Raw genomic sequence first — 57,671 nt, 5'->3', positions numbered from 1 at the left:
AGTTTTTTTATTAACCCTGCCAAAGTTCATTGTTTTAGCCTTTCCCATGTCTACGCTGCTAGCTACTTTGATGACTTACAGTCGTCTTTCTAGCGAAAGCGAATTGATTGCTCTGCGAGGATGTGGCGTAAGTGTTTATCGCATGGTTTTAACTGCGGTATTTTTAAGTTTGCTGGTTACGGGATTGACATTTGCCTTTAACGAGGAAATTGCACCAGCAGCAAGTTACCAAGCAGCCGTTACTTTAGAAAAAGCATTAAAATCGGACAAGCCACCTATTGCCAAACAAGATAACTTCCTCTATGCAGAAAAGCGAGATGTAAAGCAACCCGATGGTAAAAAGCAAAAAATTCTCACACGCTTATATTACGCCGATCAATTTGATGGCAAGCGCTTCAAAGGTTTGACAATTATAGATCGTTCCGACCAAAAAGAAAAAGCCCAGCAAGGTTTAAGTCAAATTGTCGTCGCAGATTCCGGCGAATGGAATCCATCGGAAAACACCTGGAATATTTACAAAGGTACGATTTATTTAGTAGCTCCTGATAGTTCTTATCGCAATATTGTGCGGTTTGAACAGCAACAATTACAATTGCCTCGCACAGCATTTGAACTAGCAGAAAAAAGCAAAGATTACGACCAGATGAATATCGCTCAAGCGTTAGAACAACTCGAACTAGAACGCCTTGGCGGTGATGAGAAAAAAATTCGCAAACTGAAAATTCGCATTCAACAAAAATTTGCCTTACCGTTTGTATGTGTAGTTTTTGGCTTAGTAGGTGCTGCGATGGGAACCATACCACAGCGCACCGGGCGAGGAACCAGTTTTGGTATTAGTGTCATAGTTATTTTTTCATATTACTTATTTGGTTTTATTACTAGTGCCCTAGGAGAGGCAAATGTTCTCTCTCCCTTTATGGCTGCTTGGTTGCCAGATATTATCGGTTTAGCCACAGGTATATTCTTATTGATGCGAGCTGCCCGCCGATGAATCTCATCATAGAATTACGGTGCGTTACACTGCGTTAACGCACCCGACAAATTTAAGATTTACTGGAAAAATGAACTTTTAGGATCGTAGTTCCGACATTCCGGAGCATCAGGATTTTCCCTACAATATTCCTCAAAAGAAGTTTTAGCTGATACCATACTTTCAGCTTTTTGATGAGCAGCTTCCGCTTGAAGTTCTTCTACTTCATCCCAAGCGGCAGCACAAGCTTTAGAATAAGCACCTCGATCTGTACAAATAGCACGAGCATCTTCAATCGCTTTTTGAATTCTATCCTCCAGCACAAGTCCTTTGGGAGAGTCCACAAAGTCGCTTTTTGTCAAGATGTCAGTAATTGAGATAATGCCCAACAGCTTGCCTTGAATCACGGGTGCTCTACGGATACCAGTATTGGCAAACAACCGCGCTACAAATTCCACACCCAAATCGGGATTGACAACAATGCAAGGCTTGCTCATAATTTCGTAAACCCGCACTGCTTTGGGATCTTTGCCGTAAGCTGTTATCTTGTAGACAATATCTGTTTCAGTAACAATACCATAGGCATCATTTTCATAGCGCCGATCCACAACCAGCGCCCGCAGCCCTTTTTTCTTCAACAGTTCCACAGCTTCCGCTACAGTCGCCGAACCGCGAATGGTAACTACGTCCTTGGTCATGATATCTTCAGCTTTCATCATTGCTATAGCCTCCCGTTAAATAGGATGGTACGGTAGGATCGCGCATTGCTCAACTCTCGCCCACAACAATAAAGTTAGAGCAGCTTTCAACTTTAGATGATATCCAAAGTAACCAAGGCGCAAAACCGAGGATAAATAACTTGACTTTTGTATCGCTTTGCTGTGCAAGTCATCCTAGAACCTAAGAGCGAACATATTTTGACAAGGTGAAAAAAAAGTAAAGTTTCTCACCGAATGCATATACATTATTAATGACGCAGGACTGTGGAAACGTTAGGATTAAATTACAATCCAACTTCAAGTGAGAAATTTCCTTAAGTTCAGACCTGATTTCTAAGCTGAAAAATTATATTTTCATAAAGAAAATTGCTACGCCTTAGTCTGAATGCACTCTTGAAAGCTCGGTTTTGAATTTTTGGAAAGTTTTGCGCTTTTGTGTGTAAATGTAAATTCAAGGATTCGAGTGCCCATGTCACCTCAGCGTTATCCCCCCGCTTACTTACGTTACCTCAAAGCCAGGTTATGGAATTTCAGTAGACCGGCTTTTTGGGGAACAGCTATATTTTTATCTGTGCTAGGGCTCTTCATTCGAGAATATTGGGCAAACCCAGATTTTTTAGCGTTTTTGCAAAATAATAAGCAAGCTGCTACACCAAAGCCTGCTGATTCATCTCTTTCAGATGAAGATAGAGCGATCGCAGCTGATATTGATAATTTACCAGTACTGATTAATGACGCTCAACAATCAAATTTGCTAGTAGCGCCCAGCACGCGAAAGGAAAAAAGTCAAGACAATAACAGCAAAAGCTTATTAGATGATTTAATTAGCAAACAGCAGGAAGCTGCTAAAAATGCTAAGTCAAATCCTGGGGGAATAGTTGATAATGTACCTGCTTCAAACGTGACAAATCCTTTTGTGGCACAAGCAGAAACTTTATTGCAAGCCGGGACTGCTAATACTGGTAGCCAGTTATTTGGTGTCAAGTCAACAGATACATCGTCATATCAACCAGGTATAGCAGGAAGTTCCTCTAACTTAGGGATTGGATCGGCTCAAACCAACAATAATCAAAATCCTGCCCCAATCAGCGCTTTACAAACAGCAATCAACTCTTCGACACAGAACCCGTCAATAAATAATACTACTTCTAACCAGACAAGTCCTATTGGGCGATCGCTACCCAGCAACGATTTACCTAATCAGGGTTTCTCTGCAAACACTCAATTGAATACAAACCCCAACGATCCCATCACTACAACAAGTTACCAAAATCCAACAGTCACGAATCAGCCGCAAAATAACTACACAAATTTCCCTGGTTCTCAGTCTGGGACAAGTTACACTCAGCCCACAGTCACGAATCAACCGCAAAATTACTACACTAACTCTGGTACTCAGCCTGGGACAAACTACCAAAAGCCAACAGTAACCAACCAGCCGCCAAATTACTACGGTAATTTTAATAATGTTCAGCCATTGCCGAGCGTAGTAACACCAACATCAACGGTATCGCCGGGAACTTATGCGGCACCGAATAATATTACACCATACTCTCCCCAGGCTCCGAATCAAGGTACTGTCCAGCCAAGTAACCAAGTAGGATATGGTAATGGCAATTCTTATCCCAGCTTGCCGCAAGTTCAATCATCTCAGTCTAATCTCACAGTTCCTCCCCTGTCAGCAGGACAGTATGGTGGAGTTAAGATTAATGGTTACACCTATCCTTAACGAGTTGTACCAGACGCGGTAGAGACGTTCAGGTGGAACGTCTGTACAAGAGTAGCAAGTATTCACAGAATCCATGTAGGTCAACCAGGTATTGCTTCATAGCCGTTTTATGTTTATGCGATCGCCCTGCGGCTAATTTCTCTGCCCTCAGAGAAGCGCACATTCAATATACCCCATCAGTTTTTACGACCGAACGCAACTGCGTATTATATGCCTGGGTATAAAAAAGAGACTAATATTTTTCAGCTATGCCTGAAGACACCTAGCATTATCGCTCTTAAGTTAGATGTTGTGGGGTATAACCCCATATTTAATATTTAAAGAAAGAATTAATTGATGATTATGCGCTATTATCAATCATATCTCAAAAGTTTATTTGATATTTAACAAATGCGACGCTTATGAGAATCGTGTCTTGTAAAGTAGCCTTACGAGGCGTTACCCGTATTAATGAAAGTAAATATTGGCTAATGAATGCAGAGCATCAAGCGCTGTCTCACCGCTGCAAAGTCTTTGCATCCTAACTTCATCTGAAATTAGGAATGTATGACTTAGGCATTTTGCTCATCAAGTGCAGCTATATGGACTAACAACATGTTGCATTCGTAGTGCAGTTGTGTAGTCTAGCTGTCTAGTGTGTGGGCGATCGTCAAGGGTATTTTTTCCCATTTTTTCCCAGGCATTGCATAAAGAAATGGTATCAGACCTAATTAAAAATACGGAGGCAAAGCTCTTTCAGCTTATCTTCCGTAACCCGTGCTGGTAGGGCTATGCTGACACATCAGATTTTTGGCAATGCCTAAGTCCTAGAATCTTCAACTTAAAATTTTCCGGCTAGAAATAAAGCTGCCCAAAAGCATGAGCGTAACGTTGTGTGTTCCCCGTTAGTGATACGCATTTTTTGAGATAAACCAGCAATTTCGATTGCTACACCCTGTCCTGATCGGATTATCTAACGGAGATTTTCAATGAATATATTTGTGCGCTTTTTTGGCGCAGCGGCTTTTGCTATATATGCAGTAGCCGCTGTATCTGATGTTGCTTTTTCACAGGAGGCTCCGACTGCTTCCCCTAAGAGAATAACACAGAAAATTTGCTCTAGTGATGCAGTGGAGAATTTGTTACCTCCATTAAGCCAGCCAAGTAATTCTCCAATTTCCTACCTGGCGCAGCAAGGTTTTATACAAAACAGTGACGGTTCGTGGGTTTGTTATGCGAATGACCCGAAAAAGGAAGGACGCTATTACACCCTCTTAAAGGTTCAACAGATAGATGGAAAGCTGGTGGCAAGTTCTTTCCTCGAACAGGGCAGTTTGATTGAGGGGCAAGAAAACCGCAGCTTAGATTTCTTCATGACGCTTGTTGATAACTATACAAATACAACCCGGAACAACCGTGAAAGTATACGTAAGTATTTGGAGACATTTATATCGCTAGTACGCTCCGGGAAGATACAGGCTTCACGCCGTGGTTATCTGTTTGACCAACCCAGCCGTAGTTTTGTAATGTACCACCCGCTTAATGCGGGAGAACTCAAGGGTACGGGGATTACCATAAACATCAATTCACCGTCTAACTTGGGTTCTAGCCAAGTCCGTTAGGTTAAGTCCAATTTTATTTGGTGGAGGTTAATTGTGTTGAAGTCAGTCGTAAACAGGGTTGCGTTGTCATTGTTCGCAGTAATGGCAGTTATTCAGCCTGCTTCGGCTCAACTGAATATAGGACGTTATGGTGTTCAACCAGGATTGGAGCAAAATTATCTCCAGTACCAACTATCGGGCAAAAGTCTCAGTCAGATGCGAGTTATTCCTGGGTGTCTTACAGGATTTGGACTTGGTTGCAACAAGACTGGAGAGGTACTCCAACAATTAGTTGAACAAAATAACAAAACTAGCTACTCCAACCTTTTGATACGTGCAGCCGGTGGAGAGCAAAACTTCCGTAATTTTTCTAACTTCTACGGTAACAACCCCCGTCTGCCTGAAGTTCCATATTCGTCTTTTTGGCAAAACGATGCCAGAAACATTATGGATGGCTATCAGTATGTTCTGGGGCAACAGCTTAATCGGACTCCGGTAGAAAATCTGGGACTGATAACCAAGAACTTCTACTGGTCACCATTATCGGGAGACAATAACTCACTCAGTCTCCGGAGTGGATTGCTGGACTTGAAATACTCTTATGGGCGTCTGCTTTTAGAAGAGGTTTCCAAAATTCCTAACCTTGAGCAGCAGATTCAATCTTTAGGTTTGCCAAAAGAAGTGACGCAGTATTACTTGGGTAACTTCTCTAGAGGTTTCCAAGCGTTAAATGCAGGAAATGAGAATGCACTCAAAGACAGCATTTTACACATACTTTCCGTTCCCTTCTCCCCCGAAGGAGGAGAATACGGGCGTCCCTTTGCGGGAATTCCGAATGAGTTTGATTCGCTATACGGGCAAGGTTTAGAAGGAAATACCTTTTTGGGTGGTCCTGTAGTCACGTTGGAGCCAGAAGCGATAAGCGTTGATATTCCTTCTTTCTCAGAAGGATATGCCTTGATTCCAGGTGGTTCCGGTAATCAGTTCCCTACTTGGGTATTAGGAATTCTTCCCCTAGGACTGCTTTTCTTTTTATTGTCCAGTGGAGGAGATAGTGGAGATAGTTCCGGTTCAAGAGGGACTCTTATTTCCAGCGGTGGAGAAACTGGTGTCACTCCTCCCCCTCCCCCTAGCCCTAGCCCTACCGTATGCCCTACTATGTCTGGTGGCAATGGTGTTGCTAATAATCAGAGTGCCAATGGTTCTTGTTCTAACCCGATACTTCCGGGACCGGAAATTAAGAAAGTACCAGAGCCATCAGCAGTAAGTGCTATTTTGCTACTGACTATTGTGCTTTGCTTGCTGAAAAACAACCAGAGGCGATACTCAAAGCAGAGTCGCTGCGCGATGAGGATGCGATCGCTTTAATCATTGTACCTGGCACAGGTGCGGGGTTGTGCGTACAAAGTCCGCAGAACATCGCGGACTAAAAATAATCAGGATGATTTGAGGCGATCGCTTTTTTGTGGGATAAGTTACGATTACCTGACATCTTGCACCAGTTATATTTTCAAGCAGAAAAAGAACTAAGTATTTTTCGATTTTTCGATTGCGCTTTTTTTCCCGAGGGACTGTAAGTTCTTGCATAAAGATATAAGTTACGCCCCTTTTTCAGTCGGAAGGAACGCAAAGACATGACTTTCACTAGCAACGATTTTTCTAGTCAAAATTGGAACGGTCGAAATCTCTGTAACCAAAATTTATCAGGATATAAACTTATCCGTACACAAATAAATGGGGGGAATTTAAGAAATTCTATCCTAGATGGAGCCGACTTAGAATATGCTCAATTGTCTGGAGCCGACTTAACTAATGCTAGCTTACGTGGCGCGGATCTACGTAATGCTAATTTAGAATTTGCTCAGTTAGAAAATACCGATTTTCGTGGCGCAAATGTACAAGGAACTCTATTTAAACACAACACAGGACTTTCGGAAGAAAGCAAAGCTGTACTAAAAGAAAGAGGAGCGATATTTAATGGAGACTCCATAACAATAGACCGTAAATGGTGGGTAGAGAAGGTTTTTATTCCTGTTACTGCATTACTGATAGGCAGTAGCGGAATAGTAGGGGTTTTGCAACTTTTACAACAAAAAACAGTAAACCCTCACTCTCCACCCCCTTCTATCGAGAAGACCCAACCACCACGTAGATAAAGAGGAAATACGGGTTTGGCGAATAGTATAATTTGGTGGTAAAGATGAAGCTCTAGTCATTATCAGTTCTGGGTTCCCGTAATAAAATTCCCAGACGGTAATTATGCGTTTTCTGTCAATAATAGCTAGTATCAATCGCCATGTCTCAACATCACTTACACCGATGCACTCAATAAAGACACAATATACTGATTAAGGCTTACACCTTCATTTTCAGCAGTCTCAGCCAAACGACGATGTAAAGATTTGGGCATTCGTACCAGTAGCTTACCACTGTAGCTATCATCATTACACGGGTTAGGAATATCGTCGCCAGCTTCGTAAGCCGTCTCAATCCACAATTCCCGCGCCTCATTTATATTCGCCATTGTCTCTTCTAAGGTATCACCTTGAGTGAGACATCCTGGCAAATCTTTAATTTGAGCGACATATCCCCCTTCCGGATCGGGGTAAAGTGTGACTGGATACTGAAGGTTCAAATAATATTCTAAGGACGGCTTCTCAATCTGCTTGTTCTTCTGGTTCAGTGTCTTCATTACTCCACTCTTCTAAATTTAATAGCTGAATAATTTGCTGGACATAGACTTTTTTAACTTTTTGTCCGCCTTTTTTTGGTATTGTTACCTTTCTACCTTCCAAGTCTCGAAAACTATGATGGCTACCCTTTGACCTTGTTTCTTCAAAACCAAAAGCTTCTAATAAATAGCGCACATCCTCAAACCGCACTTTTGGCGATCGCTTGAGGAATTCCTGCACTAATTTATTTAGTTTGCTCATTTAAATATAAAATTCTAATAATACTATATGTAGTATCATCAAAATGCTGTAATAATAACTCTCCTATTCATCTGGTGTAGGGTGCGTTAGGCGAAGCCGTAACGCACCCTACCGAATTAATAACTAACGCACCCTACCAAGGCTAATAATTATTTAAACTGCTTAATTATCGCCTCCGCAAACTCTGAACACTTCAACGGTTCCACCGGCGGAGATAGCAAACGCGCTAAATCATAGGTAACTTCACCCTGCGCGATCGCATTCCCCAATCCTTTCTTTATCAAGTCCGCTGCTTCTTGCCAACCCATATATTCCAGCATCATCACCCCTGACAATATCACCGAACCGGGATTTATCCGATCTAATCCAGCGTGTTTGGGTGCGGTGCCGTGGGTAGCTTCAAATATCGCACAAGCATCGCCAATATTTGCCCCAGGTCCCATCCCCAATCCCCCAACAATCGCTGCTGCTGCATCAGATAAATAATCGCCGTTCAAGTTCATTGTCGCCAAAATCGAATACTCATCTGGTCGAGTCTGAATTTGTTGAAAAATACTATCAGCAATGCGATCGTTCACCATCACCTTATCTTTCCACTTTCCATTGCCGTGACTTGACCAAATTTCATTAAGAACTGTTTCAACTTCCTTGACAATTTGCGCTTTTTTCTCTTCAGTTAAACCATCGTACCCAGGATCGATCATCCGGGCGTTTTCTTCTAAGCTGATGTCGGAATTTTTCTCTTTATTACTCAAAATCCAAGATTCGCGTTCGGTGACACACTCGTTGCGAAACTCGCTCTGTACTAATTCGTAACCCCAATCGCGAAAAGCGCCTTCGGTGTACTTCATAATGTTGCCTTTATGCACCAAAGTCACCATTTGCTTGTTTTTCGGCAAAAGCAAGGCGTGTTTCATTGCACGGCGTACAAGGCGCTGGGAACCCTTTTTGCTGATGGGTTTGATGCCAATACCCGAATCGAGGGGAATTTGCTTTTTACCGTGTTCTGGGGTGGCGGGGATCAATTCTTCATTGAGGATTTTGATGAGGCGATCGCCTATTTCGCTTCCTTGTCGCCATTCAATTCCTAAATAAATATCCTCCGTATTCTCCCGATAAACAATCACATCGAGTTTTTCGGGATTTTTGTGCGGTGAAGGCGTACCTGCATAATAACGGCAAGGACGCACGCAGGCGTAAAGGTCAAAAATTTGGCGCAATGCCACGTTTAAAGAACGAATTCCACCGCCGATGGGAGTTGTCAGCGGTCCCTTTATCGCCACACCATATTCTTTAATCGCCGTGAGAGTATCTTCTGGTAAATACTGATATGTTCCGTATAATTCGCAAGCTTCATCACCCGCGTAAACCTTAAACCAGCTAATTTGCCGCGTGCCTTTGTATGCTACTTCTACCGCAGCATCAAGTACCTTTTGGGCTGCGGGCCAAATATCTATTCCTGTGCCATCGCCGCGAATAAAAGGGATAATTGGATTATCAGGCACAATCGGTTCAGTGTTAGAAAAAGAGATTTTTGCTCCGGTTGTGGGGGGGGTAATCTTGTCGTACATATATTACACACTCCTAATAAATACGCTGCCGATGAAGTTGAGAAAATGGTTCTTGAGAGTGACGGCAGATTGTACTGTGTCTTGTTTTCACCCATTTATGAGGCGGAAAATTTACCCTTATTCCCCGTGTAGGTTAAAAAACAAAGGTAAGGGATTCGGTCAAACCATTGCTTTTTGTACGCTCAAAAATAGTAAACTACATTTCGCTATCAATGCTTCAGCTTACAGAATGCACGGCTATAGCGATCGCTCTATTACGCTAACACTCCGGAAATTGCATGACAGACCCAATGATTGTACCAGGCACTGCTAATGACATCGACCTTCTACTTCAACAGTTAATCGCTGGGTCTATCGGTGTCCAACAACAACTGATTGTACAGCTCTCAGACCTCGGTGATGAAGGATTGCACGCATTGATGGAGTTTTTACTAAAACGTCGTGAGACTAAAGCGACTTGGATTGATGGCAATGCCTACCAAGTCCTCTACAAGTCTAATGCACCCAAAGCAAAAGAATTTCTACTCTCCTATTTCCCTGAGGGAATTGTACCTCTAAAATCAGAGTGCGGGATTGATTACAATCCTTTGCAACAGCTACTTGCCGTCCAAGACTTTCAAGCAGCCGATCGCCTGACTTTGCAAAAAATGTGCGAACTCGCAGGACCAACGGCTGTCCAAAGAAAATGGTTGTATTTTACCGAGGTAGAAAATTTTCCCATTACTGACTTACAGACGATTAATCATCTGTGGTTAGTTCACTCTCAAGGCAAATTTGGCTTTTCAGTACAGCGAGAAATTTGGTTGGGATTAAGTAAAAATTGGGAGAACTTTTGGTCAAAAATTGGCTGGAAAAATGGCAACAATTGGACACGTTATCCTAACGAGTTTACCTGGGATTTAAGCGCACCCAAAGGTCATTTACCGCTTTCTAATCAACTGCGTGGGGTGCGTGTAATTGCTTCTTTATTTTCTCATCCAGCTTGGACTAATGCAAAATAAACACGGGTAAATACATATGACGATAAATACCAGCAAACGCGAATTTTACGTCATCATTGAGCGTGACGAAGATGGATATTATATTGGGGAAGTTCCCTATCTCAAAGCTTGTTATAGCCAAGGAGAAACAATAGACGAGTTGATGACGAATATGAAAGAAGTAATTCAACTGTGTCTAGAACAAGAAAAAGATGAAATTCTCCCGTAATTTATAAGTATTGAAAAGGTAGTAATTTCATCCAAATGTAGGGACGGTAAAACCCCACCCATACTAGCCAGAAATCCAAAATCTAAAATCTAAAATCTAAAATCGTAGAATGGCAAATGTTCGTTTAGAAGACATCAAACGCAGGTTTAACAACGTCACCGCTATCGAGGACATTACCTTTGAAATTCCCGATGGTGAATTTTGGGTTTTGGTGGGACCATCAGGTTGCGGTAAGTCTACAATTTTGCGGACGATCGCTGGTTTAGAATCTGCGACTTCTGGCAAACTGTTTATAGGCGATCGCTTGGTGAACAATATCCCAGCAAGACAGCGGGATGTAGCGATGGTGTTTCAAAATTACGCGCTATATCCGCATATGACGGTAGCGCAAAATATCGCTTTTGGCTTGCAGATGCGAAAATTTGACGCGAAGACGATTCAAGATAGGGTAGTGACGGTAGCGCGATCGCTTTCTCTGGAACATCTGCTGGATCGCAAACCAAAACAACTTTCGGGAGGACAGCAACAACGGGTAGCATTAGGTAGAGCGATCGCTCGTGAACCTCAAGTTTTTCTACTTGATGAACCTTTATCTAATTTAGATGCCCAATTGCGAGATGATACTAGGGCTGAGTTGAAACAGCTACATCAAAAGTTGGGAATTACGACGATTTATGTGACTCACGATCAAGTTGAAGCGATGACTTTGGCTGATAAAATTGTGGTGCTAAATAACGGACGAATTCAACAAATTGGCGAACCACAAAGTATTTATGGGTGTCCTGCAAATCGGATGGTGGCGACTTTTTTAGGTAGTCCACCGATGAATATTTTGCCGGCTAAGTTTAAAAATGATGCTTTTGATTTGGGTGGGCAGTTGTTAGGAATTCCGGGGAATATTCGGGAGGAGTTGAAACCGCAGCAGGGGCAAGGTTTTGATTTGGGGATTAGACCGGAACATATTTATTTTAACGAACCGCAGAGGCGCAGAGAGCGCAGAGAGGAAGAGGTTGTTAACTCCCCACTCCCCACTCCCAACTCCCCATTTTTAGAGGTTGAGGTGAAGGTGGTGGAACCTTTGGGAAGGGAGACTTTGATTAGGGGGGGTTTAGTTGGTTCTCCGGGGGTTTTGGTAAATGTGCAAGCAGGTGCGGATGTGCGTTTGCGTTCAGGCGATCGCTTGACTTTACAATTAGATATGAATCAATTATTTGTGTTTGATGCTAGTACGGGTGAGGCTTTATATCAGCCTAAGTGAAGTTATTTAATAGGAGTTTATATGGCTTTCAGTAGTTACAAAACTATCGGTGAAGTGATTAAAGCGTTTCAGGTTTTTTATACTGAAGCTAATTTTATTGTGGAAATTGCGTTTAATGTCTCTAATTACTTTCGAGAAGATTTAGAATTAGTGATGCGGGAGGGTGTTGTTGATAATTCTGATGCTATTTGTGAAAATCTGATTTATCCAGTTATCAAAGAAGTTTGGAAGCAATATCTCAAAAATTTTATTTTATGGAGTCATCAAGCACTCACTTTTGATAATAACTTATCAGGTTTTCCGGAATATATTCTAGCGAAAAAGTCTCCTTTAGGTAAAGTTGTATTTGATAAGCCTTATTTTATTTTAGTCGAAGCAAAGCAGGATAATTTTGAAACTGGTTGGGCACAGTGTTTAGCAGAAATGATTGCAGCGCAAAGACTGAATGGAGAACTTGAAATAATTGTCTTTGGTATTGTTTCTAATGGTGAACGCTGGCAGTTTGGTAAGCTGGAAAAAAACGTGTTTACTAGAAATGCTACTTTTTACAGCATTCAAGAAATAGATAAACTATTTGCTGCTGTGAATTATGTCTTTCAACAGTGTGAATCGCAGTTAAATAATTTGGTAGCTGTTTAATTTTCAACCTACCTTTTAACTACCTTTTAACGAACATGCGATCGCCCTGATTATTATTTATCGGGATGCGATCGCATCCCTCACGGCGATGGGTGCGGGTTTGTTCAACCTGTCAATTTTGGTGTATAATTATATCTCTTGTTATAAGTAGGTCAACTAAATTAAACGTAAAACCTCTTACTCCCCCTTCCCTTGTAGGGAAGGGGGTTGGGGGGTTAGGTCTATTTTATTTTTTTTAAAGTTGACCTACTTACCTCTTTTTTGCTTTACTCGCTCAAGTGCTTTTTGGGCAGCAACAATCAAAGCTTCTTGTAAAACATTTTCTGTGGGAAGCATATTTGCAACACCTAAGCTCAAAGTCACATATTCACTAACTTGTGATTGAGCATGAGGAATTTTCAGCTTTTCGATTTCACTGCATATTAATTGCCTTACGTGCAGCGCTCCGTTAGCATCGGTATTCGGTAAAATAACAGCAAACTGTCCTCCCCGATAACGAGCTACTAAATCAATGGCACGCTTGGCAGCATGAGTAATAACTTGAGCAACTTTTATTAAACACTCATCCCCCATTTTATGACCATAAATATTATTATATAATTCAAAATAATCAATATCGCATAAAATTAAAGACAAAGGTTTTTCTTCGCGTTTGTAGCGTTGCCATTCTTGCAGCAAATATTCATCAAAGCGACGACGGTTAGCAATATTAGTTAAATTATCTATCCGAGCTTGACGAGTTAATTCTAATTCTAAAAGTTTGCGTTGTGTGATATCACGCATAGTCAGAGAAATGCCATCACCTAACTTGACTGCTATTAAGTGATACCATTTTTGAATGTTGTCATTTTCGTAATCTAATTCTTGTGTTAGTGGTTCTCCTGTCTCAACTACCTGCACAAATAAATCAAATAATCCTGGGGTAAATTTTTCTAGCAGTTTCTTCAGTTGCAAGTTTCCCTTTAAGTCTTCTTTTTTTCTCTCAAAAACTTGCTTAATTACAGGATTAGCCATCAAAAAACTAAAATCAATTATATCTCCACTACTTATATCCCTCACTGCCTGCATTGCGGCAATTCCATCGAGAGAACTATTTAACACACTTTCTAAAAAAGCGCGGGATTGGTAGAGAATTTCTTTCGTCTGCTTCAGTTCCTCAATTTCTTTTTGTAACTGTGAGATATAGTCTTTGAAATTTTCATGGCTGGATATTTCAGTATTATTCGGGAGGGGGTAAGTATGATATGCGACTGTTAATTTTGCCAACAACAACCGCAAGTTAGGTTTAGTAACCTTCTCCCCTAATATGTCTGAAAGCTGCTGCCATAATTTGTAAGCTACATCTTTAACATGTCCCACACTCAGGTATAAGTTAGTGGCAACGGTTGTGTAAGTTTGGTTTTCCCAAGCGGCTTTTAATATTTCTTTTTCTACAAGAGTTAGTTTTTTACTGGTTTTGGTATATAAAGCAGCTTCAATAAACTCCAGTGCTTGTTCAAAATACATGGATTAGCTGGTTCTTTGCTGGTGATTTATGTCTAATTTATCACCCGACCTTTCCGACCTGCAACACCCGACTCATCCGACTGACATACGTCTAAAGGCTGAGTGATTATGGACACAAGGAATCAAACACAGGTTCCCAGCGAACAAGACAGAGTTAAAGCATTTCACTCAAGCAATCATTAGTAAATGCTGTTCATCAAATAAAAAACAAGACAAGGGGAAAAATGAGAAAACTAATTCGTAATTCTTTAATCGTTTCTGCTGTTGCTGTTGCTAGTGCTACCGCTTCTGTTGGTAAAGTTCACGCTCAAACAGCTGATATTGACTTCAATGGTACGGTTGGCAAGACTTGCTCGATTACTAAGAATGGAGATGGTAAAATCGGGGTATCAGATAATAATGATTCGATTTTAACTTCTCGTCCAGATGAATCGAGTCAGGGTTCTTTAACTACAGTTACTGTTAACTGTAATGGAAGTGGAGTGATTTCTGTTAGTCCTCTTACCCCTGTAAGTACTGATGCCATTGCTTTATCACAAAAATCAGGCTATTATGCTGGCGCTGAACTATACAATGATGCTAATGCTGCTAGCCTCTTAACTACAACATCAACTACTATTAATCCAAATGGTACTCCAAAGGAAGTATATGTACATGCGTTTGCACGGGATAATACCAATGGTGGTACTACCATTCCAACAGGTACTTACTCATTCAGAACAAAAGTTTCTGTGACCCCGCAATAAAAAACAAATCTTACAACATTGACAGCACCAATTCCCCATTTGTAGTATCAAGCTACAGATGGGAATTGGATTAAAAAATATCTGAATAGCGTCACTAGAAAATTAATGCTTAAGCTCAACAAAATCAAGAAACAATTAATTTGTTATGCTGCTACTGGAGCGTTATCTACATTATTGATGTGTCCTGGAATTGCCCAAGCTCAAATTAAAATTAATCCTTTAGTTATTGAAAAAGAAGCTAGACAGGGTAAGGCTCAAGGCGTAATTAATATTACTAATACTAGCACTAAAACATTTCGCGCCCGCGTATATGCTTTGCCGTTTACTTACAATCAAGATAAATTTGAAGAATTAAAATCTAGTTCCCAAGACTTAACTCCTTTCCTTACTTTCTCTCCTCGTGAACTAGTATTACAGCCAGGACAGACTCGCCAAATTAGGGTAAGTTCACGCTTTCTTCCTAGTTCTAAAAAAGGAGAATATCGGGCAGTTATTTTTACGGAAGATTTAGAAGAAATTAAAACTATAAATGGTAATCAGAATATAGGATTAACACCTCGTATTGGTGTGACTGTTTATGTGCGTCATGGTGATGTTGCTCCGAATTTAAAGGTAGAAAGTGCTAGTTATAACCCTCAAACCAAAAAAATCGTTCTCAAAGTTAAAAATAGCGGTAATGCTACTGCTCGTCCAGAAGTCGCTTGGAATCTAACTAATTCAGCAGCAAAAGTAGCTGATGGTAAAGCAGAAGCTTATACAGTAATTGCCACAGGTGAACGAAATATCGAAATTGATTTACCTGCTAATAAAAAAGAAATTTCTGCGGGGAAATATCAATTAACTGGTGAATTAACTTGGAATGACGGAGATAAAAAGAAAACCTTACCTTTTAATGTGAATGTGACTATTCCGGATAAGGTTGCGACGACAGAAAATAAATAAAATCAGCCGCAAAATCGCCTGCAAATGTTGTTCCAAGCTAAATAAATAAGCTGCCAGTGATTCAAAATTCTAGGCTCATAGCTCAAGTCCTCTTAAGAAAACTAAATACTTGCTTTTTATCCTTCATTTACTTGTTTACAGTAATATTTGTAGGTTGGGTAAAGCAACAAAACCCAACATGAACTTTAGCTTAATCTTGGGTTGAACGTATAGTTAAACCCAACCTCCAAAAAGAAATTTTATTACTATTAGCCCAGAAACTGATTTACTTGCTTTTCAAAAAATCCAGTCCATTTTAATGGACTTTCGCTATTAGCCCGGAAATTGATTTCCGGGCGGTCTTGCAGCTTTTTATTAATTGATGATGATTTATCCTTATATTCCTATAACACCCAGTATTGAAATAGCAGAAATCCAACCTTGTAAACATTATATATCTTCTACTATAGAAAAATCAACTACTCAAATAGAAACTTTTTGTAGTCCCTTATTAAAACAAGGTAAAGCGAAGATACCGGGGGTTTCAAAGGTAGAATTATCTCCTATTGAATCTGAACAAAATAATCCCGAAATAATCGATAAAAATCCCAGCCAAACAGAAGAAAATAACGATAAATCCAATATATTACCAGTCGGGATAAACTTGGGAAAACGCAACGTTAATGAATCTGTCTTAGTACGCGGTTTTGAAGATGGCAAGCAAGCAGTTAATTTTGATAATTGGCTGCTTCCTTTTGATGATGTCATATCCGCCTTAAATATTACAGCAACCACCTTAGATGACGGTCAATTAGAATTACGTTCCCCTGGCTTGGTAATTCGCATCAATCCCAAAGAATTAAAAACTGACCCGGAAATAGGATTAGTTATATCTGTAGCCGATATAAAAAAAATTCTCGGCGTTCCCACAGAATTTGATATTGTTAAATATGCCGTTGTCTTTAACCCGCCTTGGTTAGACTTCAAAAATACACGCATCCCTCAACAAGAACTTCCAGTTGTTTTAGACGGATTACCCAAAGTTAACCCGCCTACATTCAGCTTTTCTAGCATCGGACAAAGCATCAATATTTCCGGAAATAATAACAATACTACCACCCAAGGCGATTTAACTACTATCGGTACACTTTTCGGCGGAAGCTGGTATATCCGCACCAACCAACCAACTTTAACTGATAGAAATACTTGGCAAATTAACGAAGCGCAATATTTACGTCAAACTCCAACAGCTGATTATGTAGTCGGTTCTCAACCTACTTTTTGGCAAAATCAAGGAAGCGGACAATATTGGGGTGTAACCACGGTACAACGTTTTGGTTATAATCCACCACAAACCAGCGCAGGTGGTTTTAGTCCCAGTCAACGGATGCAAAGCAATCAAGTAGGACGCACTATTAGCGGAGAAGCTGCACCGGGAACTTTGGTACAATTAACCCAAGGATTGGGAGATAACGTCATCGCGGAAGTATTGGTTGACTCTTCTGGAGTTTACCGCTTTGAAAATATCCCCACGGGAGGAGGTGGAATTGGTAGTTTTAATAATTATCGCGTTCGCCTTTATCCTAACGGACAATTAACCGCTACACCAGAAATCCGCGATGCTAATTATTCTACTTTACCCGGTCAATTAAGCAAAGGTACATCTGCTTTAATTGTTTCTAGCGGTTTCGGTCAAGAAAATTCTCAAAATTCTTTGATTGGTAACTTCCAAGATTGGCGTGGGGGTGTTGCTTATCGCTTGGGTGTGACGGAAGATTTAACTGTGGGGACGGGTGTGATTTATGATGAATCATTGCTGGGTTTGGGAGAACTTTTCTATCAACCTGCTGGCTTTCCTTTACAAGTTGCATTTTCTGGCTTGCTAGGAACAGAAAAAGGTTTAGAATATAATGCTGATGTTCGCTTCCAGCCTTCTCGCAGTTTAGAGTTTAACTTTAATAGCGATCGCCTTTCCCAAAGATTTCGCGCTAATTGGCAAGCTTTTCGCGGAGTCGGCTTCAGGGCTAGTGGCGATACTCGCACTAGTACTTTAGCTGCTGGCATTAATCTTTCTTATAATAACCGTAATTTATTTGCTTTTGCTAGTGCAGATATAGACACTAATAATAACCTGCGTTGGAGTTTAAATTCCCGTATGGGAAAGCTACAACTTAACCATTACGCAAATGAAATTGCTAGCAATTCCCAACTCAGCTACGATTTTTCTAACAATTTTTCTAGTGGAAATTCCCTATATCTTAATTACGAAACCTCCAACAATAACAACCTTGCTAGTTTAAGTTGGCGCTATCGTTCCAATTCTCGAACTAGAGATGGTCGCAATCTGTTCGATTTTGATTTAGGTTATGGTATGGGTTCTCAAGGTAATGGTATCATTGCTTCCGCTTCCACTGCCGCCCTACCAGGATTAAATTTACGCCTGCGTTATCAGGGAATTTCGACTTTTTCTGATAGTGATAGTTTCCGCATTGAATTATCCCCCAGTTTCAACTTACAACCGCGACTAACTCCCAGCGATTCTCGTTATGAAAGTTTGCGTAGCGAAGGGGGTTTATTAATTCAGCCTTTCTTGGATAAAAATAATAATGGTCGGTTGGATAAAAATGAACAAATTTATACTGAAGATGTAGACTTACTTTTGATTGTAAATAATAAACCTATAAAACGTTTTAGTGCGGATATGACCGAAAATAAAAATGGAGTATTGGTTAAACTTCCCCCTGATAATTATCGCCTAGACCTCGACCCCGCAGGATATCCAATTGACTGGAAACCAACACAATCAGCTTATGCAGTAGAAGTTGTGGCTGGAGGTTACACCCAAGTACTCGTGCCATTTACCCCATCCTACACCGTCGCTGGGGCGCTGACTGATGCCGAAGGTAAACCCGTTGGTGGTGCAAAGGTAGAAGCTGTACTGACAGATAAAGGGAAAAAGGTGATGTCTGTTACCAATGGTGCGGGAGTGTTCTTTTTAGAAAACTTGCAGCAAGGAACTTACAATTTGCTTATTAACGGTAAAGCTGCACAACCAGAGAAGATTACGATTGATGCTAATTCTCAACCCATACAGGAAGTAAAGTTGAATTATTAAGATTGTAGAAATAATACAATTTTGAATTGATTATGCGCCTAATTCCTCAATCCGATCCGCCGCTGCCACCGAGGGAAACGCTGCCGACGATGTACGATTTACCAAGCGATAACCCAGAGGAACCAGGTTTGCCGGACGATTTTCACTTTTTACAGCCACTGCTGTTATTTTTAACGTTTCTGCCAACTAATTCAAATTCAGAATCAGTTTACAGTGCTGCTGACCTCAATCTTTACTACGATGTTAGCCATTCTCAGTGGTATAAACGCCCAGATTGGTTTGGTGTGGTAGGAGTGACAAAATTATATGAAGGAGATTTACGTTTAAGTTATGTAACTTGGCAAGAAAGAGCAAATCCTTTTGTTGTCGTTGAATTATTGTCACCCGGTACCGAACAAGAAGATTTAGGAGAAACACAAAGCCAACCAAATAAACCGCCTACTAAATGGGAAGTTTATGAACGCATTTTGCGAGTTCCCTATTATATAGTATTTAGTCGCTACACCAATGAAATTCGGGCATTTCACCTTGTTGGCGGTCATTATGAACCGATGAATTTAATAGATAATCGCTTACCAATGCCAGAATTAGGCTTAAGTTTAGGATTATGGCAAGGAACTTTTCGGGATATTGAGCGGTTGTGGTTGAGGTGGTTTACTTTGTCAGGAGAATTGATTTCCATACCCGAAGAGGAAGCCACTCAAGCTAAACTTGAAGCCACTCAAGCTAAACTTGAAGCCACTCAAGCTAAACTTGAAGCTGCTCAAGCTAAAAGAAAAGCAGAACAATTAGCAGAACGATTGCGTCAATTGGGCGTGAATCCTGATGAACTAGTTTGACAGAAGAGGCAGGGGAGAAGAAAGCGATCTTACAGGGGGATGTTCATCAGTTTGCCTGTAAGATATCCGAAACGGGTGAGTATAAAAGGAGATTTAAAAGCGATCGCTTCTACGAACGCATGAATAAGCGATCGCCACATTTAATTTGCTTTATTTAATTTTCTCAAACTTTTTCCCTGGTTTATTCCTCGCACCTGTTTAATTTACCCCTTTGCAGATGCTGCTACAGCTCGTCGTCCGGATGTCGTAGTTCTCGATGAAACCGTTCTCGATCGCGAACCTCTTTGGGAGCGATAACCCGTAATTACGTTGGGGCGATCAATTAAACTGGTGGTTGAAGTTGTGAGTCAGTGCGTTGCGCGGGTTCCCCGCGTTGAAGCAACTGACGAACCCGTAAGGGTTAGCAGTAACTGGGAAACTGACTATGCAAAGGAAGGTTGAAGAATACGCGCTGTAATGAGAAAGCAATATGCCTTTTTGCTTGCTGAATCTACTGAAATGAGAAAGCAAACTGGAGTTTGAGAAAGCAATATGCCTTTTTGCTTGCTAAATCTACTGAAATGAGAAAGCAAACTGGAGTTTGAGAAAGCAATATGCCTTTTTGCTTGCTGAATCTACTGAAATGAGAAAGCAATCAGGCATTTTGAGAAAGCAATATGCCTTTTTGCTTTGGGGTGATCGCTTAAACTGGTGGTGAAAGTCGTTACCACTAACCGGGAAGCTGACTATGCTTGCAAAGTTGAGGAATATCAGCTTAAATAAGTCGGAAATCTTGTTTTTTGATTTGGGAACATAAGCTAACAAACTTTGGAGATTTTTAGAATGAAATGGACACTTGAAGAAGCCCAAAAACAGCTATCCTCAATCATCAATGCGACTAGTCAAGAACCTCAGTTAATCTACACTCAAGAAGAATTAGTGGCTGCAATGTAAAAGATTTCCAAAATGCTGAATTGTTATTTCCTAACTTATCAATATTAAAACCCGAAGAAATAATTAGGAGTTAAACAAAAATGGCAACTTTAACTATTCGTTTACCAGACGATAAGCATAATAGATTGAAAGAACTTGCTCAAGCCAAAGGCATAAGTGTCAATAAGCTGATTGAAGAACTTTCTACCATAGCTCTAGCAGAATTTGATGCCAATACCAGATTTAAAGCAATGGCTGCAACTGGCAACGCAGAAGAAGGCTTAAGAATACTGGCTAAACTTGATGCTCTTACAGAATAGAGCTTGTAGCGTGATGATGCAAGCACTCACAGGAGGCGATCGCATGAAGCAAGAGTATAAATATTTGGGACGCGATCGCATGAAGTAAGAGTATGAATATTAAAGGTGCGATCGCATGAAAGCAGCAGCGCTTCCGCTCTTCGGACGAGGAGCGCGAACGCTATCGCATGAAGTGAGAGTTTTGAATATTTGGGACGCGTAGACGCTGCATCGGCTTGTCGCTAGACATCGCCTGCTTTAACCCTATCACCACAGAAGCGCGATCGCATGAAGTGAGAGTATAAATATTTGGGACGTGATCGCATGAAGTAAGAGTATGAATATTTGGGACGCGATCGCGCTTCTGTGGTCGTTGAAGTCGTTAGCACCAACGAAGATAAAACGTGAGTGCAAAATAATTTACAAACATAAAAATTTCTTATAATACTTTTGTACTAAGATATATTTTGTACACTTTTAATCAATACCCTTGGCATACGATAGCATCTGCCGATTTTTAACATCTGAGTATCCATTACCTTTTGTACAGTGGTTGCTAAACTCGCAAGAAACAAATATTCAAGTTTTACCCACAGAATTAAGCGTAGAACCAATACGTTCTGATGCTTTATTCCAACTACCAGAACTAGGCAACATCCTTCATTTGGAGTTTCAAACTGTTCCTAAATCAAAACCATCTCTCCCAGTGAGGATGCTGGATTATTGGTTGAGAATATATCGAAAATATGAATGTCCCATCGAACAAGTCGTTGTTTTTCTAAAACAAACAGATTCCCCTGCTGTTTACATCAATGAGCTTGCAGTTGGGAAGACAAGACATGAATATAGAATTATCCGTTTGTGGGAGCAAGACCCAAAACCGCTTCTGGCTAACCCTGCACTGCTGCCGTTAGCAGTTTTGGCTTCTACAGATGCACCTTATTCAGGTTTGTTAGAACAAGTTGCTGTAGAAATAGATAAAATCGAAGAACCAGAACAAAAGCAAAACATTACAGCTTGCGTAGAAGTGCTAGCTGCTTTAAAGTTCGATAAACAACTAATTCGCCAGTATTTCAGGGAGGAACTAATGGAAGAGTCACCAATTTATCAAGAAATACTAGAAAAAGGTGCTAAGAAAGGAAAATTACAAACCTTAACCCGCCTACTTTCACGGCGATTTGGCACAATTTCTTCTCAATTACAGCAACAGCTTCAAGCACTGTCGATTAACCAGCTAGATGATTTAAGCGATGCGCTGTTTGACTTTTCGGAGATATCCGACTTGGCAGTTTGGTTGCAAAACCAGCAATAACTCGAATTATTTACACTATTGAAGAAGAAAAAAGAAGTGCGATCGCATGAAGTAAGAGTATGAATATTCGGGGTGCGATCGCATGAAGCAAGAGTATGAATATTTGGAACGTGATCGCATGAAGCGAGAGTATGAATATTCACTCCCAGGTGATCGCATGAAGCGAGAGTTATGAATATTTTGGGTGCGATCGCCTGCTTTAACCCTATTACCACTCCCACGCGATCGCATGAAGTGAGAGTATAAATATTTGGGACGCGATCGCATGAAGCAAGAGTATGAATATTTGGGACGCGATCGCATAAAGCGAGAGTATAAATATTTGGGACGCGATCGCCTGCTTTAAACCGATCATCAAAAGTGCGATCGCGTGAAGTGAGAGTATGATTATTCGGGGTGCGATCGCCTGTTTTAAACCGATCATCACCAAGTGCGATCGCCCGTGCTAAAGTAAGTAATGCGATCGCCTGTTTTAACCCTATCATCACCAAGTGCGTAGACGTTAAGCGGCTGTCACCAGTCATTAGTGTATGTTGTGACTCCAGCCGGAGAAATTTTTTCTTGAATCGTCTCTTTAAGAAAAGCGATCGCCTTTAATGTCTCAGGTTTATCCAGCCCCAGTTCTAAAGTATTAGGATTCACCCAAAATCCACCAAAACCTTCCAATACTTCCACAAACATGATATTACCTACTTCCTCTCAGAATGAGGGTTGGCACAATATAAGGAATAAGGGTTGTTATAGTTATGATGAGTTGGTTTTACTCGCTTTTTTCCGTCTTCTCTTGCTCTTTTTTTACAATAAGGCTCTAAATCAAGGTCTATGTCATCGACAATTGGTTTATTTTGATTAAAACCTGAAGAGTTTTCTCCTTCTGTTTGAATTTGGTAAGAGCATACCCATTGGAATACTGGATAAACGTCTTTTTTCTTTTCATCAAGCTTTGGCTCTCCTGGTATAATATTGTCACCTTTAGTTTCGTTATAAATTCTTTTCCTTTTGCCTTCCGCTTTCATTTGTTTAATAATTTCTGGATCTCTGCATACTTCTTTTAAATCAATTTTTTCTTCCATTTTCTTGTTAATATTACTAAAATCATCAAATAATGGGTTAACCTCTGGAATAATTATTACGCGATTGCCTGAGTTTTTATTACCTTTTGATAGGGTGTACTCACAAGAAAATGGTAGCTGATTTATGTTACTATTATTTTTATTGTCTATAGGAGATGTTTTGTCTATAATTGTATTTTCATTTTCTTCGAGTTTTAGCCTCTCTTGTACCAGTGTTTCATAATTTTTACAGATTTCCTTTTTTAACTTTTCGTTCGGATTTTGAGCATTTAAGTTGTCAGAATACCAATTTTGAATCAACAATGCGAGTGGTTCAAAAAATACCACAACCTGTACGAAATTGGCAACTCTATCATGAGTGATTTTTTGGAAAACTTTTCCGATAATTTTTTTTACTTTCTTCAAAAAACTATCGGATGGAGTAGGAGTATTGTTGGGTGAGTTAGAAGAGTTTGACATAGAATGACTCCAAATAATGAAAAAATTAACTATGTTCAACCTTAAAGATTCTCTTGAAAATGGTCGTGTCGCTCATCGATTATTCACATTTTTCCACGCAATTATTAGCGCTTAACGATATTTTCACTATTTATTAATAGATATATGATGTAAAGCTGCTTGATAATCAGCGTATGAGGAGAAGAATACAGCCTTATCAAAATTACACGTAGATGGGTAGGAAAAACCCATCGTATGAGGCTGAATATAACTGTCGATTATATTCAATGTATTTTGATCGCCCCCCTCACCTCTGTCCAAACCAAAACTAAGTGAATATCCTGAGCATAAAAAATTAGCCCAACATTGTCACTAGCTAAATGTTGGGTTTTAAACCTATCAAAATGTGAGGTCGATAATATGATAACTACAGCCTCACAATCCCCCGATTCAGAGCGGTGACTAACGCTTGAGTCCGATCGCTCACATTTAACTTCCCGAAAATATTATTAGCATGGAACCTGACGGTACTCTCAGCGATATTTAGGACAGTGCTAATCTGCTGGTTATTCTTGCCCTTTGCTATCAAACGCAGCACTTCCAACTCGCGATCGCTCAATTCCTTACAACCCATCCGCTCTGCTAACTTGGCTGCTATAGTGGGTGGAATGTACTTTTGACCTTGATGAACAGTGCGAATCGCATCCAAAAGTTCATTCGGTTCAGCCCCCTTGAGGATATAGCCCTTTGCACCAGCCCGCAATCCACGATAGATATCTTCATCGCCATCAAAGGTAGTCAACACAACGATTCGGGCGTGTTTAAACTTAGCACAGATAGCTGCGATCGCATCAGCACCTTCGATCTTCGGCATTCGCAAATCCATCAGCGCTACATCCGGCTGATGTTGGCGGAAAAGTTCTAATGCTTTTCGCCCATCGCCAGCATAGCCGACCACGGTGATATCTGGTTCACATTCGAGAAACATTTTTAAAGCTTGTCCTAGAATCGGATGATCGTCAGCAATCAGGATGCGAATGACATTAGGCTGGCTCATGATCCTTTACTCTCGGTAGACTAACACTGATAGTAAGTAGTCGGACAGAATTAATTACACAACGTCCGAAGCGAATGAACTGAAGGGAAATGACGCAATTCGCTTGCACTTTGAGATTGCTTGTCTGCGACACGCTCCGCGTTAAGCGAAGCTATGCCGAAGGCTTTACGCTTCATTTCATTACGCTTGCAATGACTGTAAATACTTTTGTCCACCTACTTAAGTTTCTTGATGAACGCAAAGTTAAGCATAAATGAGCTTACCTTCTATATTCTGATAGGTGTAAACTACATCAATTTATGCACTGTGGGATTAAAATAGAAACAATACCAGCAAATTGCTTACAGAATCAACCCCAAGCGAACATTTTCTCACGCTGAAACCTCTCTTAGCCCACGCATTGCATAAGTGCGATCGCTAAATATTTCACAAACACTCTGCGTCCCTCTGCGTTTAAAAACGCTATGAATTAATGCAAAGCCGTAATTAGCCCACGCAGGTGGGCTTTGTTCGTATAGCCCCAGGCTTCCAGCCTGAGGGCTTCAGATTTAAACCATTTGCTTTTGGGAAAACTTTTGTAACTCCCCAGGAGCAAATGCACCATGTTCTGTAATAATCGCTGTAATCAACTCTGCTGGAGTCACATCAAAAGCTGGATTATAAAATTCTGCCCCAGTTGGTGTAAGCATGGTTTTACCAACTTGATATATTTCGCTTGCATCGCGTTCTTCAATCGGAATTTCACTACCATCAGCTAATTCAAAATCAACGGTAGAAAGTGGCGCCGCGACGAAGAAGGGAATATTATGTGCCTTTGCCACAAGTGCTAAACTATACGTGCCAATTTTGTTAGCTGTATCCCCATTAGCAGCAATTCTGTCAGCACCCACGACTACAGCGTGAATCAAGCCCTGCTTCATGCAATGAGCCGCCATGTTATCTGTAATTACCGTAACCGGAATGCCTTCTTGGACACATTCCCAAGCGGTGAGTTTTGCACCTTGCAATCTGGGACGGGTTTCGTCAGCAAAAACACGCGCCAAACGTCCTTCACGCCATGCGGAACGCACTACACCTAATGCTGTACCATAACCAGCAGTGGCTAAAGCTCCAGCGTTGCAGTGAGTGTGAATTGTCAGCTTTTCTGGGGTAGCAGGTAAGACTTTTAAACCATTGTCGCCGATCGCCTGACAAGTTTGCAAATCTTCGGCATTGATAATTTGGGCAGTTTTCAGAAGAATTTTTTTGATATCTTCTACAGTTCCCGCAGTTTCATAAGCGGTTTTCTTCATGCGGGAAATTGCCCAAAATAGATTTACCGCAGTCGGACGAGTAGAAGCCAACATTTGAGCGACTTTTTCCAAAGAATCGAAAAATTGAGTGCGGTTATCTGTCTCAATTTCCCTCGCACCAAGATACATCCCATACGCTGCCGCAACACCAATTGCCGGCGCACCTCGAACTATCATAGTTTTAATTGCCCGCGCCATATCTTCGCTGCGGTGAATTTCAACAACAGCATACTCATTCGGTAAGCGGGTTTGGTCAATGAGTGAAACCGAGTCGTTGTGCCAAATAACCGGATAAACTTGATTCGTCTGATTCATGGTTAAAAATTAGAGATTGTAGTATCTCGCAACAAAATACCAACTTGTAGTACGGTGGGCAATACCTGTATGTAATTACAGTATAGTTAAAGAGCGAAAATCTACTGCTGCTGACTGTCGTTTCCAGTTGAATTATTTTGTCTTTTTCTGCCAAAAAGGTTGCCGAAAATTTTCTGGATAAAAGCTATAACTACTACTACTGCAATTATGAGAAATTTCTTGGCAGCAAGAAGTGCTAAAAGTATACCTTTGAATAAACCAGTTTTTACCGCGACACCACCAGCAACTAAAGCTGCTATCCCGTAGTTAGCAATTTTATCGGAATTCGGATTGAAATCTTCATAGCGATAGCCGGGATTAAATGCCACGCTAGAAAGAACTTTCGGACTGTCTTTCTCAATTAAACTAAGTTGTTCTAAGCCTGCAACTGCATTTAAAACTAACACTCCTTTACGTCCCAAAACGCGAATGTTGTAGTTGAGGGTGTGTTCGTCGCTGTCGCTAACCTTAAAGTCTTTCGCCCAGTGTAATTGATGATGTACTTTATCGTAAGAAGGTTGTTTTGCCCAGCCAACTATTTCAATTGCCGGATATCCTTGTTTGACTCGCTGTTCATTTCTTTCCTTCGTCGCTTCTTGCATTGTTTTCAGCAGTTTGCTGTAGTCGATGCTTTCAGCTTCATCATCTTTGACATAGCCATCTTCTTGATAGGTGATGACAACACCCCAAGAATTCTTTGATAGAGGATTAAATTTAGCTGGTACTAGCATTCCCAAAGTACCATCGCCAGATGGATTTCCCCATATTTTTTCTAAGACAATTTGCGTTTGCTGAGAATTCAGATATCGTAACTCGGCAGGGACATTTACTGTAGCGACTCCGGACTGCAATGTGATTTTACCTGTTTCATATTTAAGCTGACTGGCAAGCAATTCTAGATTATCTGCACCTAGCGCAATATTCGATAACCCAATTACTAATATAAACGATGCGATCGCCAAAATAACTCGCTGAAGAATTCGCATATTGCTCCCCGTGTGTAAATAATTACGTAAATTCTGATGATTCACGTTAATCTATGTGCTTTACAAAGGGGGATGCAATAATTGCGGAAATTTTCAAAGCATAAATCAAATTGAAAATAGGTAATTGTATTTGCGTTCTTCCTAAGTGCATTTACTATTACCTATTACCCAGTAGTTAACGCTTCAGCGCTAAAGCGCCGACTACAAATTTCAAAACCGCCTTAACAAACGTGCCATTTATTACCGAATCGCTTTTTAACTCACAGCTGACGGTTGCTTACTAAAGAAAGCTTGCATCACCGTTTCCGCCATTTGCGGACTAGTTAAACCTAATTCTGCCTTAGATTCATTCGGTTCGGCATGATCTACCAAAACATCTGGTACACCAATTCGCTTGACGGGAACCACAATATCAGCATCTAATAGCGCTTCTGCTACTGCTGAACCGAAGCCACCCATGAGACAGCCTTCTTCTAAAGTGACAACGCGCCCGATTTTTTTCGCCAAAGGTAAAATTAATTCTGTATCCAGAGGCTTGACAAAACGAGCATTTATCACAGTGGCTTGTATTCCGTGTTCGTTGAGAATCTCGGCAACTTGCATCGCTGGGTAAACCATTGTGCCGTAACCTAACAGCAACACATCATCGCCATTGCGGAGAATTTCGCCTTTGCCGATTTCCACAGGTTCCCAGCCTTCTTCCATCAAGGGAACACCATAACCATTACCACGAGGAGTACGCATAGCGATCGGTCCAGTGGTATGGTTAATCCCAGTCACCACCATCCGTTGCAATTCCGCTTCATCTTTAGGTGCCATCACCACCATATTAGGAATGCAACGCAGATAGGCGATATCATACATACCTTGGTGCGTCGGACCATCAGCACCGACAATTCCTGCCCGATCCATACAGAAGAACACGGGCAAGTTTTGGATGCAGACATCGTGAATTATTTGGTCGAAGGCGCGTTGCAAAAAGGTAGAATAAATGGCAACCACAGGGCGTATACCTTCTGCTGCGAGTCCTGCTGACATGGTAACGGCGTGTTGTTCGGCAATACCGACATCAATATATTGATCGGGCAATTTTGCCTGAAGTTTGTCTAAACCTGTTCCCGTTGCCATCGCTGCCGTGATACCGACAATTTTCGGGTTTTGTTCGGCGAGTTTCACTAAGGTGTGGGCAAAGACTTTAGCATAAGCCGGGGGTTTGGGTTTGCTGGAAGGAACGGCTTTGCCAGTTAGCACATTAAACGGATTTTGGGCATGGTAGCCTACTTTGTCTAGTTCGGCGATTTCATAACCTTTGCCTTTTGTGGTGGCTACATGCACCAAAACAGGACCGGTCATCTTATGTGCTTGTTCAAAGGTGGCGATTAATTCTTCTAAATTATGCCCGTCTACAGGTCCGATGTAGGTAAAGCCGAGTTCTTCAAAGACTGCGCCGACTTTGGGAACGGCTAACCGCTTCATTCCTTCTTTGATGCGTTCTAATTCCGGTGAAAGAGATTCTCCGACAAAAGGAATTTGCTTGACTTGTTCCTCAAAGTTATCTTTGATAAATTGTACTGGAGGACTGAGACGCATTTTGTTGAGGTAACGAGGAATCGCCCCAACGTTGGGAGAAATTGACATTTCGTTGTCGTTGAGGACAACTAATAAGTTAGTTTTGGGCAAGTGTCCGGCATGGTTGATGCATTCTAACGCCATACCGCCAGTTAGCGCACCATCACCGATAATGGCGACAACTTTAAATTTTTCGCCTTTCATATCTCGCGCTAAAGCCATACCCAATGCCGCTGAGATACTGGTTGAAGCATGTCCCGCACCAAAATGGTCAAACTTACTTTCACCGCGCTTGAGATAACCGGCAATTCCGTCTTTTTGCCGCAAGGTGTGGAAATTATCGTAACGCCCTGTAATTAGTTTATGGGGATAAGCTTGGTGTCCGACATCCCAAATAACTTTATCACAATCTAAATCTAGTGTCTGATAAAGCCCTAGGGTTAACTCTACAACACCCAACCCCGGTCCCAGATGTCCGCCAGTTGCGGCTACGGTTTGCAGATGCTTATCCCGAATTTGACGGGCAATTTGCTGCAACTGCCTAATCGATAAGCCGTGTAACTGGTTGGGATGGGTAATTTCACTCAGGTGCATACTAATAGGGTTTTCCTCTCTACTGATCGTATTATTATTTTCCCACGCTGATGTTGCCACTTGAGAGGAGAATGTGACAATAGGGACAAAGGGGAATTGGGAATTGGTAATAGGTAATTGGTAATTGGTAATTGGTAATTGGGAATTGGTAATTGTTCTTTCTCCCATCCCCCCATCCCCCCATCCCCCCCTCTCCCCCTCTCCCCCATTACCCATTACCGATTACCCATTACCGATTACCCATTACCGATTACCCATTACCCATTACCCATTACCCACTGTCATCTATTCGGTGCTGCTGGTGCTTCTGGTGTTTCGGGTTGTGGTTGTTGTCTTTGCAAATATTTACTCAAGACGTATGCCATATCCCCGCGTGTCATGGGTTTTAATGGGGCTATGTTACCTTGTGCGTCTGTGTTGACGAATCCTTCACTAATTACTGTGGCGATCGCCTTTTTTGCCCAATCTGGAATTGTCTGCGCGTCTGGATGCGAAGCAAGAATTTCATTTACTGTGTCGTCGGGAAACTGAAATACTCCATAAGCTTGAGCAAAAATCGCTAAAGCTTCTGCCCTTGTGACTTTTTGGTTGGGGAAAAACATATTTCCTCGATAACCTTTCATAATCTCAGTTTTTAAGACTATTTGAATATCATTAAATGCTGGATTTGACGGCGCTACATCGGGAACTACTAAATTCTCTTTACTAATAGCCTGTCTTTTATCCAGTCGAAATGCTTTCACCATAATCGAAGCTAATTCCGCACGACTGATTAACCTTTCTGTATAAAAGTTACCATCAGGATAGTTGGTCATTAACTTTGCTGCAACTACCTGCTGAATCGAATCGGATGGTATAGCAGCTTGCGCGTTAACACGCAGCGGAAAATATTGTATTGCTACTATCGTAATAGTACTTAGTAGCTGATGCATTATTTTAACCATTTTTATAATGCAAATGCGGGACTTTGGTTAACATCAATTCTGATTAACTTATCTGGTGACGAATTGATGCTTGGCGATGTTGCCAATCCGCTTGCGAAGAAAAGGGGAATGGGGAATGGGGAATGGGGAATGGGAATGGGGAATGGGGAATGGGGAATGGGGAAAGGGAAATGGGGAAAGGGAAAAGGGGAAGGGGGAAAGGGGAAGGGGGAAGGGCGAAAGGGGAAAGGGGAAAGGGGAAAGGTAAAAGGTAATAGATTTTTACTTTTACCTACTCTGTTATTTTGCCGGACTGTAACGGGGATGACAGTCTTTCAAAGGCTAACGAAACATACTACTTACAGAGCTATCTTCGTGAATTCTCCAGATGGTTTCTCCGAGTAGATTAGCCACTGAAAGGACGACGAGTTGTTGAAAGCGATCGCTATTCGGAATCGGAATCGTATTTGTAACGATCACTTCTTCAAACACACCACTGGATAGCCGCTCAATTGCAGGTGGAGAGAACACCGCATGAGTTGCACAAGCATAAACCTGACGCGCCCCTTCTTCACGCAATAACTGCGCCCCAGCCGCAATTGTACCGCCAGTGTCGATCATGTCGTCTACCAACACCGCCGTTTTGCCTTTAACATCGCCGATGACGTTCATCACTTCAGCGACATTATGAGCTTGACGGCGTTTGTCAATAATTGCTAAGGGGGCATCATCCAGCTTTTTCGCAAATGCCCTAGCCCGCGCTACACCGCCAACATCAGGCGAAACTACGACTAAATCGGGCAGTTTCTTACTTGCCAGATAATCTAGCAGCACTGGCGAACCATAAACATGGTCAAAGGGTATATCAAAATAACCCTGAATTTGTGCGGAGTGCAAATCCATTGCCAAAACTCGGTTCGCACCAGCTTGGGTAATTAGGTTAGCAACCAGCTTGGCGGTGATTGACTCTCGTCCAGCGGTTTTGCGATCGGCGCGGGCATAGCCATAATAAGGAATTACTGCCGTTACCTGCCGCGCAGAAGCGCGACGACAGGCATCAATCATAATCAGCAATTCCATTAAGTGGTCGTTGACCGGTTGACACGATGGCTGAATTAAATAAACATCACAACCGCGAATCGATTCTTGAATTTGAACGTAAAGTTCTCCATCCGCAAATCTTTTGCGAATCATTGGTCCCAAGTCCATGCCCAAATAACGAGCAACTTCTTGAGACAGCGGTATATTGGCAGAACCAGAGAACAGCCGCAGGCGATGATTTTCAGTCAGTCCTGTTGCAGTTGGCTGCACTTTTAAACTTGCAGAACTGAGCACAGCAGATCCTCTATGTGCATTCATGGCAATCTTATCATCAGATATTTAGCAGATTTAACCGAGATAGTCAGAGAAAACATTTGTAAGTTTTTTTGAAGCTTTCATAAAAAGTCTCAATATTCCTCCATAAAGCGTTCGCGAAGCGTGTCCGAAGGACTCTCGCGTTGTCATTTTCAAAGACTTCTGGCAAATCAACCATAGACAGCTTAACTGACATTAAGTTTTTGAACTAGATGCATTATTTAGATGTTTTTGCTTGAGGTAAAAAAAAACCAACTCCTTCGAGGTTGGTTCGGTAGAGCATTTTCCTCTACCCACCTTATTTATAACTGAGCGTCAAGGATTCACACACAAGAGTGATATCAAAGCAGGCACTCGTTAAGTAGAAACACCTGTGAATAAAAAACTAAGGGGCAATTGAATATTCTATGATACTAGCGGCAAATTTATAAAATGGCAGATTTAATTTAAGCTTTTAAATCTAATTACACATCTCACAGCACTTTAAGTTATAACTCTTGACAAGCTAATATCTGGCGAAAGGGTGAAGAATTTTTAAAGGCAAAAAGCCAGCACAAGTTGGCACAAAACGCTACCGTAGAAAATGACAAATAAACGTAAAAGGATAAGGAACTAGGGACTAGGGACTAGGGACTAGGGACTAGGGGACAAGGAGGACAAGGAGGACAAGGAGGACAAGGAGGACGACTTGGGGGAAATATTTTTTCTTTGTTACCCATTACCCATTCCCCATTACCCATTACCCATTACCCATTCCCCATTCCCCATTCCCCATTCCCCATGCCCAATGCCCCATTACCCAATTAATCGATGATGCAACCACCCATTACTGTTGGTACTGTCCTACAAAACCGTTATCGCATAATTCAAATTCTCGGTCAGGGGGGATTTGGCAGAACTTATTTGGCAGAAGACCAAAGGCGATTTAATGAACTTTGTGCGATCAAAGAATTAATTCCCACCGCTACTGGAACTGACGCTTGGGAGAAAGCACAAGAACTATTTGCACGAGAAGCAGCTACTTTATACCAAATTCAACATCCGCAAATACCGCAATTTAGAGAAAGATTTGAACAAGACCAGCGCTTGTTTTTGGTGCAAGATTATGTTGCGGGTAAGACTTATCGTGCTTTGCTCGATGAGCGCAAGGCTGTTAATCAAACTTTCACAGAAGCGGAAGTTTTGCTTCTTATGCGTTCTTTGTTGCCAGTGTTAGAGCATATTCACGGACGCGGGATTATTCACCGGGATATTTCACCGGAAAATATTATTTTGCGAGAAAGCGATCGCCTACCCGTTTTAATTGACTTTGGGGTGGTGAAAGAACTGGCAACTAAATTACAATCTTTAAATGCGTCAACGCCCATCACCACTGTGGGAAAATTAGGCTACGCGCCGAGCGAGCAAATGCAAACAGGAAGGGCTTACCCCAGTAGTGATTTGTATGCGCTTGCAGTCACAGTGCTAGTTTTGCTGACGGGTAAAGAACCGCAAGAATTATTTGATGAAAATCAATTAACTTGGAATTGGCAAAAGTTGGTAAAAGTCGATCCGCGATTTGCTCAAATATTAAATCGGATGTTGAGTCATTCACCAAGCGATCGCTTTCATAGTGTCGCCGATCTCACCCAAGCTTTACAACTTTTGGCGCAACCAAATCAGGCAAATCCGCCTTTGTCCAACATGCAAACAGTCGCTGTCGGTGGTCGTCCAGATCCAATCCCACCTGTCGCACCTAAAAGATTAGATCCGGTAATTCCCGATCCGCCCAGCAATTCTATTTTAGATAATCCCTTGGCGCTGGGTGCAATTGGCAGTGCCGTAATTATCTTAGCAGGAGTCGGTTCTTGGGCAATAGTAAGTTCTATCCGCAGTCAACCAAAAACATTAGCACCAGAAGCCCCACCACAAACTTTTCCTTCGCCAGTTATTACAGGTAGTGCTACACCGACGCCGACATTTACACCTACACCCACACCTACCAATGTTGAGCCTATTGTCACTAAGAAACGCTTAACTTTTGTCACTCCAAATCAACTCAATCTTGATGGAACTATCAAAGCAAATGAAACAGTTGAATACAGCTTTTTTGGCAGAAAAGGTTCCAAATTAATTGCATCGCTTTCCCCAGAAAGTAAGAATGTTTTGCTAACAGTTTTATCTCCAAATCGAGAAGCAATAGATAATTCGGCACAGCAAGTCACATCTTATCAGGGAATATTGCCTGAAAGTGGCAGATATATTATTCAGTTAACAGCACCAGAAGTACCTGAAAGCAATTATGTTCTTAATGCCGGGTTAGAAAATTTAGAAGCGACACCTACAATCACGCCAACATTAGAACCGACATTTACGCCCACACCAGAGTCTACACCGACACCGACAATCACGCCAACACTGGCGCCAACTTTTCCAGCACCACCTGTTAACAATTCGCCTACACTTCCTCCTTTACAGCCGCCGGAGTTTCCGTCTACATCTTCTCCAGAAGAAAATAATAATCCGCCTGTTGAGCAAACTCCTATTCCTAATCGCAATTAATAATATGTGATATTAGAAAAAAAATTGATTAACTAACCGCAGAGAACGCAGAGAAGAGGACACTTCTGTGCGGGGGTGGAGGAGTGAAGAACGTGTCCGTCGCAGAGGAGGAGGAAGGGGAGAGTTTTGGGAATGATTTAGGATTACCATATAGCATTTCAGTTGAATAAAGTAAATAGGGTAAATTCAGTGCTAAGAATTAATAATTGTCAATGAATACATTACTAATTACGGGAACGGATACGGAGGCTGGTAAAACTGTTTTCACAACAGCGTTAGCAGCTTATTGGCAAATATATTATCCGCAGCGACGTTTGGGAATTATGAAACCGATTCAATCGGGTGAAGGCGATCGCGAACTTTATCAAAAGTTGTTTTCTTTAGATCAATCTGCGTCAGAAATTACACCTTTGTATTTTAAAGCACCTCTGGCACCACCGATTGCCGCTGCACGCGAAAATCGAGAAGTGGATTTAGGACTGGTGTGGCAAACTTTGGAAAAAGTGCGATCGCGTCATGATATTATTTTAATAGAAGCTTTGGGCGGATTAGGTTCACCTATCACTTCGGAGTTGACGGTAGCAGATTTAGCAGGTGAATGGCGTTTGCCGACGGTATTGATAGTACCTGTGAAATTGGGAGCGATCGCCCAAGCTGTAGCGAATGTAGCATTGGCTAGACAATCTCGCGTGCATCTAGTTGGTATTGTTCTTAACTGCGTCGAACCGCGAACTGAAGCGCAAATCGCCGACTGGACACCACCACAATTGATTCAATCATTGACTAACACGCCTGTTTTAGGTTGCGTGCCTTACTTAGAAAATACATCTGATTTAGAGAAAATGGCACAAGTAATATCAAATTTAGATTTGGAAACTTTAACTATCTGCTCGTAACGCATCCTACAATCCTTTTATGTCTAATTTGATTAGGTTACTTGTCAGTCCGATACTCTTAGATAGATGGTTTAATCAATGGTATCCCACACTTGGAGCAGAATTTGAAATTAGACGGATTATTGTTACCACAATTGGTACATACAAGATGATTTTGAACTGGAGTTGGAGGCTGAGAAGCGCTATTACCAACATTAGTTAAATCAGGTTTAGTTGGTGCGTTATTCCTGTCAATAGACTGAGGAATTGGTGCGATCGTTGATTGAACAGATACTGACGCCATCTGAGCAAAATGTTCGAGCAGCATTCGATGAACAAAAATGTAACCACCCCCAACTTTTTGTAAAAAGATGCGTTCAGTGCCATAGTCAAGGAAGTGGGCATAGTTGCTGGGGATATAACCTTTAGTGTAAAGAATAAAGCGTAAGGTAAAGTGTTGGATGCAGGCTTTACCACCCCCAAAAATTAGTCCAAAAATTAGCCCAAAGTCCAGCCCCAACAATACCCAATTTGGTTTACCGCTTAATTGTCCGATTAATAAGCCGATTAATCCACCAATTAATCCAACAATCAGGGCATTCCTGCCTGAGTTTGAAATGCCCTGATTGGGACTTGTTTTTCTCTGTATTTCTAAACCTCTTAGCCCACCAAGCAGCCCCAAAATCAGTTCAGCAATTAGCCAATAAATCACCCCCAATAGTAAATTACCTTTATTAAGCAGCCCCACAATCAACCCCAGAGGCAGTGTAACAACTAGTCCATTGATCAGAAGCTTCCTTGCTTCTTGCCAAGACCACAATTTCAGGGTTTCAACTGTTTTGATTTCTGTCATCTGCAATAATAAACTCAGCCCACCAATAGGTACACCAATTAGCAAACTAAGTTCAAAAGACTTACTTTGATCTAGCAATCCGATTAACGCACCAATCAGTCCCCCAAGTAGCCCCCCAATCAGAAAACTTCCAATCCTATAAAGTATTTTTTGAGTCTTAGTCTGGAAGCAAGTAGGCTGCAATCCTTCAATTAAAAACATCGTCTGAGAAGTTTGAGACAAACGCTTTGCTAGCCAAATTAGCCAGCGCGTTGCTTGTTCTTTCGGGTATTTCTGTTTAGCTTCCTTGCGGCTAAACATCGTTTCAATATAAGTATTAAACAGATGCCGGCGGTGTTCTTCTATCGAGTTTGTTTGGGGTAAGTCTTCAACTAATTTGCCCTCATATGCGAGGGTCATGACGCTGAGAGTCAGGGGAGATTTGGCTAACTCTTGCAGTGCAGTATCTTTTTCAAGTAGTGTTCTCAAGGCTTCTAATTGATTGCCAGCACTGTTTAGATATTGCTTAATCTGCTCATCGGTTAATGATTGGACGCAGATAGCACCTTGTAGTTGCAGACGAGTAGAGAGAGCATTATAATCTTGGATGCGGCTACACACGACAATCTCGGTTTGTCCATGCTTTTGCATGAATTCATTCAAGGCTTGAACACAGTCTTCCCGATACTCAGATTTCACCTCATCCAGACCATCCAGCGTCAGTAGCAGTTGTTGCTTTTTAATCCAAGCTTTAGCTAAGGATTTGGAAACTTTATATTGCCTATTTAATTCTTGAACAACCCAATCAGCAATATTTTGCCGCTTACTTGCCCAAGAGGATAAATTAAATACGACTGGAATCGGTCGGCTTAAGTCCTGTTCAGTACGAGTTATCAAATGCTTTGTCAGTGTCAGGAGAGTTGTGGTTTTACCCGCTCCCGGTTCTCCTAATATCAAAAGAGTTCGTCCCTCTCCCATCTGATTGAAGACATCTGTTACCCCAACTCCCGTGGGTAATGCTTGTCCAGATTTATCAGGTAACTCGTCAATACCAAGATGTTCTACTGCGTCTAATCGCTCTTCCAGACCCAATGAAATCATCACTCTGGTATGCAATGACTTTTCTAAGACACCTTCAATCCAATAGTTTTTAACTTTATTGAGCAAAACCTTACGTTGTTTATACTCCTCTTGAGTAGCGGGTTTTGCTACATCAGATGTCCGACGACCTAATAAATCAGATATCTGAAAAAGACTTTTATTTACATAAATGACGCTTCCCTGAATGAAGTCACCTTGGATATAATCACCCTGAATTGACTCATTATAATTGCCGCTTCCTATATTAATACTGCGGTTATCAGGCTCTTGATTTGTTGTCATAATATAACCTGCGTGAAGTTATTAAATAATAAGAAAAGCAGACGAGTAAATTTTATATCACAAATCTCTTAAGGCTTAATTCCCCTTAGTTTTCTGCCAATCTTCCAAAGCAGCAATGACAAAGCTAGCTGCTGGATGATTGAGCAATTGCCCAAAAGCCTGCACACCACCTGCTTTCGATGCACTAAGTATCCTCTCTACGAAAGAGGGATTATTTTCAATACTTTTAATAGTTTCGGCAGCTATTTGCATTTTACCCAAGGTGGTATCAGCAGGGTAAGACTTGTCTAGTTGTTCAAGTATTTTTTGAATTTCAGCCGCAACTTCAGTAATGCTTTGCTTTTCACTATTAGCATAATAATTACCTTGTACATAATTGCCTTCAATGCGCTCGTTGTAGTTACCGGTTCCTATGTTGATACTGCGTTTATCAGTCATATTATATTTTTCTTTTTTATTGGGAAAAATTCTTTTATTATTAGAAGGTATAATGCCTATATTTTTGTTAATTTTGATGGTGGTAATTAAAGACTGCGGAATGCCATTTAGGTCAATATTATTAGAGCCTAGTTGAAAAGCATCCTCATAGTTTCTCCCAGCACCAATCACATCATAAAACCCTTGGGCAAATTTAATTGCTGCATCATCTCGTATAGAACGCTCCATGCCAATAACGCAATAAATATGCTTATGAATTTCTTCTGCCTGGACTTCTGAATAGCAGGCATTGAGTAGCACACATTCAATTGTGTTTTGAAAATTCTTAAATAAGTCTGTTAGTGATTTTGTACTTACTAATTGCATTTCCCCAGAGTTATTCTCTAAAGCTATACCTCCTGAAGGTGAATTTAAACGGTAAGCTTCGCGGTGTTGTTGTAATTGTCCGGAGTTATTTTTGACAACTATGTTATTATTTGCTGTTGCATGTCCGGAGAAATGCAGAATCTGTGGTTCGCAATCTAACAAAGCACGACGCAAATCATCAATCCGAACAGCCCCCTCAGTAATAACTTCAAAATTATCTCGATATTTGGAACGTTTCAACGCTGTTTTTATTTCCCGAATTTCCTCATCTAAACGTAGCCAATCTGTGTTTCTCGGATTAGCTGATAAAATTAGAATTTTTTTCATACTTTTGGATGAAGACAGGATCTACAATAAAATGTATTGATTCTATATCTATGTTGAGTTTTTTTGAACCTCAAGCTGTTCAAATCAGTTTGAGTCACACAAATGAGCTTGTACTTAATATAGTACACAGGTTTAACTTGAAGCATTTACCTGTTTATGGATGCAAGCGAAGTTGAAATATACGTAGAGTGCGTTAGTAACGCACCCTACAAATACTAATTTACAAAATATTAACGGTGTCAAAAAGATTAAACTAGGAAAATAACATCAGTTAGCCGTGTTAAATTAACCTGTTTAAACAATGATTTCCACGTTCCCCAACGCTCAGAGTGTAAATTTATCTCGCGTCCGCCTGGATATTAGATCGCTACAACCTCAACTGGTAGAATGGCGACGCCGGCTGCATCAACAACCAGAGTTAGGTTTTCAAGAAAAACTCACTGCTGAGTTTGTTTCACAGAAGTTGCAGGAATGGGGAATTGAGCATGAAACGGGTATTGCTCAAACTGGAATTGTGGCAACAATAAAAGGTGGTAAAATTGATAGTGGGAAAGTCTTGGCAATTCGGGCAGATATGGACGCTTTGCCAATTCAAGAACTGAACGAAGTGCCATATAAATCGCAACATGATGGTGTAATGCACGCTTGCGGTCATGATGGACATACAGCGATCGCTTTAGGTACTGCTTACTATCTGCAATCAAATCGCCAAAACTTCGCCGGCACTGTCAAAATTATCTTTCAACCAGCGGAAGAAGGACCCGGAGGTGCAAAGCCGATGATTGAAGCTGGGGTACTAAAAAACCCTGATGTGGATGCAATTATCGGTTTGCATTTGTGGAATAATTTGCCTTTGGGAACTGTCGGTGTCCGCGCTGGGGCATTAATGGCAGCGGTAGAATGCTTTAAATGCACGATTTTGGGCAAAGGTGGACACGGGGCAATGCCTCATCAAACGATTGATTCTGTGGTGGTTGCTGCTCAAATTGTCAACGCTTTACAAACTATTGTCTCACGCAACGTCGATCCAATAGATTCGGCGGTGGTGACGGTGGGAGAACTTCACGCAGGAACCAAGCTGAATATTATTCCCGATACAGCTAGGATGAGTGGGACGATACGTTATTTTAAACCTGATTTAAAAGGCTTTTTCAAAAAGCGAATTGAGCAAATTATCGCTGGCGTTTGTCAAAGTCATGGTGCGAGTTATGACTTAGAATACTGGGAACTATACCCACCAACTATCAACGATGCAGGGATGGCAGAATTTGTGCGATCGCAAGCCGAACAAGTGATAGAAACTCCTCTCGGAGTTGTCCCAGAATGTCAAACAATGGGCGGCGAAGATATGTCATACTTCTTACAAGCCGTTCCCGGTTGTTATTTCTTCCTCGGTTCTGCAAACCCCAGCAAAGATTTAGCATATCCGCATCATCATCCCCGCTTTGATTTTGACGAAACCGCTTTACCAATGGGTGTAGAAATCTTCGTCCGCTGCGTTGAAAAATTCTTATCGTAATAAGCGCTTTAGCGCTTTTCCTTAAGCGCTGAAGCGCTTACTACGGTCGCAAACTTAGGTAAATTTTCCTGGCGCCACTTCGCATCTACTTTCCGATTTGTTCGCAATTCCAAAACCCGAATTCCCTTACTTGGTAGCGGGTTTAAGTTTTGTTGCAACTTCTCCCAAGAAGTAATCAATTCATGCTCTACTCCATAAGTGGCGCACAATTGAGCAAAATCAATATCTTGCGGAGTGGCAAAAAATTCTTCAAATGGGGGGTCAAATTGAGCGATGGGTAACATTTCAAAAATCCCACCGCCATTATTATTAATTAACACGATGGTAAGATGTCCAACAAACTTATTTCTAATTAAAAAGCCATTGGTATCGTGCAATAAAGATAAATCTCCAGTTAACATGACACTGCTTTGATGACGATGAGCGATTCCTAAAGCAGTGGATAATGTACCATCTATACCATTCGCACCTCGATTAAAATGCGATCGCACTCCTAAATTATTCGGCTTCCAGAAAAATTCTACATCACGCACCGGCATACTGTTGGCGATAAATAACGGCGTTCCCGGTGCTACGGTTTGTGAAAGCAACCAAGCGGCTTTACTTTCAACTAACTCATTCATTGTCGCCATAGTTTGGTCAACATTTGACCTAACTTGCGCTTCCGCATCACACCAAAGTTGAAGATAGGGAGGGGGAGATGAGGGAGACAAGGGAGACAAGGGAGAGGGGGGAGACAAGGGAGACAAGGGAGAGGGGGGAGACAAGGGAGACAAGGGAGATGGGGAAGTGGCAATAATTCCCCCTTGTCCTCCTTGTCCTCCTTGTCCTCCTTGTCCCCCTTGTCCTCCTTGTCCCCCTTGTCCCCCATCTCCCTTCACTAGCTGTTCAATCGATACTCGTAGGTGGATTGTCTTTCCGTGGAGGGGGTCAAGGTTTTGGTCGCTAGGGTCAATTATCCAGCGTTTGGATTGTGTAGTATTTAACCAGGTACGCAGTTGTTTACTGGTGGGAAGTTCCCCGATTTGAATTACTATTTCTGGTGTTAACTGCTGGGAAAGATGCTGTAAACGCAGAATTAGGTCATAGGTAGATATCAAATAGGGGTTAAGGTCAGCATAATTTCTTACAGGTGAGAGTCCCTCTGCAAGAACCGGGAATTTTAAGGTTTGGGAAAGTTGCGCGATCGCACTACAATATTCTTTTGGCTGCTGCACGCTCGCAACGCCGGCAATTATTATCCCTCGTTGAGATTGTAACCATTCTTGGGGAATGGGGATTGGGGAGTAGAAAGTGGGGGAAAAAGTTGTTATTGCAGAAAAGAATTCTTCTGGGTCAATTTCTACTTGTATATTTGCATCGGGAATTGGTGCGAGGGGGTCGCGAAAGGGTACATTTAGATGTACCGGACCTGGGACAGGATAGAGCGACTTTTCCCATCCATGAATTACCGTTTGTCGCAGATAGCAGCGCATTTGCATATCTGGTGAGGGTAAGGCTAACTCTGTTTGCCAGTTTGGGTAATTTCCATATAGCTTTAATTGGTCTATAGTTTGTCCGGAGTGGCAATCTCGCAATTCTTGCGGTCTATCAGCAGTTAATATCAATAAAGGGACGCGACTTTCTCTAGCTTCAATGACTGCTGGGTAAAAGTTTGCTCCTGCGGTTCCCGAACTGCAAATCAATACTACAGGACGTTTGGTTGCTTTGGCTACTCCTAAAGCGAAAAAGCCGGCGGAACGTTCATCGAGAATGGAAATCGCTTCAATATTATATGAAGCTTTGGCAAAGGCAAGTGCTAAAGGTGTGGAACGCGAACCCGGACAAATTACCGCACAAGTCAATCCTAAGCGCAAAAGCGTTTCCGCCAAGATAAAAGCCCAAAGTTGATTAGTATTGTTAAAGGCGATCGGCATTAATTCAAATAATAGGGAATGGGGAATGGGGAATGGGGAATGGGTAATGGGGAATGGGTAATGGGGTAATGGGGAATGGGTAATCGGGAATTGTTAGTTGTTAGTTGTTAGTTGTTAGTTTTAATACTCCCTACTCCCTACTCCCTACTCCCTACTCCCCAGTCCCTAGTCCCCAGTCCCTGACAAAGACAATATTAATTTTAGATTTTGTATGCGAGAATTCACTTTAAAATCCAGAATGCAAAATTCATTTTTAGACTGAAATTTCATGGACTCGATTCATTTAACGGGAATTCGCTGCTATGGCTATACTGGCTATCTGGCTGAGGAACAGGTGTTAGGACAATGGTTTGAGGTGGATGTGAAGTTATGGCTAGATATCTCCACAGCGGCTAAAACTGACGCGATTGAAGACACTGTGGATTATCGCAGCGTCATCGCCAAAGTGCAACATTTAGTAAAGACATCTAAGTTTGCTTTGATAGAACGTTTAGTAGCGACGATCGCTGATTCTATTCTCATTGAATGCGATCGCGTTTCAACTGTGCAAGTCACTTTAAGCAAACCCGCTGCACCCATTCCCGACTTTGGTGGCAAAATTACCATTGAACTGACTAGAAGTAAGTCCAACCCATTTTAAGGCGATCGGGCGATCGGGCATTGGGCATGGGGCATGGGGCATTGGGCATGGGGCATGGGGGAGGCAGTGCGGTCTTGGGGATCACCTGCGTGGAGCATCTGCCGTCATGGGGCATGGGGCATTGGTAAAATTTCTCTCCCCCTGCCCAAGAACAGCCCCCTTGTCCACGCCAGACGCCTCAACGGAGGATGCCTCCGCACAGCGCTGGCTCCCCTTGTCCCCCTTTCCCCCTTCCCCTTTCTTTGTGGTTTTATTAACTTTTAAATTATTTTTTCTCTGCATACGTAAATACCGCATAACATTAGTTTTTTTTAAATCAAATAGTTACTTAGATATCAAAAACTGCCTTTAACTTTTATAAGACTTACGCACTCATGTCGTCTTACCAATTGAATTTATGTAGAAGCAATTCATGAAGAGTTTCCTACAAGACTAAAGTGGTGCGTAAGTTTTATTTTAGTAATTTGATGGCAATTTACATCATGCATAAACAACTTGATATTAACTGCATGTCAAGATCCAATTAATACCAAATACTGAGAATCCGCATTGTAACAAAAATAGTGGTAATAATTATTCAGCATTTTTATTGAGCTATGACGCAGTTAGTTTACAGATTGATTATTATAGGATTATTCTGTTTCAGATTGCGTTGACACCGACAACATCTGAGCCTTCGCAAATCGGTTATTTTAGCATGGACAGTCCGAAAATCCTAGTTGTTGAGGACGAAAAAGTCCTAGCCGTAGATATTAGAAACAGATTACAAAACTTAGGATACACTGTTCCGGATATCACTGATTCTGGTGAGGAAGCAATAAAAAAGGTAGCAGAAACTCATCCACATTTAGTGTTAATTGATATCTGCTTGTCAGGAAAAATCAATGGAGTGCAAGTGGCAGACATCATTCAGAATAATTTCGACGTACCTGTGTTATATTTGACTAAATATTCACCAGAGCCTATATTACATAAACAGCAATTAACTGAACCCTTTAGTTACATTCTTAAACCAATTGCAGAAAGAGACTTACATGTTGCGGTAGAAATGGCTCTTTATAAGCACGAGATTGAAAAGAAATTAGAGGAAAAACATCAGCAATTGACTGCAATTATTAATAGTATGGGCTGTGCCGTAGTTGTGACAGATACAAATGGTTGTGTCCAAATTATGAATCCTGTAGCAGAAAAGCTAACGGGATTCAAGCAAAATGAAGCAATTGGTAAAGATTTAACCGAAGTTTTCAATTTGATTGACAAGGAGATGAACGAACCAATTGAAAATTTAGCAAAACTTGCAATAAAAGCGGATGCGGTTTTGAGTTTACCGGAAAACTGTACCCTGATTGCGAAAGATGGCAGACAAATAGCGATTGGAGATAGTGTTGCACCCATCCGCGATGATGATGGGAAAATAACTGGTGCGGTTTTAGTTTGTCAAGACATCAGTAAACGCAAGCACAAAGAAGCGCAACTGCTCCGCAATGCATTTTATGATGGGCTAACAGCACTACCAAATCGCATTTTATTTATAGATAGACTGAGACAAGCAATTGAGCGAAGCAAGCGACGCAACGATTACGATTTTGCGGTTTTGTTTTTGGATTTAGACGGCTTTAAAGCAATCAACGATCGCTTTGGGCATCAAATGGGAGATAATTCCTTAGTAGCGATCGCTCGACGATTAGCTGAATGCTTGCGTAGTGGCGATACCGTCGCTCGATTTGGCGGTGATGAATTTGCTATTATTTTAGAAGAAATTAAAGACGTTAGCGGTGCTATCAATATTGCCAAACGCATTCATGAGTCTTTAGCATTGCCACTTAACCTTAATGGACATGACATAATTTGTACAGCCAGTATTGGCATAGCTTTGAGTGGCAGCAAGCATAATGAACCAGAAAGTCTGCTACGAGATGCTGATATTGCCATGTACCGCGCCAAGCACCAAGGTAAGGCTCGTTATAGTATATTTGATGAAGCTATGACTCGTTAGTTGATGGTTGATGGTTGATAGTTGATAGTTGATAGTTGATAGTTGATAGTTATTGACTCCTAAGTTTTAACTCCTAACTTTTAACTACTGACTAATCCGTAAAAATTCTTGCAAAGCCGCTTGTATTTTTGGTTGCTGAATGTAAGCATCTGCCGCTTCAATCAAATTAGTGATATTCTCTAAACTGACATCATCAATGTCATCGCTTAACCGTTTGCCTGTTAATTTATCAAGTTTGAATTGCAACCGCACGCAGACGATTATTCATTATTTGATTGCTGATGTATTCGTAAACATCTGATGAAGCATCTAATAATAAATTAACGAGCGGCTGTGCCCATTGAATTGTACCCCAATTTTGCGCCTTTTCAAATGGAATAATCCGACGAAGAATCGCCTGTGCCGATGGAAAGTATGCTAATATGTTCTATTGCATAGCCTAACCTCAACTAAAGGTTGATTAATTTGCTTTTCAATTGCAGCTAGTATTCTTGCTGCAATCAATCCGCGAATTCCTCCACCATCTAAACTTCAAATCCGAAAATGCATATTGAGTGCAAATTATATACAACTATCTTTCATAAATTTACATGAATTTTCACAATTGCAAGACCCAGATCCCCGACTTGTCGCTCGAAGTTGGGGATCTTGTTATTATGTTAAAAACAAACTAAAAATTTTGGTGATGGAAAAAACCGAAAAACAGAAAATGCTCGCAGGTGAGTTATATTTAGCGACAGATCCAGAATTAAAGAGCGAAAATAAACGCGCATGTCGTCTGTTAAGACAGTACAACTCAACCACAGAAGAACAGCCAGAACAGCGAAGCCAAATTTTGCAAGAATTGTTTGGTAAAGTAAAAGAAAAAATTCAAATTGTGCCGCCTTTTCACTGCGATTATGGCAGTAATATTTATGTAGGCAACAATTTTTATATGAACTATGGCTGTGTAATTTTAGACTGTAATACAGTTCACATTGGCGATAATGTTTTATGCGCTCCTAACGTGCAAATTTACACAGCTTACCACCCTACAGAACCGGAAATTCGTCTTTCTGGTAGAGAACTTGCTGCCCCGATTAAAATCGGCAATAATGTCTGGATTGGTGGTGGTGCAATTATTTGTCCGGGAGTAACAATAGGTGATAACACTACCATTGGTGCTGGTAGTGTGGTTGTAAAAGACATACCAGAAAATGTCGTAGCTGCGGGTAATCCCTGCCGTATTATTCGGCATCTTTAAAAATGGGGAGACAAGGAGACAGGGAGACAAGGAGACAAGGAGACAAGGAGAAATTTTAGAATCCAATGCGAGCGTGCCCATTGCCCATTGCCCAATTTAAAATTTGTATCCTCTGGCTAGCCAATAGTGCCAATCAGCGATCGCTTCTGTGGTTTCGCTATCAGCATCAATCGCTTCTATTTCCGATAGCTTGGCAGTAAACACATCTTCATCTTTACCACCAACGTAAACCACTTCTAACAACATATCACGCTCGCACTCGTCTTCTGGTGCCATTCCCAGCACTTCCACTGTTTTTTCTTCCACGGTGGCTGATTTGCGTGTCTTCTTTTTCCACTTCGCATTAAATGGAACGTTTAAAGTATCGTCAAGATAATAGTACCAACCCATCGCTCGTTCTTCTTTGTCTTCGGCATCGGCAATTATCTCAGTTTCAATGCGATCCTCGCGGCTTTGGTCTTTTTCAACGCTCGGCATAGAACACCCGATCAAAATGGTTGGACTATAGAATATGGTACTAGAGAGCGATCGCTTGTCAATTCCCTATCTGCTGTCTCACCCAACCACGGAATGAGCGAATCATCGCAATTTCCCCAATATTCAGACTTTCTTGTATAAATCGAGGAATTTCTGTAGTTAAAGGCAAATTTGCAAAAGTCGGGGAAACATCACATTCAACATAAACATTCTCGCGCAGTTGGTAAATCTGGATCACAGGTTAGTTATAACGCCAAATTTCCGGTACACCCAAAGCTAAATAAATTGGCATTCTATCAACAGAAGAACTGGTGTAGTCTACCTCGATTACTAAATCAGGTGGTGGATCTTGTGTCAAGTCAAGATTTTGCTTTTGTCTCATTACAAGTTCATTTTGAATGTAAAAACTAGAATCTGGTTCCACACCCCGCAATAAATCTTGACGCTTACAAGTTACTGAACCAGTACTTTTGAGGTTGAGGTTGAGTTCTTCGGCTAAAGCAAAAACCAAGTGTTCGAGTAGTCTATTGTTATGCTCATGCGGCATTAAAGGTGTCATAATTTCCAATATTCCTTGGTCATAAGCCAGCCGAGTAGCACGATTATCTCCCATTTCTGTGAGGATGCTTTCAAAGGTGTGCCAACTGATGTTTTGCAGTATGACTCGTTGGGAACTGCTTGCTGCTGTCGTCACCATAAGATTTCACCTCAGTTTTCTACTAAGGTATCAAGGAATTGGCTATAATCAGCCAATTTTTCAGCTAATACAACTTATGGTAGATGTGAACAAACCGTTTTGCAGTTTATTTTGCCAATATACTAAGGGTTAAAGACTAATTATTGTGGCTAGCTTAAAAGCATTTTCCGTAGTTTCTGTAGGTGTAGCATTGATTGTTTGGGGTACAGAGAAAACGGCGACTGCGGCGACATTTAATGATGCACCTTTATTTGATGATGTGGCTAGTTACACTACAACAATCTCTGGGAATAATAACTTAGCTGATATTTACTTTCCTAATCCAAAAGATTTGAAAACTGGTAAATACTCGTTTCCTATCGCGCTTTTGTTGCAAGGTGGACTTGTAGATAAATCAAATTACTCAAATTACGCCAGTATAGTAGCTAAGTACGGATTTATTGTAGTTGTACCTAATAACAAACGTTTGCTTCGACAATTTGGTAGAGCACTTGCACCGCAAACCTCACAAGTCAACGCTGTTTTAACACAAATGCTCGTAGAAAACTCTAATCCTACTTCACCTGTGAGGGGCATTGTCAATACGCAGAAACTCGGCTTACTCGGTCACTCTTTAGGAGGTGCTGTCGGTCTTTCTGCTATTACCAATCTTTGCGTTCCGACTGGATGTGAAGGCTCGTTTAGCCGACCCAAGGAACTGGTAGCCGGAGCATTTTTTGGTGCAAATCTTCGCGACGAAAATGATAAGTTTATCCCCATTAAAAATTCCGCAATTCCCATTGCTTTGTTGCAGGGAACTGATGATGGTAGAGCGCTTCCTTTTAGAGCGCAAGCAACTTATGATAATATAAAAGACGCTCCTAAGGCGTTAATTAGCATTATCGGTGCAAATCACTTTGGCATTACAAATACCAATAATCCTTTAGGTGCAGTACCAGACCCTAATGCCCCTAAAATCGAGCAAAATGTAGCAGTAGAAACTATAGCCCGCTGGAGTGGATTGTTTTTGCGTGCAAGTGTTCTTAATGATAAAGGTGCTTTTGATTATATTTATTCTACAGGTGATGTCGCAAAAGTGACAGTAATTAGTCAAACTAAACCTATTCCCGAATCATCTTCGACATTAAGTTTGCTGGTGTTAGGTGCGTGGAGTATCCTGTTGGGAATGAAGAAAAAGACAATGAGAGAATCGCAATAAAGACGCAAAGTTTAATTTACGCGATGTCTACTTTAAGGGGCTACGCCTACGCACCCCGAACAACTTATACTACTTATAGTATGACTTTGAGTAGGATATGGCTAAAATCTCTATTTCGCTGCCAGATGAATTACTAACTTACATCGACCAAAAAGTTGAAAACCGCAGTGCGCTGATTGAATCTCTCTTGCAGCAATGGCAGCAGCAACAAGAAGATGAAGCATTAGCGGTAGCTTGTGCCTTGGTAGACGAACTCGAATTAGGTTGGGGTAGCGAATGGCAGAACGCAGCGATTACGGACTGGGAAGCATCTGGATTGTAACTTTTGACCCATCTGTAGGCACTGAAATTCGTAAAATACGTCCAGCATTAGTGATTTCTGGCACTGTCTTTAATGCCCAACGTAGTAAAGTTACAGTTTTACCCTTCACTTCAGCACGACCTAATGACCCTCGGATACAAGCAGCAGTGGTGGTAGTACCCTCATCACTGCAAAATGGTTTATCTGTTGATAGCTTGTTGGTGTGCGTCGAACCGATGACCTTTGACAAAGTACGCTTAATTCAAAGATTGGGCGAACTAGAACCAGAACTATTACAGCAAGCTCAAAACATCCTCCGTCGATACTTAAGCTTAAACACGGGATAATAAAACTGTGCGCTACTCCCCAAAATTATGACAATCATCGTCTTCGGCAGCATCAACATAGACTTGGTAGCAACAGTACCCCGCTTGCCAATTGCCGGCGAAACGCTGTTAGGAAACGATTTTTTTCTTTCCCCTGGGGGTAAAGGTGCAAATCAAGCCGTAGCATCAGCGAGATTGGGTATTTCTACACAAATGGTAGGACGTGTTGGTGCAGATAATTTTGGCGCAGAACTTGTGAAAAATTTGCAAATTTCTGGCGTACAAACTAATAATATATTCATAGATAAAACTGTCAGTTCTGGTGTTGCAGTTATCAGCGTTGATGTAAAAGGTGAAAATCAAATCATTGTCATTCCCGGTGCAAATAAGCGCGTAAATCACGAAGATATAGAACGATTATCGCACTTATTACCAACAGCTAAAGCGCTACTTTTACAATTTGAAATTCCCATGTCTGCTGTTGTTGCTGCTGCAAAAGCAGCCAGAAATGCACAAGTAAAAGTAATTCTCGACCCCGCACCCGCACAAAATGATGTACCAGATGAACTTTACCGCTTGGTAGATATTATTACACCAAATGAAGTTGAGGCGGGGCAATTAGTCGGTTTTCCGGTGGATGGGGAAGAGTCGGCAGCAAAGGCAGCGGCGGTGTTATTGCAAAAAGGCGTGAAAAATGCGATCGTCAAATTAGGCGCTAAAGGTGTTTTTTGTGCAACTCCTGAAGAAAGATTTTTTATACCTGCGTTTGCAGTGCAAGCTGTTGACACCGTTGCTGCTGGTGATGCTTTTAACGGTGGTTTAGCAGCAGCGCTTTCTCAAGGACATTCTTTGCGCGACTGCGTTATTTGGGGTGCAGCAGCGGGTGCTTTAGCGGCAACGAAATTAGGTGCCCAACCTTCGCTACCGGATAGAGTTACGTTTGATGCGTTTTTGGGGGAGTGGGGAGTGGGGAGTGGGGGAGTGGGGGACAAGGGGACAAGGGGGACAAGGGGAGCCAGCGCCGTGCGGAGGTTCCCTCCGTTGAGGCGCCTGGCGTGGACAAGGGGGACAAGGGGGAGTGGGGGAGATAACAACTAACAACTAACTCCTAACTCCTAACTCCTAACTCCTAACTCCTAACTCCTAACTCCTAACTACTTCCCAATGTCTTCATTCCACAATTCGGGGTTGGTTTCGATAAATTCGCTCATCATCTGTTCGCATTCATCCAGATTCAAATCAATAACTTCGACACCGTGGGATACCATAAATTCTTTCGCACCAGGAAAGGTTTTGGATTCGCCGACGATGACTTTTTTGATACCAAATTGTACCACTGCCCCAGCACACAAATAGCACGGCATTAAGGTTGAATAGAGTGTTGTGCCTCTGTAGCTGCCAATTCTGCCGGCGTTGCGGAGACAATCAATTTCGGCATGGGTGACAGGATCGCTGTCTTGTACGCGCTTGTTGTGTCCTCTGCCGACGATTTTACCTTCTTTCACAAGAATGGAACCGATGGGAATTCCACCTTCTTGTCTACCTTGTTTTGCTTCGTCTACGGCAGCTTGCATAAATTCATCCATTTGTTAATTCTCCTACTTATGTCTAAACAACTCGTTTTAATGGATCACGATGGTGGTGTTGATGATTATCTAGCAACTATGCTGCTGATGACGATGGATCATATCCAACTTTTGGGTGTCGTCGTCACTCCCGCTGATTGCTATGCTGAACCTGCTGTCAGCGCTACACGCAAAATTCTCGATTTGATGGAATCTTCTCATATCCCGGTAGCTCTCAGCACTGTGCGCGGTATCAATCCTTTCCCCCGTCTCTACCGTCGCGATTCGTTTATTGTCGATCATCTGCCGATTCTCAATCAAAACGAAACTATTAGCACACCTCTGCTTGCACAACCAGGTCAAGATTTCATGATACAAGTGTTGCGTGATGCACCATTACCAGTAACGTTGATGGTAACGGGTCCCTTAACGACGGTCGCAGTAGCGTTAGATAAAGCACCAGAAATTGAAGCGAAAATTAAAAAAATTGTCTGGATGGGTGGTGCATTAAATGTTGGTGGTAATGTAGAGAAAAGTTTGGAAGCAGGACAAGACGGTTCAGCTGAATGGAATGTTTATTGGGACCCCATTTCCGCAGCGCGAGTCTGGGAAACTCAAATTGAAATTATCATGTGTCCTTTGGATTTAACTAACAATGTACCTGTTACATCTGAGGTTGTTTACAAAATGGGACGACAACGCCATTATCCCATTTCTGATTTGGCAGGACAATGTTATGCGTTAGTTATTCCCCAAGATTATTATTTTTGGGATGTGTTAGCAACAGCTTATCTCGCTCATCCAGAGTTTTATCAATTGCGGGAGTGGGAAACAGAAATTATCACAACAGGTTTAAGTCAAGGACGTACTAAAGTAGTATCTGGAGGTCGGAAAATTTCGGCTATGGATAAAGTTGATAAAGAGGCTTTTTACAATTACATTTTACAACAATGGGCAAGGTAGAAGAGTTAGGAGGAGCCCGGGAGCAAAGTTGTAGAGACGTTCCGGCGGAACGTCTGTACTAAAGTTAGGAGTTAGAAAATTAAAAGATTTTGTAGGGTGCGTTACACTACGTTAACGCACCTTCCTTAGTTTAGTATTTTTTCAACGCAGAGGGTCGCGAAGGTAAGCGCAGCGAAAAGTGTGGTCTTGGGGGTTTCCCCCATGAACAACTTTTCAAGACAGAGTAACGCAGAGTCTTTGTTTTAATTTTCGCGCTCATTTTTGTTGAAATAATTCAAACCCAATAAAAGGGCTGCAACAGTACCGGAAACTGAAATTTTCCCTAGGGTAATTTTCTCTATTACTGATTCTACAGGAATCAAGACAACTTCTATTTCTTCTGTAATATCTAAATTTTGCTCTCCGATTTTTCTCACATTCTCAGCTATAAATAAATGTATTTTATTCGTATCTTTAACCGGATTATCATATAAAGTCGCTAATTTGATAACTTTTTCGGCAGTATAGCCTGTTTCTTCTTTAAGTTCTCTGATTGCCGCTGTTTCTGCACTTTCATATGTTGCATCAAAACCTCCAGCAGGTAGTTCTAATAATATTTCACCTACCCCATGTCTGTATTGCCGCACAAAAACAATTTCTTGATTGCTGGTGATAGGTAAAATTAAGGCAATTTCTGGTCTAACAATTACAAAAAAATCATCTATAATTTTGCCGTTGGGTAATTCTATCTCATCTTGCCTCACTTTGCACCAAAAATTATCTAAGACCATTTTGGATTGCAATATTTTCCATTTTTTTAATTTGTGCATAAAGGGGATTAGGGACTGGGGATTAGGGACTGGGGACTAGGGAAAAATTTAACCAAATTAACGGGCGTTGCATTCTTCTTAGTTTTTAAGAAAATAAAATATATAGTAGTGGTAGGGTGCGCTCTTCCTAACGGCATAACACACCCTACCACTACTAGTTTTTAATAAAAGAAAATATATATGGCAATTTAGTAAAGAATTGTAAAAAAGTATAACTAAGACGTTAGAGAATTTAAAGTTGGGGACTGGGGACAAACAGATCCGTGTGAATAAACTTTTCCCTAATCCAAGCGTCCCTAATCCCTAATCCCTAATATTAAGCATAATCATGCAAATTGAGGTAAAAACATTCACTGTTAATAAGCGCTTTCCCTTGACAATTAGCCGGGGAACTACGGCACAGACGACGAATGTCTGGGTAAAAATTTCTCAAGATAATATCGAGGGTTGGGGGGAAGCGTCACCGTTTAGTGTCGGTACTAATCCGCAATCAACGGAGATAATTAAAGGCGCTTTGCTGCAAGTTGCACCGATGTTGCAAGCATACAATCCATTGCAGCGATCGCCTATTGACCAAGTATTAACCAAACTCGGTATTCCTTCCGCAGCTAAAGCAGCATTGGATGTGGCAATGCACGATTGGCTGGGCAAATATGTAAAATTACCACTGTGGCAACTCTGGGGACTTGACAAAAACGCCATTGTACCCACTTCGGTGACAATTGGCATTAATACACCCGAAGGAGCAAGAGCGAGGGCGCGAGACTGGTTACAATTTACAGATGTCCGTATTCTCAAAGTAAAGTTAGGTAATCCCGATGGCATTGCCGCAGATCAAAAAATGCTGTTAGCAGTCCGTGAAGAAGCACCAAATTTAGAATTTTACGTTGATGCAAATGGGGGTTGGAGTTTGTCAGATGCTGTTGAAATGTGCATCTTCCTGGCTGATTTGGGTGTAAAGTATGTGGAACAACCACTTCCACGAGGGCAAGAAAAAAGTTTACCAGAATTGAAGCAGCATTCTCCTTTGCCCATCTTTGTTGATGAAAGTTGCTTTACTAGCGCTGATATTCCTCATCTGGCAGACTGCGTAGATGGTGTTAATATCAAGCTAATGAAATCAGGTGGTTTAAGCGAAGCGATGCGGATGGTACATACAGCGCGTGCTTTTGGATTGCAAGTGATGTTTGGCTGTTATTCTGACAGTACGCTAGCGAATACAGCAGCAGCACAGCTTGCACCGTTAGCTGATTATTTAGACTTAGACAGTCATCTTAACTTAATCGATGACCCCTTCACGGGTGCGATCGCTCTTGACGGAAAAATTTTACCGAACGATTTACCAGGTTTGGGGGTACAATACAGTGCGTTTACCGCTTGATCGACGGATAGCGATTCTGCTACATGAACAAGTCAAAGGAACTCATGGCAAAACAGGGCTATCACTTTTACGCTACAGTGAAGCTCCAATTGTCGCCGTTATCGATCGCACTTGTGCAGGGCAATCTTTACCGGAATTAACGCGCATTAAGCGAGATGTCCCAATTGTCGCATCAGTTGCCGCTGCATTACAATATCAACCGCAAGTTTTGGTAATTGGTATTGCCCCTAAAGGCGGTATATTACCAGATGATTATTGGCATGATATCAAAGATGCGTTAATGTCCGGCATGTCATTGGTAAACGGTTTGCACACACCTTTAGCAGACATGCCAGATTTAAAAGCACTGTTGAAACCAGGACAATTAATTTGGGATGTGCGAAAAGAACCACCAAATCTTAGTGTTGCGACTGCCTTGGCACGCACTCTTCCTTGCCGCCGAGTGTTGACTGTGGGAACTGATATGGCAGTCGGGAAAATGTCCACAAGCATACAATTACATTGGGCATCACGTTTGCGAAATTGGCGTTCTAAGTTTCTCCCAACCGGGCAAACGGGTTTGATGTTAGAAGGTGATGGTGTGCCATTAGATGCCGTGCGGGTAGACTTTGCCGCCGGTGCTGTGGAACAGATGGTGATGCGCTTCGGCAAAAATTACGACATTTTGCACATTGAAGGACAAGGTTCGCTATTACACCCAGGTTCTACAGCAACATTGCCCTTGATACGCGGTTCGCAACCAACGCAAATGATACTGGTACATCGTGCCGGACAAACTCATGTGATGGATAATGTACCAATTCCGCCTTTATCAGAGGTGATTAAGCTGTATGAAATGGTTGCTGGTGCAGGTGGTGCTTTTGCATCTGTGCCTGTTGTGGGTGTAGCACTAAATACAGGTCATTTAGATGAGTCAGCGGCAAAAGAAGCGATCGCTCAAGTACAATCAGAAACTAACCTACCTTGCACAGATCCAATTCGCTTTGATGCAGGTTTGTTATTAAATGCGATCGTGCGTGGGTAATCATCTGCTGAAGAAATTTAGCAAAAAATAGATAAAACTCTATACATGAAAAAAACCGTTTGTGTGGCAGGTTGTGGAGTTATCAAAATGGCTATTTAGCAAGCCTATAAATTGATAGGAGATATTTTATTCAATATCTCAGATTCTTGTGCAGCATTCCAGAGGTCATATTTTTGTTGGAGATTTAACCAAAGTTCTGGAGTCGTTTGAAAAGCCTTTGCTAAACGAAGCGCCATAACGGGAGAAACACTAGCTTGTTCGTTAACAATTTCGGAAACGGTTTTACGTGAAACACCTAAAATCTCAGCAAGTTGAGTATTAGTCATTTCTAAAGGTTCTAGATATTGCCTCTTAATCAAAGCACCTGGGTGTCTTGGTTTTCTTTTATTTATCATAATTTTTACTAAGAGTGATAATCTTCGTAATTAACAACGTAAGCATCACCGTTTTCAAATTCAAAAGTTACACGCCAATTACCAGATACTGCGATTGACCATTCGCTTTTTCGATTACCTTTTAGCTGGTGAAGTTTAGAACCTGGGTATCTCATATCCTCAACTTCAATAGCAGCGTCAAGTCTATCAAGAATATCTAGTAATTTTTCTGCATGTTTAGGCTGAACACCACTTCTATCATCATCCTCAAAAAGGTTTCTCAATCCTTTATGCTGAAATGTCTTAATCAATTTTTATCGTAACCCCAAGGGTTACACTTGTCAACTGTAGATATATTATCTAGTTAGTAGCTATTTTTTTTCTTTTATTCTAAAACTGCATAAGTTGATGGTGCTTACACCTATTCTAAATAAAGAAGGAAAGCGAATTCATACTTAACTTCTGTTGGTGCAAATCAAGCAAGGGTTTACGCATAAAATCAAAGCAAGTAAATGCGTAATATCATGTCCGCGTAGTTAGTTATGATTCCCATAGTCAAGAAGCACCCCACCCCCAGCCCCTCCCCGCAAGCGGGGAGGGGAGACAAAGCGTAGCTTTGGCGGGGTGGGGTTCTTTGAGTTTAGTAAGTAATCAAACGGACATGATATAAGTCCTATATCAGTCTGACGTATTAAACCAAGTGTATTGATTTGGGTACAGAATCTATAAGTGAGGGTAGGATGCCAGAAGAAGACCGCAGTGCCAAAGTTGGAGGAAGCGCTGACCGCAGTGCGATTATTACAGGAGATAGCAATACTGCTACTATCACCATCACCAACTACTATTATCGTGATACAACGGTAGTACCTATTGAATCTACTGATGTAAGTAGTGAAAATCTTGTCTGTCCCTATCGCGGTTTGTTTCACTTTGGTCCTGATGATGCGGAGTTTTTCTTTGGACGTGAGGTTTTTGTAGAAGAACTATTCGCTGCCACTCAAAACCGTAATTTTATACCCGTTTTAGGTGCGTCGGGAAGTGGGAAATCTTCGGTGGTGTTGGCGGGATTGGTGCCGAAGCTGCAACAATCAAGTCACTGGAAGTTTACCCATTTTCGTCCTGGTTCCGACCCTTTTCATGCCCTAGCTTTGGCGCTGGTTCCGCTTTACACACAAAATCTGGATGCTACTGATAAGATCATCCAAGCTCGTAAGTTATCACAATCCCTTGGCGATGCTGAAATCTCTCTAGCTGATGTATTTGCCCAGATTCACCAAAATCACCCCACGGATCGGGTGTTGCTGATTGCCGATCAATTTGAAGAAATTTACACTTTATGCGCGGATCATAAAATTCGCCATAGTTTTCTAGATAGTTTATTAGTCAGCTTTCAATCCTCTGCTTATCAGTCGCAATACAATCATGTGCTAGTTGCAACCATGCGGGCAGATTTCTTGGGGAATGCTCTGTCATATCCCGCTTTTGGAGATGTATTAAAAACTGATATCAAGCTCAGGTCGATGAATCATGATGAACTTTCACAAGTGATTGCAAAGCCTGCTGAAAAGTTGGGGGTAACATTTGAAGGGGGACTGGTGGAACGCATATTAGATGATGTGGAAGATGAACCGGGGAATTTACCTCTTTTGGAGTTTGCGTTGACGGAATTGTGGAAGCAGCGAAAGGGTAAACAGTTAACTCATGCAGCTTATCAGCACATAGGTAAGGTACAAGGTGCGTTGGCTCGTCATGCAGATCGCAATTATGGTAAGTTGAGTGCAGCCCAGAAAGAACAGGTACGGCGGATTTTCATCCAATTAGTGCATCCGGGTGAAGGCACACAAGATACGCGACGAGTAGCGACGAAAGCCGAATTGGGTGAAGAACGCTGGAAATTGGTGAAACAGTTAGCGGATGATCGATTAGTAGTCACCAGTCAAAATGCTGCTAACCAAGAAACTGTGGAAGTTGTTCATGAAGCGTTGATTCGTAATTGGGAAGAACTGGGAAAATGGATGAAAGCAGACCGTAGCTTTCGCGCTTGGCAAGAAACGCTGCGGTTCGCAATGCTTCAATGGCAAAAAATGCAACGGGATGAGGGGGCATTGTTGCGGGGTGCAGTGTTAACGGAAGCGGAAGAAAAGCTGAAACAACGCCGAGAAGAACTGAGCAAAGGGGAGCAAGAATTTATTCAAGCTAGTGTAGCACTGCGTCAAGGTAGTAAGCAGCGAATTTACTTGAGTTTGGGGGGGATTGGGAGTATCCTTTTACTGGCGCTGGGGATTTGGGGTTGGTTGAATTATACAACTTCCGGGCAATTGACTCAAATTCGCTGGCAATTAACTAATATAAGTCAGCAGATAACGAGTCCTGAGTATCAATCACAAGCGGCTGTCGCCTTTGCTAAGGATGAAAATTACGATCAAGCCTTGAAACTTGCCAACCAGATTCAGGATTCCCGTTACAAAGCAAGAGCCTTAAGTGCCATTGCCCAAGCCATTGGCAAGCTCAAGCAACCCGAAAAAGCCGCTCCCTTGCTCGAAAACGTAATCGCCTCTGCCAACCAGATTCAGGATTCCT

Annotated in this window: 54 protein-coding genes and 3 pseudogenes (1 of these 57 only partly in view); 33 read left to right on the top strand and 24 right to left on the bottom strand. The window is 41.6% G+C overall.

Features of this window, described 5'->3' with window-relative positions; genetic code table 11:
• Nucleotides 1-991: the 3' portion of an LptF/LptG family permease gene (locus PI95_RS02040; RefSeq protein ID WP_039749021.1), read on the top strand. 146 nt of this gene lie to the left of the window's left edge; only the last 991 of its 1,137 coding nucleotides appear in the window; the start codon falls outside the window, past its left edge; it ends in the stop codon at nucleotides 989-991.
• A 59-nt stretch (nucleotides 992-1,050) separates the two neighbouring features.
• On the opposite strand, the gene PI95_RS02035 is transcribed toward PI95_RS02040, so the two are convergent.
• Nucleotides 1,051-1,689: a CP12 domain-containing protein gene (locus PI95_RS02035; RefSeq protein WP_200819174.1), complete on the bottom strand. Its 639-nt coding sequence runs from the start codon at nucleotides 1,687-1,689 to the stop codon at nucleotides 1,051-1,053.
• 469 nt (nucleotides 1,690-2,158) lie between these two features.
• Here PI95_RS02035 and PI95_RS02030 point away from each other — a divergent pair, with 469 nt between their 5' ends.
• From PI95_RS02030 to PI95_RS02015, 4 genes are all read left to right on the top strand, one after another.
• Entirely contained in the window at nucleotides 2,159-3,418 is a 1,260-nt protein-coding gene (locus PI95_RS02030; protein WP_052325274.1) for a hypothetical protein, read from the top strand.
• Nucleotides 3,419-4,386: 968 nt separating this feature from the next.
• On the top strand, nucleotides 4,387-5,019 hold the full coding sequence (locus PI95_RS02025) for a type 1 periplasmic-binding domain-containing protein (protein WP_039748544.1): 633 nt from the start codon (nucleotides 4,387-4,389) through the stop codon (nucleotides 5,017-5,019).
• Nucleotides 5,020-5,100: 81 nt separating this feature from the next.
• On the top strand, nucleotides 5,101-6,366 hold the full coding sequence (locus tag PI95_RS02020) for a hypothetical protein (RefSeq protein WP_236116890.1): 1,266 nt from the start codon (nucleotides 5,101-5,103) through the stop codon (nucleotides 6,364-6,366).
• Nucleotides 6,367-6,632: 266 nt separating this feature from the next.
• Entirely contained in the window at nucleotides 6,633-7,154 is a 522-nt protein-coding gene (locus tag PI95_RS02015) for a pentapeptide repeat-containing protein (RefSeq protein WP_052325275.1), read from the top strand.
• A gap of 155 nt (nucleotides 7,155-7,309) precedes the next feature.
• On the opposite strand, the gene PI95_RS02010 is transcribed toward PI95_RS02015, so the two are convergent.
• The 3 genes from PI95_RS02010 to PI95_RS02000 all read right to left on the bottom strand — a co-directional run bounded on the left by PI95_RS02010 (nucleotide 7,310) and on the right by PI95_RS02000 (nucleotide 9,502).
• Nucleotides 7,310-7,690, bottom strand: coding sequence for a type II toxin-antitoxin system HicB family antitoxin (locus PI95_RS02010; RefSeq protein ID WP_039748548.1), 381 nt, complete (start codon nucleotides 7,688-7,690; stop codon nucleotides 7,310-7,312).
• Complete coding sequence (locus tag PI95_RS02005) at nucleotides 7,656-7,931, bottom strand: type II toxin-antitoxin system HicA family toxin (protein WP_163518512.1); 276 nt, start codon at nucleotides 7,929-7,931, stop codon at nucleotides 7,656-7,658. Before PI95_RS02005 ends, PI95_RS02010 begins: the two co-directional genes overlap by 35 nt.
• Nucleotides 7,932-8,080: 149 nt before the next feature.
• Nucleotides 8,081-9,502: an NADP-dependent isocitrate dehydrogenase gene (locus PI95_RS02000; protein WP_039748550.1), complete on the bottom strand. Its 1,422-nt coding sequence runs from the start codon at nucleotides 9,500-9,502 to the stop codon at nucleotides 8,081-8,083.
• A 278-nt stretch (nucleotides 9,503-9,780) separates the two neighbouring features.
• On the opposite strand from PI95_RS02000, the gene PI95_RS01995 reads away from it, so the two are divergent.
• From PI95_RS01995 to PI95_RS01980, 4 genes are all read left to right on the top strand, one after another.
• Nucleotides 9,781-10,503 (top strand): GUN4 domain-containing protein, encoded by a 723-nt coding sequence (locus tag PI95_RS01995; protein WP_039748552.1) that lies wholly within the window; start codon nucleotides 9,781-9,783, stop codon nucleotides 10,501-10,503.
• Between the two features lie 16 nt (nucleotides 10,504-10,519).
• Nucleotides 10,520-10,711, top strand: a complete 192-nt coding sequence (locus tag PI95_RS01990) for a type II toxin-antitoxin system HicB family antitoxin (RefSeq protein ID WP_039748554.1) — start codon at nucleotides 10,520-10,522, stop codon at nucleotides 10,709-10,711.
• A gap of 109 nt (nucleotides 10,712-10,820) precedes the next feature.
• Nucleotides 10,821-11,969, top strand: a complete 1,149-nt coding sequence (locus tag PI95_RS01985; RefSeq protein ID WP_039748556.1) for an ABC transporter ATP-binding protein — start codon at nucleotides 10,821-10,823, stop codon at nucleotides 11,967-11,969.
• 21 nt (nucleotides 11,970-11,990) lie between these two features.
• Nucleotides 11,991-12,608 (top strand): hypothetical protein, encoded by a 618-nt coding sequence (locus PI95_RS01980; protein WP_039748557.1) that lies wholly within the window; start codon nucleotides 11,991-11,993, stop codon nucleotides 12,606-12,608.
• A 246-nt stretch (nucleotides 12,609-12,854) separates the two neighbouring features.
• On the opposite strand, the gene PI95_RS01975 is transcribed toward PI95_RS01980, so the two are convergent.
• Complete coding sequence (locus PI95_RS01975) at nucleotides 12,855-14,114, bottom strand: sensor domain-containing diguanylate cyclase (RefSeq protein ID WP_052325276.1); 1,260 nt, start codon at nucleotides 14,112-14,114, stop codon at nucleotides 12,855-12,857.
• A 224-nt stretch (nucleotides 14,115-14,338) separates the two neighbouring features.
• Between PI95_RS01975 and PI95_RS01970 the strand changes: the two genes are divergently transcribed.
• The 8 genes and pseudogenes from PI95_RS01970 (at nucleotide 14,339) to PI95_RS01925 (ending at nucleotide 22,258) form a co-directional block, all read left to right on the top strand.
• Nucleotides 14,339-14,860 carry a hypothetical protein gene (locus PI95_RS01970; protein WP_039748559.1) on the top strand — a complete coding sequence of 174 codons (522 nt, stop codon included), beginning with the start codon at nucleotides 14,339-14,341 and terminating at the stop codon, nucleotides 14,858-14,860.
• 105 nt (nucleotides 14,861-14,965) lie between these two features.
• On the top strand, nucleotides 14,966-15,802 hold the full coding sequence (locus PI95_RS01965; protein ID WP_052325277.1) for a fimbrial biogenesis chaperone: 837 nt from the start codon (nucleotides 14,966-14,968) through the stop codon (nucleotides 15,800-15,802).
• A gap of 361 nt (nucleotides 15,803-16,163) precedes the next feature.
• Nucleotides 16,164-18,896, top strand: a complete 2,733-nt coding sequence (locus PI95_RS01960; RefSeq protein ID WP_236116889.1) for a carboxypeptidase-like regulatory domain-containing protein — start codon at nucleotides 16,164-16,166, stop codon at nucleotides 18,894-18,896.
• 32 nt (nucleotides 18,897-18,928) lie between these two features.
• On the top strand, nucleotides 18,929-19,735 hold the full coding sequence (locus PI95_RS01955; protein WP_039748561.1) for a Uma2 family endonuclease: 807 nt from the start codon (nucleotides 18,929-18,931) through the stop codon (nucleotides 19,733-19,735).
• On the top strand, nucleotides 19,732-19,893 hold the full coding sequence (locus tag PI95_RS01950) for a hypothetical protein (RefSeq protein ID WP_163518511.1): 162 nt from the start codon (nucleotides 19,732-19,734) through the stop codon (nucleotides 19,891-19,893). The genes PI95_RS01955 and PI95_RS01950 overlap by 4 nt, the downstream gene beginning before the upstream one ends.
• Nucleotides 19,894-19,909: 16 nt before the next feature.
• Nucleotides 19,910-20,189 (top strand): annotated as a pseudogene (locus PI95_RS35505) (Uma2 family endonuclease); the annotation flags it as partial.
• Nucleotides 20,190-20,748: 559 nt separating this feature from the next.
• Nucleotides 20,749-20,967: a toxin-antitoxin system HicB family antitoxin gene (locus PI95_RS01930; protein WP_039748566.1), complete on the top strand. Its 219-nt coding sequence runs from the start codon at nucleotides 20,749-20,751 to the stop codon at nucleotides 20,965-20,967.
• A gap of 469 nt (nucleotides 20,968-21,436) precedes the next feature.
• On the top strand, nucleotides 21,437-22,258 hold the full coding sequence (locus PI95_RS01925; RefSeq protein WP_039748568.1) for a DUF4351 domain-containing protein: 822 nt from the start codon (nucleotides 21,437-21,439) through the stop codon (nucleotides 22,256-22,258).
• Here PI95_RS01925 and PI95_RS01920 read toward each other — a convergent pair.
• From PI95_RS01920 to PI95_RS01880, 8 genes and pseudogenes are all read right to left on the bottom strand, one after another.
• Nucleotides 22,159-22,782 carry a hypothetical protein gene (locus tag PI95_RS01920; protein WP_163518510.1) on the bottom strand — a complete coding sequence of 208 codons (624 nt, stop codon included), beginning with the start codon at nucleotides 22,780-22,782 and terminating at the stop codon, nucleotides 22,159-22,161. The two genes, PI95_RS01925 and PI95_RS01920, sit on opposite strands and share 100 nt — an antisense overlap.
• Nucleotides 22,778-22,939 (bottom strand): annotated as a pseudogene (locus tag PI95_RS01915) (ABC transporter substrate-binding protein); the annotation flags it as partial. The pseudogene PI95_RS01915 and the gene PI95_RS01920, both read right to left, overlap by 5 nt.
• Nucleotides 22,940-22,947: 8 nt before the next feature.
• Nucleotides 22,948-23,790, bottom strand: coding sequence for a hypothetical protein (locus tag PI95_RS01910; protein ID WP_039748572.1), 843 nt, complete (start codon nucleotides 23,788-23,790; stop codon nucleotides 22,948-22,950).
• 406 nt (nucleotides 23,791-24,196) lie between these two features.
• Nucleotides 24,197-24,826: a response regulator gene (locus PI95_RS01905; RefSeq protein ID WP_039748574.1), complete on the bottom strand. Its 630-nt coding sequence runs from the start codon at nucleotides 24,824-24,826 to the stop codon at nucleotides 24,197-24,199.
• Nucleotides 24,827-25,374: 548 nt separating this feature from the next.
• Nucleotides 25,375-26,433, bottom strand: a complete 1,059-nt coding sequence (gene mtnA, locus PI95_RS01900) for an S-methyl-5-thioribose-1-phosphate isomerase (protein WP_039748577.1) — start codon at nucleotides 26,431-26,433, stop codon at nucleotides 25,375-25,377.
• A 101-nt stretch (nucleotides 26,434-26,534) separates the two neighbouring features.
• On the bottom strand, nucleotides 26,535-27,458 hold the full coding sequence (locus PI95_RS01895) for a DUF2167 domain-containing protein (RefSeq protein ID WP_052325278.1): 924 nt from the start codon (nucleotides 27,456-27,458) through the stop codon (nucleotides 26,535-26,537).
• A gap of 255 nt (nucleotides 27,459-27,713) precedes the next feature.
• Nucleotides 27,714-29,621 carry a 1-deoxy-D-xylulose-5-phosphate synthase gene (dxs, locus tag PI95_RS01890; RefSeq protein ID WP_039749041.1) on the bottom strand — a complete coding sequence of 636 codons (1,908 nt, stop codon included), beginning with the start codon at nucleotides 29,619-29,621 and terminating at the stop codon, nucleotides 27,714-27,716.
• A gap of 281 nt (nucleotides 29,622-29,902) precedes the next feature.
• On the bottom strand, nucleotides 29,903-30,553 hold the full coding sequence (locus PI95_RS01880; protein ID WP_039748579.1) for an S-layer homology domain-containing protein: 651 nt from the start codon (nucleotides 30,551-30,553) through the stop codon (nucleotides 29,903-29,905).
• Nucleotides 30,554-30,680: 127 nt separating this feature from the next.
• Between PI95_RS01880 and PI95_RS36615 the strand changes: the two genes are divergently transcribed.
• Entirely contained in the window at nucleotides 30,681-30,812 is a 132-nt protein-coding gene (locus PI95_RS36615; protein ID WP_268896631.1) for a hypothetical protein, read from the top strand.
• Nucleotides 30,813-30,886: 74 nt separating this feature from the next.
• Here the strand turns inward: PI95_RS36615 and PI95_RS01875 are convergent, their stop codons facing one another.
• Nucleotides 30,887-31,903 (bottom strand): ribose-phosphate pyrophosphokinase, encoded by a 1,017-nt coding sequence (locus PI95_RS01875; RefSeq protein ID WP_039748583.1) that lies wholly within the window; start codon nucleotides 31,901-31,903, stop codon nucleotides 30,887-30,889.
• 685 nt (nucleotides 31,904-32,588) lie between these two features.
• Between PI95_RS01875 and PI95_RS36610 the strand changes: the two genes are divergently transcribed.
• The 3 genes from PI95_RS36610 to bioD all read left to right on the top strand — a co-directional run bounded on the left by PI95_RS36610 (nucleotide 32,589) and on the right by bioD (nucleotide 35,337).
• Nucleotides 32,589-32,714 (top strand): hypothetical protein, encoded by a 126-nt coding sequence (locus PI95_RS36610; RefSeq protein ID WP_268896630.1) that lies wholly within the window; start codon nucleotides 32,589-32,591, stop codon nucleotides 32,712-32,714.
• Nucleotides 32,714-34,441 (top strand): serine/threonine-protein kinase, encoded by a 1,728-nt coding sequence (locus PI95_RS01870; RefSeq protein WP_039749042.1) that lies wholly within the window; start codon nucleotides 32,714-32,716, stop codon nucleotides 34,439-34,441. Before PI95_RS36610 ends, PI95_RS01870 begins: the two co-directional genes overlap by 1 nt.
• 212 nt (nucleotides 34,442-34,653) lie before the next feature.
• Nucleotides 34,654-35,337: a dethiobiotin synthase gene (gene bioD, locus PI95_RS01865; protein WP_039748584.1), complete on the top strand. Its 684-nt coding sequence runs from the start codon at nucleotides 34,654-34,656 to the stop codon at nucleotides 35,335-35,337.
• Nucleotides 35,338-35,395: 58 nt separating this feature from the next.
• On the opposite strand, the gene PI95_RS01860 is transcribed toward bioD, so the two are convergent.
• Nucleotides 35,396-37,531 carry an NACHT domain-containing protein gene (locus PI95_RS01860; RefSeq protein ID WP_052325279.1) on the bottom strand — a complete coding sequence of 712 codons (2,136 nt, stop codon included), beginning with the start codon at nucleotides 37,529-37,531 and terminating at the stop codon, nucleotides 35,396-35,398.
• A 75-nt stretch (nucleotides 37,532-37,606) separates the two neighbouring features.
• Complete coding sequence (locus tag PI95_RS01855) at nucleotides 37,607-38,662, bottom strand: CHAT domain-containing protein (protein WP_063842394.1); 1,056 nt, start codon at nucleotides 38,660-38,662, stop codon at nucleotides 37,607-37,609.
• 301 nt (nucleotides 38,663-38,963) lie between these two features.
• Here PI95_RS01855 and PI95_RS01850 point away from each other — a divergent pair, with 301 nt between their 5' ends.
• A complete protein-coding gene (locus PI95_RS01850) occupies nucleotides 38,964-40,181 on the top strand; it encodes a M20 family metallopeptidase (RefSeq protein ID WP_039748586.1) in 1,218 nt (405 codons plus the stop codon).
• A gap of 8 nt (nucleotides 40,182-40,189) precedes the next feature.
• On the opposite strand, the gene menD is transcribed toward PI95_RS01850, so the two are convergent.
• Entirely contained in the window at nucleotides 40,190-42,097 is a 1,908-nt protein-coding gene (gene menD / locus PI95_RS01845; protein ID WP_039748588.1) for a 2-succinyl-5-enolpyruvyl-6-hydroxy-3-cyclohexene-1-carboxylic-acid synthase, read from the bottom strand.
• A 268-nt stretch (nucleotides 42,098-42,365) separates the two neighbouring features.
• Here menD and folB point away from each other — a divergent pair, with 268 nt between their 5' ends.
• Together folB and PI95_RS01835 are read left to right on the top strand one after the other, a co-directional pair.
• Nucleotides 42,366-42,737, top strand: a complete 372-nt coding sequence (gene folB, locus PI95_RS01840) for a dihydroneopterin aldolase (RefSeq protein WP_039748591.1) — start codon at nucleotides 42,366-42,368, stop codon at nucleotides 42,735-42,737.
• 697 nt (nucleotides 42,738-43,434) lie between these two features.
• Nucleotides 43,435-44,733, top strand: a complete 1,299-nt coding sequence (locus tag PI95_RS01835) for a GGDEF domain-containing response regulator (RefSeq protein ID WP_052325296.1) — start codon at nucleotides 43,435-43,437, stop codon at nucleotides 44,731-44,733.
• An 84-nt stretch (nucleotides 44,734-44,817) separates the two neighbouring features.
• On the opposite strand, the gene PI95_RS01830 is transcribed toward PI95_RS01835, so the two are convergent.
• Nucleotides 44,818-44,985, bottom strand: coding sequence for a hypothetical protein (locus PI95_RS01830; RefSeq protein ID WP_163518509.1), 168 nt, complete (start codon nucleotides 44,983-44,985; stop codon nucleotides 44,818-44,820).
• A 433-nt stretch (nucleotides 44,986-45,418) separates the two neighbouring features.
• On the opposite strand from PI95_RS01830, the gene PI95_RS01825 reads away from it, so the two are divergent.
• On the top strand, nucleotides 45,419-45,976 hold the full coding sequence (locus PI95_RS01825) for a sugar O-acetyltransferase (RefSeq protein WP_039748593.1): 558 nt from the start codon (nucleotides 45,419-45,421) through the stop codon (nucleotides 45,974-45,976).
• A gap of 96 nt (nucleotides 45,977-46,072) precedes the next feature.
• On the opposite strand, the gene PI95_RS01820 is transcribed toward PI95_RS01825, so the two are convergent.
• Together PI95_RS01820 and PI95_RS01815 are read right to left on the bottom strand one after the other, a co-directional pair.
• Nucleotides 46,073-46,453, bottom strand: coding sequence for a calcium-binding protein CcbP (locus PI95_RS01820; protein WP_039748594.1), 381 nt, complete (start codon nucleotides 46,451-46,453; stop codon nucleotides 46,073-46,075).
• Nucleotides 46,454-46,511: 58 nt separating this feature from the next.
• A pseudogene (locus tag PI95_RS01815) lies at nucleotides 46,512-47,150 on the bottom strand (Uma2 family endonuclease).
• Nucleotides 47,151-47,295: 145 nt separating this feature from the next.
• On the opposite strand from PI95_RS01815, the gene PI95_RS01810 reads away from it, so the two are divergent.
• The 4 genes from PI95_RS01810 (at nucleotide 47,296) to rbsK (ending at nucleotide 50,073) form a co-directional block, all read left to right on the top strand.
• Nucleotides 47,296-48,348 (top strand): alpha/beta hydrolase, encoded by a 1,053-nt coding sequence (locus PI95_RS01810; RefSeq protein WP_039748595.1) that lies wholly within the window; start codon nucleotides 47,296-47,298, stop codon nucleotides 48,346-48,348.
• A 97-nt stretch (nucleotides 48,349-48,445) separates the two neighbouring features.
• Entirely contained in the window at nucleotides 48,446-48,670 is a 225-nt protein-coding gene (locus PI95_RS01805) for a DUF8778 family protein (protein ID WP_039748596.1), read from the top strand.
• Nucleotides 48,625-48,996, top strand: a complete 372-nt coding sequence (locus PI95_RS01800; protein ID WP_236116888.1) for a type II toxin-antitoxin system PemK/MazF family toxin — start codon at nucleotides 48,625-48,627, stop codon at nucleotides 48,994-48,996. The genes PI95_RS01805 and PI95_RS01800 overlap by 46 nt, the downstream gene beginning before the upstream one ends.
• A gap of 27 nt (nucleotides 48,997-49,023) precedes the next feature.
• On the top strand, nucleotides 49,024-50,073 hold the full coding sequence (gene rbsK, locus PI95_RS01795) for a ribokinase (RefSeq protein WP_163518507.1): 1,050 nt from the start codon (nucleotides 49,024-49,026) through the stop codon (nucleotides 50,071-50,073).
• Nucleotides 50,074-50,129: 56 nt separating this feature from the next.
• Here the strand turns inward: rbsK and PI95_RS01790 are convergent, their stop codons facing one another.
• Nucleotides 50,130-50,561 (bottom strand): nucleoside deaminase, encoded by a 432-nt coding sequence (locus PI95_RS01790; protein ID WP_039748597.1) that lies wholly within the window; start codon nucleotides 50,559-50,561, stop codon nucleotides 50,130-50,132.
• An 18-nt stretch (nucleotides 50,562-50,579) separates the two neighbouring features.
• Between PI95_RS01790 and PI95_RS01785 the strand changes: the two genes are divergently transcribed.
• On the top strand, nucleotides 50,580-51,503 hold the full coding sequence (locus tag PI95_RS01785) for a nucleoside hydrolase (RefSeq protein ID WP_039748598.1): 924 nt from the start codon (nucleotides 50,580-50,582) through the stop codon (nucleotides 51,501-51,503).
• A 242-nt stretch (nucleotides 51,504-51,745) separates the two neighbouring features.
• Here the strand turns inward: PI95_RS01785 and PI95_RS01780 are convergent, their stop codons facing one another.
• Nucleotides 51,746-52,312, bottom strand: coding sequence for an NUDIX hydrolase (locus PI95_RS01780; protein WP_039748599.1), 567 nt, complete (start codon nucleotides 52,310-52,312; stop codon nucleotides 51,746-51,748).
• 328 nt (nucleotides 52,313-52,640) lie between these two features.
• On the opposite strand from PI95_RS01780, the gene PI95_RS01775 reads away from it, so the two are divergent.
• Nucleotides 52,641-53,693: a dipeptide epimerase gene (locus tag PI95_RS01775; RefSeq protein ID WP_039748600.1), complete on the top strand. Its 1,053-nt coding sequence runs from the start codon at nucleotides 52,641-52,643 to the stop codon at nucleotides 53,691-53,693.
• On the top strand, nucleotides 53,677-54,717 hold the full coding sequence (locus PI95_RS01770) for a DUF1611 domain-containing protein (protein WP_039748601.1): 1,041 nt from the start codon (nucleotides 53,677-53,679) through the stop codon (nucleotides 54,715-54,717). Before PI95_RS01775 ends, PI95_RS01770 begins: the two co-directional genes overlap by 17 nt.
• Before the next feature lie 104 nt (nucleotides 54,718-54,821).
• On the opposite strand, the gene PI95_RS01765 is transcribed toward PI95_RS01770, so the two are convergent.
• Together PI95_RS01765 and PI95_RS01760 are read right to left on the bottom strand one after the other, a co-directional pair.
• A complete protein-coding gene (locus tag PI95_RS01765) occupies nucleotides 54,822-55,112 on the bottom strand; it encodes a HigA family addiction module antitoxin (RefSeq protein ID WP_039748602.1) in 291 nt (96 codons plus the stop codon).
• Nucleotides 55,113-55,120: 8 nt separating this feature from the next.
• Nucleotides 55,121-55,402, bottom strand: coding sequence for a type II toxin-antitoxin system RelE/ParE family toxin (locus PI95_RS01760; protein WP_039748603.1), 282 nt, complete (start codon nucleotides 55,400-55,402; stop codon nucleotides 55,121-55,123).
• 429 nt (nucleotides 55,403-55,831) lie between these two features.
• Here PI95_RS01760 and PI95_RS01755 point away from each other — a divergent pair.
• Nucleotides 55,832-57,671 (top strand): nSTAND1 domain-containing NTPase (locus tag PI95_RS01755; RefSeq protein ID WP_163518520.1); only part of this gene is annotated, 1,840 nt, incomplete at its 3' end.

It is taken from the genome of Hassallia byssoidea VB512170 (assembly GCF_000817785.2).
Lineage (GTDB): Bacteria > Cyanobacteriota > Cyanobacteriia > Cyanobacteriales > Nostocaceae > Hassallia > Hassallia carrinoi.
Note: the sequence above shows the minus strand (reverse complement) of the source record. Positions and strands in the feature narration are given on the sequence as shown.

Coding starts and splice junctions, on each gene's coding strand:
- PI95_RS02035 (WP_200819174.1), bottom strand. CDS start 1,689: ATGATGAAAGCTGAAGATATCATGACCAAGGACGTAGTTACCATTCGC.
- PI95_RS02030 (WP_052325274.1), top strand. CDS start 2,159: ATGTCACCTCAGCGTTATCCCCCCGCTTACTTACGTTACCTCAAAGCC.
- PI95_RS02025 (WP_039748544.1), top strand. CDS start 4,387: ATGAATATATTTGTGCGCTTTTTTGGCGCAGCGGCTTTTGCTATATAT.
- PI95_RS02020 (WP_236116890.1), top strand. CDS start 5,101: ATGGCAGTTATTCAGCCTGCTTCGGCTCAACTGAATATAGGACGTTAT.
- PI95_RS02015 (WP_052325275.1), top strand. CDS start 6,633: ATGACTTTCACTAGCAACGATTTTTCTAGTCAAAATTGGAACGGTCGA.
- PI95_RS02010 (WP_039748548.1), bottom strand. CDS start 7,690: ATGAAGACACTGAACCAGAAGAACAAGCAGATTGAGAAGCCGTCCTTA.
- PI95_RS02005 (WP_163518512.1), bottom strand. CDS start 7,931: ATGAGCAAACTAAATAAATTAGTGCAGGAATTCCTCAAGCGATCGCCA.
- PI95_RS02000 (WP_039748550.1), bottom strand. CDS start 9,502: ATGTACGACAAGATTACCCCCCCCACAACCGGAGCAAAAATCTCTTTT.
- PI95_RS01995 (WP_039748552.1), top strand. CDS start 9,781: ATGACAGACCCAATGATTGTACCAGGCACTGCTAATGACATCGACCTT.
- PI95_RS01990 (WP_039748554.1), top strand. CDS start 10,520: ATGACGATAAATACCAGCAAACGCGAATTTTACGTCATCATTGAGCGT.
- PI95_RS01985 (WP_039748556.1), top strand. CDS start 10,821: ATGGCAAATGTTCGTTTAGAAGACATCAAACGCAGGTTTAACAACGTC.
- PI95_RS01980 (WP_039748557.1), top strand. CDS start 11,991: ATGGCTTTCAGTAGTTACAAAACTATCGGTGAAGTGATTAAAGCGTTT.
- PI95_RS01975 (WP_052325276.1), bottom strand. CDS start 14,114: ATGTATTTTGAACAAGCACTGGAGTTTATTGAAGCTGCTTTATATACC.
- PI95_RS01970 (WP_039748559.1), top strand. CDS start 14,339: ATGAGAAAACTAATTCGTAATTCTTTAATCGTTTCTGCTGTTGCTGTT.
- PI95_RS01965 (WP_052325277.1), top strand. CDS start 14,966: ATGCTTAAGCTCAACAAAATCAAGAAACAATTAATTTGTTATGCTGCT.
- PI95_RS01960 (WP_236116889.1), top strand. CDS start 16,164: ATGATGATTTATCCTTATATTCCTATAACACCCAGTATTGAAATAGCA.
- PI95_RS01955 (WP_039748561.1), top strand. CDS start 18,929: ATGCGCCTAATTCCTCAATCCGATCCGCCGCTGCCACCGAGGGAAACG.
- PI95_RS01930 (WP_039748566.1), top strand. CDS start 20,749: ATGGCAACTTTAACTATTCGTTTACCAGACGATAAGCATAATAGATTG.
- PI95_RS01920 (WP_163518510.1), bottom strand. CDS start 22,782: ATGACTGGTGACAGCCGCTTAACGTCTACGCACTTGGTGATGATAGGG.
- PI95_RS01910 (WP_039748572.1), bottom strand. CDS start 23,790: ATGTCAAACTCTTCTAACTCACCCAACAATACTCCTACTCCATCCGAT.
- PI95_RS01905 (WP_039748574.1), bottom strand. CDS start 24,826: ATGAGCCAGCCTAATGTCATTCGCATCCTGATTGCTGACGATCATCCG.
- mtnA (WP_039748577.1), bottom strand. CDS start 26,433: ATGAATCAGACGAATCAAGTTTATCCGGTTATTTGGCACAACGACTCG.
- PI95_RS01895 (WP_052325278.1), bottom strand. CDS start 27,458: ATGCGAATTCTTCAGCGAGTTATTTTGGCGATCGCATCGTTTATATTA.
- dxs (WP_039749041.1), bottom strand. CDS start 29,621: ATGCACCTGAGTGAAATTACCCATCCCAACCAGTTACACGGCTTATCG.
- PI95_RS01880 (WP_039748579.1), bottom strand. CDS start 30,553: ATGCATCAGCTACTAAGTACTATTACGATAGTAGCAATACAATATTTT.
- PI95_RS36615 (WP_268896631.1), top strand. CDS start 30,681: ATGGGGAATGGGGAATGGGAATGGGGAATGGGGAATGGGGAATGGGGA.
- PI95_RS01875 (WP_039748583.1), bottom strand. CDS start 31,903: ATGAATGCACATAGAGGATCTGCTGTGCTCAGTTCTGCAAGTTTAAAA.
- PI95_RS01870 (WP_039749042.1), top strand. CDS start 32,714: ATGCAACCACCCATTACTGTTGGTACTGTCCTACAAAACCGTTATCGC.
- bioD (WP_039748584.1), top strand. CDS start 34,654: ATGAATACATTACTAATTACGGGAACGGATACGGAGGCTGGTAAAACT.
- PI95_RS01860 (WP_052325279.1), bottom strand. CDS start 37,531: ATGACAACAAATCAAGAGCCTGATAACCGCAGTATTAATATAGGAAGC.
- PI95_RS01855 (WP_063842394.1), bottom strand. CDS start 38,662: ATGAAAAAAATTCTAATTTTATCAGCTAATCCGAGAAACACAGATTGG.
- PI95_RS01850 (WP_039748586.1), top strand. CDS start 38,964: ATGATTTCCACGTTCCCCAACGCTCAGAGTGTAAATTTATCTCGCGTC.
- menD (WP_039748588.1), bottom strand. CDS start 42,097: ATGCCGATCGCCTTTAACAATACTAATCAACTTTGGGCTTTTATCTTG.
- folB (WP_039748591.1), top strand. CDS start 42,366: ATGGACTCGATTCATTTAACGGGAATTCGCTGCTATGGCTATACTGGC.
- PI95_RS01835 (WP_052325296.1), top strand. CDS start 43,435: ATGGACAGTCCGAAAATCCTAGTTGTTGAGGACGAAAAAGTCCTAGCC.
- PI95_RS01825 (WP_039748593.1), top strand. CDS start 45,419: ATGGAAAAAACCGAAAAACAGAAAATGCTCGCAGGTGAGTTATATTTA.
- PI95_RS01820 (WP_039748594.1), bottom strand. CDS start 46,453: ATGCCGAGCGTTGAAAAAGACCAAAGCCGCGAGGATCGCATTGAAACT.
- PI95_RS01805 (WP_039748596.1), top strand. CDS start 48,446: ATGGCTAAAATCTCTATTTCGCTGCCAGATGAATTACTAACTTACATC.
- PI95_RS01800 (WP_236116888.1), top strand. CDS start 48,625: ATGGCAGAACGCAGCGATTACGGACTGGGAAGCATCTGGATTGTAACT.
- rbsK (WP_163518507.1), top strand. CDS start 49,024: ATGACAATCATCGTCTTCGGCAGCATCAACATAGACTTGGTAGCAACA.
- PI95_RS01790 (WP_039748597.1), bottom strand. CDS start 50,561: ATGGATGAATTTATGCAAGCTGCCGTAGACGAAGCAAAACAAGGTAGA.
- PI95_RS01785 (WP_039748598.1), top strand. CDS start 50,580: ATGTCTAAACAACTCGTTTTAATGGATCACGATGGTGGTGTTGATGAT.
- PI95_RS01780 (WP_039748599.1), bottom strand. CDS start 52,312: ATGCACAAATTAAAAAAATGGAAAATATTGCAATCCAAAATGGTCTTA.
- PI95_RS01775 (WP_039748600.1), top strand. CDS start 52,641: ATGCAAATTGAGGTAAAAACATTCACTGTTAATAAGCGCTTTCCCTTG.
- PI95_RS01765 (WP_039748602.1), bottom strand. CDS start 55,112: ATGATAAATAAAAGAAAACCAAGACACCCAGGTGCTTTGATTAAGAGG.